Source organism: Psychrobacillus sp. Z3-81 (genome assembly GCF_056620325.1).
On record NZ_JBWQPU010000012.1, the window covers coordinates 1 to 57,671 of the forward strand.

Sequence of the window (57,671 nt, forward strand, 5' to 3'; positions counted from 1 at the left end):
ATGTTGTAAAAAAAGACGAGAATGTTGTAAAAATGAAGAGCAATGTTGTAAAAACTCGGCCTAATGTTGTAATTCTGTTAGGAATAAATTCAAGGAGTAAGTGCGCTTAATAACAAAATGTCTCTTATCTATATCACTCAGCAGATATCGCTTTCATCTTGTTCATCTACCTTAAGAATCAGTATTATTTCTTCAAAATTGGCACTGGCTTGGGAAGAAAATAATATCTTCCTCGAGTTTTGTTTGATGAATGGAGTCCAGAATTTCTCAATACATAAGAAGCTGCATACTTGTCCTTCAACCCCAAAAACTCCATGCATTCCTTATTAGTAATCGTGTCCTTGCATAAGTAGAACCAGTCCTCCAGTCCTTGCTGAAGCATCAGCTTCTTCTTGGTTCCGCACACTGGGCAACCCCCACCGCTGACCTCCACTATTCTTAAGCATGTGGGACAGAGCAGCCCTTTTCTTACAGAGGCAATATCCAAGTCAAATATGGTCGATAGTGGCTTCGGGATAAACGGGGTGTTGTGCTCCTGCAGGAATTTCACCAGTCCTCGAAGCTTAGCGGAAGTTATTTTATCTGGGAGAGCATGTAGTTCTTCGATATGCATGGCGATATCGCATCCCATTACGGCTTTTGTTTCGCGAGGTGGCTGAGCGACGATGGTTTTGGAGTAGGCAAATACGATAAAGGGTTTGATTGGGAGGGAGATGCCTTGTTGCTTTAGCAGTATACCCAGGCTCTTGGCGTGGCGTTTGATTTGTTGCTCGGGGCATTTGAAGGAGGTTGTGTCTCCGTCGATGACTCTTAGAAGCTGTTCAGGATTCCGCTGAAAATAGAGGGTGCCTTTAATATTTTTTATTTCTAAGATAGCAACATATTTCTGTGTAAGAATGAGCGAGTCGATTTGGAGATAGTGATCGTCCTTTAAGGAAATGTGTAAATCCTTCAAGATGGAATAATTTTTAGGGAAGGTGACTTGCTTCAGAAAGTTATCTACGTATGCCTCGCCAGAAATGCCGGCTTCTATGCTTTGCGTTCGGTTCTCTAGGTAAGATATTAGGGGATGTTCGAGGGGTAGGCGTTTCATAAGACGAAGAAAAATATCCATTTGTATAGTAATCACTCCTTTGGATAAAAAATACCATATTCGCAAACAGAATGCTATACTCAAATAAAAAAGGGGTGGAAGTATGGAAGCGCTAGATCAACTAAATTTTGCCCGAGTATACACTTTAGGAAGAATAAAACAAAGTGACCTATCAAAATGGGATAGCCAGCCACCAGGTTTTCATAATACTATTCGGTGGAATGTGGGTCATATCTATATCCAAATGGAGCTTTTGACAAAAAAAGCTGTACCTACATATGAAGTTGTTAACCCTGAGTGGGCCCCATTTTTTATACCGGGAACAAGTCCCGCACAATGGAAGGATGAGCCTCCAAGCACCGAAATACTAGTGCATGCATTAGAGGAACAGGCACCAAGGATCATTGCTTTATTAAAAGAAAATCTATCAGAATACTTACCGGAAGCAATGCAAATTGGCACCTTGCATACGATGGAAACTGTCGATGCGCTGGTACAATTCATCGTCTGGCATGAAGGCGTGCACGCTGGGATTATTCACTCATTAAATCTAGCAACCTAATCAACTGCATCTCCCGAGAGATGCAGTTTTTCTATTTATGAAGCACCAATTCCCCAATATTTAGAAGGTATATTATTGAAATATATAGAATAATTGGAGCAGTTGTGATTGCTATTTTACTAAGTGTCGGTGTCTTTTTTCTGTTACCGAAAGAGGAAGCAGCAGTAGAGAAAAATTCGGAAGTGAAAGATGAGCAAAAAAATTCTTCTAAACGGAAGGTTCCTTTATCGGAGCTACCTGGCTCGAGAGGTAGCTATAAGATTGATATTCAGCAAGCGGAGGATTTGCGCTTCTATATTTCTGCTGAAATTAAAGTGGTAAATGAATCGAAAAGCGTTTGGGAGGATATCGGGTTTTATTTTATTCCGAATGCGATGACCAAGGAAAATATTGATTATTCGTTGCAATATGCCGGGAGAGGCAGAGATTTCTTCTATCACAGGAGAAGCAGGGAAAGAGCTTAGCTACACGCTAGATGATACAATGCTTCACGTGACGCCAGATAAAAAACTTCATCCTGGAGAGAGCACCACCTTAAAAGTAGAATATATGCTTATGCCACCGGTAAATGGGCAACGTTTAGCGCATGTAGATAATAATTTTTATCTGGCGTTATGGTACCCAATGCTGGGGAGGTATACGGATAGATGGGATCTTCATCCTTACTATCATCATGGAGAATTTTACGACACGGGCTATGGAAATTATGATATCACTTATAAGCTGGCTAGAGAATATTTAGTAGCGAGCTCCGCAGAGGATGGGGAAATAAAACCTGTTAAGCAAGGAAGAATACATGCGAAGAATATAAAAGACTTTTACCTAGCATTGCTAGACCCGACAGAATGGATTTTTGTAACAAACCAAGCAAATGATACGGAAATGCGATATTTTTATCCGTACGATGATAAAGATACGCTGAATAAAATTGCTTTAGATGGACAAAAGGCATTCCTGTTTTTAGAGGAAAACATCGGGGATAATCCTACAAAGGAAATGGATGTTGTCGTAAATAATAATGGGATGGAGTATCCTAATATCGTTGAAATATGGAATAGGAATGGGAGATATCACTTCGTCTTGGTACATGAGCTTGCTCATCAATGGTTTTATTATATGGTGTCGAGCGATTCGTATGAGGAGTCTTGGTTAGATGAAAGCTTAACTACTCTCTTAGAATCTACCTATACGACTCAGTTATACAGTAGCGAGACAGGGGAAAAGATAGGCTTTCGTGATGCGGAAATTCATGCTTCTAGACATAAAGCGTTTCAAAAAGAACATGCCAATATTCCGGTTACAGAATTTGGAATGGTACATGGCCCTAGCTTATATGGGAAATTCCCTATCATATTAAGAGAGTTTTTCAAGGAGCAGGGAGGCCATGAAAAAACTATTGAGTTTCTATCTGCATATTTTAACGAGTTTCAATTTGAATATGTCGACACAGAAGCTTTTGTGGAGTTTTTCAACGAATATCACGGGGAAGATCATACAGAGTTTCTATCAGAATGGTTAAACTTAGAATAAAAGAAAGGGGATGACTTCGAAATATTCGAGTTCATCCTCTTTTCTTAAGGGTTTCCATTTCATTGATCAAGAGGTCCAGCTTTCTTTGAATATCATCTAGCTGCTTAGCTGAACTTGAACTATTGTTCTTTTCTTTCTTAGAAGAAGTGGAAGAGTTTCTTTGCTCGTTTTCCTTTAGTTCAGAAATAACGATGGCGTCTGCGAAATTTTGAACAATAAAACCTAAAGTAACCAGAATAGAACCTAAGAAGCCGACGGTGACTCCTAAGCTAACGGTCCCCTGCTCTTGAGCATTGTTTCTAGCTGCTTGGTTTGCTTTGCTGCGTGGCATTTTTCATAATCACCCTTTATACACTTTTTAATACTATATGTCAGAGGGCGCAGATTCGTTATTTCTTATTTTGTACAAGCTGGTGCTCGAATGCATAGATGACAGCCTGAGTTCGATCATTCACCTCGAGCTTCGATAAGATATTACTTACATGTGTTTTGGCAGTCTTCAATGCGATAAATAGGGTATCCGCTAGTTCTTGGTTTGTTTTCCCTTCAGTCATCAACAAAAGGACTTCTAACTCTCGATCCGTCAGCTCCTCATGTAGAGCTCGGTTAGAACCTTTTCTCATCCGCTGCATCATTTTATCGGTAACCTCAGGCTCTAGTACTGCACTCCCAGTTAACGTTTTACGGATAGAATCAGCAATATGAGAGGCTTTGGAGGTTTTCAATAAATAGCTTATCGCACCAGCCTCCAAGGCAGGATATACCTTGTCGTCATCGATGAAGCTAGTAACAACCATCACTTTAGCTTCCGGCCATTTGGATACGATTTCCTTCGTAGCCTCTGCACCGTTCATTATAGGCATGACCATGTCCATCAAAATGATGTCTGGCTTATGTAAAAGAGCCAGGTCGACTGCCTCCCGTCCGTTCGTAGCCTCCGCTACTACCTCCATATCAGGCTGTGATTGAAGGTAGGCTGCTACCCCAATTCGCACCATTTCGTGATCATCCGCTAATAGTATTCGGATCATTGCTTGCTTCCTCCTCGCTAACTGATAGGCTATTTACCTCTGTGGAAATAGGAATTTTTACTTCGACAATCGTGCCTTGAGAAGGGACGGAAACAACCTTACACGTACCTCCTATTTCAACCGCTCGCTCTCGTACACTTTGTATGCCATAGGAGCCATTTTTTCCTTCTCCTGTCTCGAACCCAACCCCGTTATCTTGTACTCGGAAGATGGCTAGGTTATCTCGCTCTACAAAAAGCACATCCAGCTCTGTCGCTTTCGCATGGCGTAGCGTATTGGATAAGGTTTCTTGTGCGATGCGGAATAAATGATCCTCTGCGCCTTTTGAAAGAGGAACCTCCTCGAGCCGATAGCGGATGGTAAAGAGAACCTTTGCCTGAAGCTCCTGTAACAATTCCTCCAGCCCTTCTTTTAATGTTTTATTGTGAAGGGCAGCTGGACGTAAGTGAAGCAGTAATGCTCGCATTTCGAGCTGGGCCTGCTGGACAATCTTTTCGGTCTGCATGAGTGTCTTCGGGGCCTCACCGCTTTTTGCCTCCTCCATCTCTACCATCGTGGAAAGAAGCATAGAAGCAGCAAATAGCTGCTGCGATACCGAATCATGGAGCTCTCTGGCAAGACGCTGGCGTTCCTGTATAATTTGCTCTTGTATTATTTTTTCTTGCGCTTCTGCTTTTTCGTCAGTAATTCTCTGTAACGTTTTTCGCTGAGTAAGGATAAGGGTCTCGAGTTCTTTTGCTGTCACATGCATTCTCTTTGAATACGTGATCCTTTTTTTCGGAGGTTTATACGTCTCCGGATGAATAAGGGGACGCAAGGTTGTTTCTATCCTTTTTTCCTGATTTCGTACCTTTTGAAGGGTGTTAAATGAAATAAGAAAGCTAATGATAGCAGTAATAATGATAATCCAAGCTCCAAAAGGCACCTCTGCATACGTGTCACGTAGAAGGGACCACCAGGCTTCTTCGTTTGGCCATCCCCATATAACATATAAGACCCCAATGATTAATAGAAGAAAATAAAGAAAAATAGAGATACCCTGTCCTAGAAAGATTTTCATTTTCTAATCACCTCGATATCCCCAATCCATGTGGAAACAATGATAACAAGATCGGATGTGTGTGTAACATCGTCCCTGTAACCATCTTTAAGTAAGACAGTATGGTTCCAAAGACGTTGTGGTCCTCGGCCGAGAAGGTTTGCTTCTCCGATTACGGTTGCATAATGTATTCTTACTGGAATTTCATAAGGAATATGAATAGTAACTTTCCCAAAGGATTGGCGGATTGAGATAAAAGAAGTGCCCTTTGGTAGTACGGTTTCTGTTACATCTATTAAAAAATCACCATAAAAGCTTTGGACGTGTATATCCTTCCATTCGTAAGCTTGAAAGGGGGTTGTTTGGGTGGAAAACAGCTTGTTTTGTATCACTTGATCTGGAATATCCTCATATAACTTTTCGGTAGGTCGTATAACGTCTGTAACAGGTTCATTTTTCCAGAGCTTATAAAGAAAATAGGAGATAATCCCGACAACGAAAATTCTTAGACTCCACATAGAGAGAATAGCGATGACTAATAGAATAAATCCCGTCCAAAATAAGCTTTTGGATTGCTTGCGGAGACTAAAGTACATGAGTCCGAGTCCGATTAATACCAAAATAATATTTCCATTTCCAAAAACAACTGCCTCTATAAAAACAAGAAAAACAAAACAAATGAGTAAGAATGCTAGCTTATTTGTCTGGTTGTCTCTCATATTTGTTTTCCTCCCTTCTAGACTTACAAGTGAAGGAGAAGGCATAAGCCTTCTCCAGTATCTACTAAATAGTTTACACAATTTCCTGCTTGGTTTGGTTGTTTTTTTCTAATATTTCTAGGCGCTGTTCCATAGAAGTAATTTCATGCTCTTTGTCTATCTTCTGACCAAGGCGTTCTATATAGCTTTCCATTTGATTGAACGTAGCAAAATTTTGTTGCTTTGATTCAGGGTGGAGCATACGATCCATTTGTTGATGAGCTCTTATTACATTTTCTTTCCCCATAAGCTGAAGCTGGCGGACTTTCATATCCTTGACCTTATGCTTCATTTCTTCATATTTGCGCTCTAGCTCAAAGAGCTCCTGTGTAGTCTGATGAATAGTGTTCTCTACTACCGCTGCGCGTTCCTTATAAGCTGACACCTCTGCTTCGGCGAAGGTGATCAAATCATCTTCTCCTGCAGTTCGTGCAAGCTCTGCTTGTTTCTGGCGTTTTTCGACCATTTGAATCGTTTCTGCTAACTCTTTTTCGAGCTCTGCTTTTAATTTTCCTTGTCTTTCTAACAATTTCCCTGTCTGCTCCGTTTGTTTTTCCGCTTCTCGGATGTATTGATTAAGCATTGCGATTGGGTTTTTCTCTTCTTTTTTGTCAAATAGTTTATGAAGATCTGCTTCTATACTATATTTTAGTCTTTGTAATAATGTTGCCATGTTCGTATCCTCCTTTATTTGTATAAATCGTTCCATTGCTTTTCAAAGTTAACAAATGGATCATTTGTATCTAGCTGAGAAATAGAAGAGTGATTCTCTAGTTGCTTCCATTTTTTCACGATGTAATAAAGTGCTCCAATTGCTATAATTCCAAGCAGGCCTGGAATATTAGAAACGGCTGATAATAAGCCGATGATACCAATTATTGCCCAGAAAACTTTTAATAGGGTGGTATTACTCTTTAGATAAAAGTGAGCCCCTGCTATCACAAATAAGCCGGAGATACCGAGACCTAGAATTGCTCCAAGTGTAGAAAGAGCCGTAATGCCTGCAATAATTCCTGCTACTACTAACCAGAATTTTTTCATGTGTATGTTCCTCCTCTCGTACTGTATCTAAAGCTTACCAGCTGTACGGTTTCTACTAAACGGGCTTAAAAAGGATTTTCTTCTCGGTCTAGAGGCGTAGAAGGAGGAAAAACAACATTTCTGTTATACTAATTGAAAAAGTTAAATAATGGAGATTACAAGGATGAAGAAAATCGGAGCTATAATATCTGTACTCGTTTTATATGGAGCAATTGTCTTTTATTTTGGTTGGAATGTATGGGCATGGCTGAATTCTTACTTCTCAGTGAATATTGTATTGTTTAGCTTTGCGTGGGGATTGATTGCATTTTCCATGGTTTTAGCAAGGCTGAACCATCAACTAAAATTCTTTCAAGTTATTGGTGCTTATTGGATGGCTATATTGCAGTATGGCCTGATTCTTATCCCGCTTGGTACAATAGCAGCCTTTTTGTTCCCTGAAAAAATCGGGACAATTGGCTGGGTTATTTTCCTACTATTCCTTTCTATCCTCCTGTATGGTTCCTATAAGGCCTATACACCGGTAGTAAGAAGGTTATCTATCACCATCCCTAAAAAGGAATCTACTATAGAAGAATTAAAGGTAGTGGTTGCATCTGATTTCCATCTTGGTTTATTATCCAATAAGGCACATTTACAAAGGTTTGTCCGAATATCAAATGAGGAACAGCCGGATTTAGTATTATTAGTAGGGGATCTAGTAGATGATGATCCTATCTGGTACGTAAAAAATGGCATGTCCGAAGTGATGAAACAGCTAACTTCCACGTATGGTATTTATGGAGTGCTAGGTAATCATGAATATTATGGAGGGAAAATCCCACAGCTAGTGGAAGAAATGAAGGGCTCCAATGTTCGAATGCTGTTAGATGAAACTATAGAAGTAGCAAAAGCGTTCTATTTAACAGGTAGAGAGGATCTAACGAACAAACACAGAAAGAGTTTAGAGGAGCTGAGTCCTGAAAACAGGAATCTCCCTTGGTTTGTCATGGACCACACACCTTCTAATTTACTGGTACCCGAAAAGGCAAATGTAGATCTTCATGTCTCAGGTCATACTCATTTAGGACAAATGTGGCCAAATCACTTATTTACGAAAAGGATTTTTGAGTTAGACTATGGATATAGAAAAAAAGGAGCAATGCACGCAATCGTATCCTCCGGTTTCGGTTTTTGGGGACCACCTATTCGAATAGGGAGTCAGTCCGAAATTTGGTCGATACACATTATGTTTAAGAATGGAGAGTTTTAATGGAAGCATGGGTTACAGACTGGATGAACCAGTTTGGCTATTTTGGTGTTTTTATCTTAATTTTGTTAGAAAATGTTTTTCCTCCTATTCCATCTGAGGTCATCCTTACGTTGGGAGGATATATGACTGCAACTACTAGTATGACGAAGCTAGGGGTAATTATTGCTTCGACCCTAGGTTCTGTATTAGGAGCAACGCTTCTTTATGGATTAGGTCTTTTACTAGATGTAGAAAGATTAGAAAAGATTGTGAAGAAATACGGAAAGTTTCTTCGTTTAACAGTAAGTGATATTCATAAAGCGGATGCTTGGTTCGATAAATATGGACCTTGGGCAGTATTCTTTGGTAGATTGGTGCCACTGATTCGAAGCCTTATTTCGATTCCAGCTGGTATGTCTAATATGAAATTTTGGCTGTTCCTATTATTTACTACATTAGGAACGCTGATTTGGAATACGGTTCTTGTTTCAGTTGGAGCGGCAGTCGGAGAAAATTGGGAAGATATCGTAGCGTATATGGATATTTACTCAAATATCGCGTATACACTTATCGCAATCGGAGGAATTGCGTTCTTGTTTTGGTATTTTAAAAAACGTAACTAAGGAGATATTATGGAGATTCTAGAATTATTAAAAGCGTTAATCCTTGGCTTTGTGGAGGGAATGACGGAATTCGCACCGGTTTCTTCTACAGGGCATATGATTATTGTGGACGACATGTGGCTTCAAACAAAGGAGTTTTTAGGTGAATATTCAGCGAATACATTTAAAATAGTTATTCAGCTAGGATCCATCCTAGCGGTAGTAGTCGTTTTCTGGAAACGATTATTAAGCTTAGTAGGCTTATATAAAATAAAGGATGTAGCGCCAGGAAGTCAGTTAAAGCTAACGCATGTAATTGTTGGGCTTATTCCAGCTGGAGTGCTTGGTGTGTTGTTCGAGGACTACATAGATGAGCATTTGTTTACAACAGAGACAGTACTAATTGGTTTAGTGCTAGGTGCCATCCTAATGATAGCTGCAGATAAGTTCGGTCCAAAGAATCCGAAAACAAATTCATTGGATAAAATTACTTATAAGCAGGCAATCCTCGTTGGGTTGATACAATGTCTATCTTTGTGGCCAGGTTTTTCAAGATCAGGCTCTACTATTTCGGGTGGGGTTCTATTGGGGATGAATCATAAGACTGCGGCAGACTTCACGTTTATCATGGCAGTGCCTATTATGGCAGGTGCTAGCTTCCTATCACTGGTGAAAAACTGGGAGTACATGGATTTAAATCATCTCTCGTTTTATATCGTAGGATTTGTAAGTGCATTTATCTTCGCTTTAATATCAATACGCTTCTTCTTGAAGCTGATTGATAAGATTAAGCTTACACCATTTGCAATCTATCGTATTGTTTTAGCGATTATCTTGGCGATTATTATTTTGTAAGTAAAAACGAAAGAGGCTTTGGAAATTATCCAAAGCCTTTTTATTTTGATGCCAAGTGCTTCCACGTAATTCCCCAAATGCTTGTCAGAGCAAAGAGAGGTGCTTGTGCTTTCTTATTCATTTACAAATGTATTATGGACACGCTTGGATACCATGAAATAGGCAATCCAAATAATGGACAAAACAAAGGAGGAAACACTGATAGAAGCTGACTCATTGTCCGTACTTACATTGTTAATGAGTATTGCATCAACGATATCCAATATCATACTAAGAATGAGATAGGAAATAATTGCTTTCGGGAAAAATTTTTTCTTTTTAAAGAAAATTATGATTAAATATATTGAAATAAACAATAAGAGAGCGTTACAAGCCATTTCGAAATAAATAGCTTTCTCAAAATGAGGGTGCACTTCTGGGGAGGTGACCACTTCTGTCCATTCACCAGAGTTGATTAATAAGAAAGATATGATAAAATATCCGACTGAAAATATTACAGTCAAAAACAAATATATGATAGGTAATAGCAGCCAACCTCTAATTCCTTTCGGTCCTTCCTCGTAATGCTCTTGCTCTTCTAATGGTTGAGTCATTTTATTCTTCCTCTCTCTAAATTTTCCAATATCACTTTCCATTATATTGTAAACATAAATATTCTATAAGGAAAGACTTTCTTCCTATGTACAAGTTTAAACACTATATGTTAGGGTTATTAAGTAAATAAAACACAATATATTGTACTGATAGATGATTAGGTACCATTACGGTTTAATAGGGAATTCGGTGAAAAGCCGAAGCTGTCCCCGCAACTGTAAGTGTGGACGACTGTTGAAAATGCCACTGCGATTTATTCGTGGGAAGGTCAACAGGAGGAAGAAGCACGAGCCAGTAGACCTGCCTAGTCGTCGAAAAAGCAACACTTTCTTCGGGGGTTGAGAGGTGGGAGCGAGGACTTTTATAAATATGTCTTTTTGTTTCCTACTTTTAAACGTAAGCACTGACTCGGCCGAAGAGGCTATGGTTAGTGCTTTTTTTGTTGCTCAAATAAAGGAGGAGTTCATATGACAACGTCAATAAAAACAGAAAAAGCAGTGCAGTTAGACAAATTATCCAAAGAATTTGGAAAAGAGAAGCTTACCCCACTCCTGACCTATCAGCAAAAGTGGCTAGCAAGACATGATGACGACCATAGCTGGGCTCGTGATATGTCTCTTCATGCACTCAGCCTACTAGACGAGCAAAGCCCTTACTGGACATTTGTCGCAGCTCGAATTTATCTTTGGGATATTTATGAGCAAGTAGCTGATAACCGTAGAACAAATGTTGAAAAAGTATATCTTGGTTTCCTGGAAAATGTTAGAAAATTAAGTAATCAAGGGATTTATGACAGAAACATAATGGAATCCTACTCCGACGAAGAACTACAAGAACTGGCGGAAGTAATTGTTCCGGAAAGAGATAATTTGTTTACTTATATTGGCCTCAAAACCTTGCTCGATAGATATGTAGCAAAGGATTTTAATAAAGCGATTGTAGAGTTGCCGCAAGAGCGCTGGCTGGTGATCGCAATGACTTTAATGAAAGAAGAAACAGAAAAGCGGCTAGAAAAGATTAAAGAAGCATATTGGGCAATGAGTAATCTCTATATGACTGTAGCTACACCTACTCTTTCGAATGCAGGAAAGCCCCATGGTCAGCTATCGAGCTGCTTTATCGATACAGTGGATGATAGCCTTCAAGGGATTTATGACAGTAATACGGACGTCGCTACTCTATCCAAATACGGTGGTGGAATAGGCGTCTATATGGGGAAAATTCGTAGCCGTGGCTCTTCTATACGAGGATTTATAGGAGCATCAAGCGGAGTATTACCTTGGATTAAACAATTAAACAATACAGCAGTCAGTGTGGACCAGCTAGGGCAGCGACAAGGAGCGGTAGCAGTATACCTGGATGTTTGGCATAAGGACATCTTTACGTTTTTAGATTTACGGCTAAATAACGGAGATGATCGCTTAAGAGCACATGATATTTTCACAGGTATTTGTCTACCTGATTTGTTTATGGAAAAAGTAGATGCGAGAGAGGATTGGCATTTATTTGACCCACATGAGGTTCGTACAGTAATGGGATATTCGTTAGAGGATTTTTATGATGAAAAGAGAGGGAGCGGCTCTTTTCGTGAAAAATATACAGAATGTGTAAATCATCCGGAGCTATCAAAAGAGACCGTACCTGCAATTGAGCTGATGAAACGAGTTATGCGCTCTCAATTAGAGACAGGCGTACCTTTTATGTTTTACCGAGATGAGGTGAATCGTCGAAACCCGAATAAGCATGAGGGGATGATTTATAGCAGTAATCTATGTACAGAAATCTTCCAAAATCAAAGCCCGACCATTTCTGAATCCATACAGCTAGACGGAGACACCATTGTTACTCGGAGACAGGCGGGAGATTTCGTTGTCTGTAACCTCTCCTCTATCAATTTAGGTCGTGCAGTGCCGGATCACGTGTTAGAGCGGCTAATTCCTATACAGGTGCGAATGCTTGATAATGTGATCGATTTAAACATGATCCCAGTTCCACAGGCGGAGCGTACAAATGCTAGGTACAGAGGGATTGGCTTAGGGACGTTTGGTTGGCACCATCTACTTGCGATTAATAGTATTCGCTGGGAATCGGATGAGGCGGTAGAATTTGCAGATAAGTTATATGAAAAAATAGCGTATCTAACCATTAAGGCTTCCATGGAGCTAGCAGAGGAAAAAGGGGCCTATCCTTTATTCCCGGGGTCTGATTGGCAAACTGGTGCCTATTTCGACCAGCGTGGCTATGAGGATGATAAATGGATGGAGTTAAAGAAGCAGGTGGCAACATGCGGAATGCGTAATGGCTATCTCATGGCTGTTGCTCCAAACTCGTCTACTTCTATACTAGCTGGCAGTACTGCGAGCATTGATCCTATCTTTCAAAAATTTTATTCGGAGGAAAAGAAGGACTATAAAATTCCGGTAACTGTTCCGGATTTAAATAATGAGACTACCTGGTTCTACAAATCGGCTTATTTTATTGACCAGCATTGGACAATTAAGCAAAACGCGGCGAGACTGCGACACATCGACCAAGGGGTGTCCTTGAATTTATACGTGCAAAACACCATCAAAGCGAAGGATTTACTGGCATTACATTTAGATGCTTGGAACAGTGGCCTAAAAACAACCTATTATGTACGATCTACATCCGTAGAACTAATAGAATGTGAGTCGTGTTCAAGCTAATGAAGGCACTAATTTCTTATCTTAGTTATAGCGGAAATACAGAGGAAATTGCGGAGCTGATACGGGGCGGATTAGAGACATTTGGCTATGAAACAGAAATGCGATTCATAGAGGATGAAACGACAATTGACTATGTAGATTATGACCTTCTATTCATCGGGACATTTACCTGGGGGCGGGGGAGTGTACCGGATGAGATAGTTCCTTTTATTCGACGAATCAAGGAAAATCCCACCAACCTATATGTGTTTGGTTCAGGAGATACACAGTTTGGTGGTGACGCCTTGTTTTGTCGTGCGGTCGATCTCATAAGAAATTATGTGGGCTGTGCGTATCCAGGCTTAAAAATAGAGCAATCACCTAGAGGTAGCCAAGAAGCACTCGTAAAAGAATGGCTGGAAGGAGTAATAATAGATGCAAAGAGCAAAAACATTAGAGCCTAGAAATCCAAATAAATCTACAGGGATATTTGGGGGACAATCCAGTGGGATATTGAACTGGAATGACATTGCTTACCCACATTGGTACAAGATTTATAAGAGATTATTAGGGAACTACTGGCAAGCTGATGAAATCAATATGTCGAATGATGTAAAGCAGTTTAGAAATCTCACGAAGGAGGAGCAGGAGGCCTATCTAAAAATAATTGGTCTGCTTGCGACGCTTGACGGTCCGCAAACAAGAACAGCATTGCTGTTGTCCTTGTATGCAACGGATTCTTCGGTTCAATCCATTCTGGCAGTCATCGCTCAGCAGGAAGCTGTACATAACGAAAGCTATTCCTATGTGCTATCATCTGTTGTTTCCTTAGATGAACAGAATCGCTCCTTTGAATTTGGAAGGACAGATGAGATTTTATTGAAACGAAATAAAAATATAGAAAAATATTACAATGAGTTTGTAGCAAACCCTACACTTGAAAATACGGTCAAAACAATGGTTTATACAACTCTACTAGAAGGCTTGTTCTTCTATTCCGGCTTTGCCTTCTTCTACAACCTTGCTCGTTACAATAAAATGGTCGGCACCTCTACGATGATCAGCTATATTAATAGAGATGAATTAGAGCATGGTCGTTTTATCACCGAGCTATTCAGGGCGACCCTGGGAGAAAACCCAGAGATTCATACAGACGAACTAATTAGCTGGGTATATGAGCAGTTTAGAGAATCTGTCGATTTAGAAATAGAATGGTCTCATTATGTACTAGGAAAGATAGGTGGTATTGATCTAGAAGAAATGGCCGGATACGTGAAATACCGTGCGAACAAAATGCTGCGCCTACTCGGACTTGAAGAAATCTATCCAGAGTATGTAGAGAATCCGATGAAATGGATTCGCGCCTATGCAGATAATATCGACGGCACTAAGACGGACTTTTTTGAGCAAAAATCACGACAGTATGTAAAAGTAAATGCAATTGATAATGGTTTTGATGAGCTTTAATGGTGGTATTCAGGGCGACCAACTAGCTAATAGCAGAGATTCCCTTGGCTATAGTTTACTTTATGGAAATGAAAAGGTAATACTTGCGATTTGTGCCGAATTACTTGCGGAAGCCACTAGCTTACTTGCGTTTGTCAATTTTTATCCCGCATTAAGGGGCAGTATGACTCCCACTTCAAGATGGCAAAAGAAATGAGACAGCTAAGCGGGAGATCAACTGTCCCTAAAAGCCCGATTGGTTCAACTAATGATTGGTGGGGGATGAAAGAAAACCCCCACCAATCAAGTTTCACTTTATTTTGCTCTTTCGGGTTTCTATAGTCTCTATAACAAAAAGTCGATTTCCAACAAAGGGAAATCGACTTTTTATTAAATTGGGAACCTTTTCAAATGCTGGCACGTATAGTAATCATCGTTTTCTTAAATGCTGTAGTGGTTTCTAATCAGATAGGTTAGCCATTTACAGTGAGGGTTATCCCTTAAATTTTCCAGTAGCCCTTTTGTAAGGGCTAAGCTAGGACGTTCACTTAACAGATTACTTTTAAGTAATTCTAATGACTCTTTTTCAATCGGGGAGTCTAGTTCCTTTATTTTTTCGTCTAACAAAGTGAGAATCTGTTCATGGACATTTTCATTGACGAAGGAGATAGCTTGGATGATCTCGTCTGTAACAAATGTTTCCTTGGAATGCTGGGCTATTATGTTTGTTTTTTCTACCATAGAAATAGTTAACTGCTTTAAATCAATTGGTATTTGGTCTTGAAGACATATTTCCGGGAAAATCTTTGTAAAGCTTTTTATATAGATGATTAATTCGTATTTCCTCTCCTTTGGTAAGGAAGGATATATCTCCTCAATAAGCTTATAGATAATTTCATTTACTTGGTTATCGTAGTATTTCAGCTTTTTAAAGAGCTCTTCGTTTAGGCTTAATGATTGCTCTTGTAGAAAAATCTTCGCCTGAGTAGTATTTTTTAAAAATGCGGTAAGAATATGATGGTAAAAATTATATAATTTTCCTTCAATTTGTGAACATTCTTTGACTGACTGGTCAATGCCCGCGACGAATTGCATCATAAAACTGTCTATTAATGCAAAAATCAGCTCTTCCTTTGATTTGAAGGAGAGATAAAAAGCCCCTTTCGAAATCCCACATCTATCTGTTATTTGCTGTACAGACGTAGCTTCAAAGCCTTGTTCAGCAAATAATTCTAGCGCCTTATCCATAATTAGTTGTTTTTTCACCATTTGTAAAACGCTCCTAGTTATAATATTGACAATTGACCGATTAGTCATTAGTATAAATAAATGAGTTTGTTAAGTCAACGAAAGTAGGTGTAAAGGTGAAAGGTATAGTAAATTTTGTGCTTAAAAATAAATTAGCCGTATGGTTACTTACAATTATTATAACCATTTCTGGTATTTATTCCGGTACAAGAATGAAGATGGAAACGATTCCTGATATTTCGATTCCATACTTGATGGTAATGGGTGTATATCCTGGTGCAACACCAGAGCAGGTAATGGAAGATATATCGATTCCTTTTGAAAAATCTTTAGAGGCACTTGAAGGAGTTAAGGCTGTTTATTCGAATTCTTATTCTAATATGGCCAACGTTCAAGTGGAATATGATTATGGAACGGATATGGATGAAGCGAAGCGTGCGATGCAATCTGCATTGGATGCAGTGGAGCTTCCAGAAGGTGCACAGGAGCCAGTCATTACGGCTATCAGTATGAATATGATGCCGGTTGTGGCGCTAAGTGTAAGTAGCTCAGAAGAAGATATTGTGAACTTAACTTCAACCGTAGAGGAAGTTTTAGTTCCTAAAATAGAAAAATTAGATGGCGTTGCATCTGCAGCGATAACTGGTCAGCATATTGAAGAGGTTGAGCTGACTTATGATGAAGCTAAAATGGCAGAGCTGGAGCTTACGGAAGCTACAGTAAAAGAAATGATTCAAGCGAGCGACATGGCAATTTCTTTAGGCCTATATGAGTTTGAAGAAGGCGAACAAGCGGTTTCCGTTGATGGGAAGTTTATGACGGTCGATGAGCTGAAAGAAATGCTGATCCCTGTTACACCATCTGCAACAAACCCAGCTCCTTTTGTAAAGCTAGGGGATATTGCAAAAATTGAGTTAGTTGGTAAGGTACAATCGGTATCTCGTACGAATGGCGAGGATGCGATTGCTATTCAGATCGTAAAAGCACAGGATGCTAATACGGTAACAGTCGTTAATGAAGTGAAAGAGTTAATTGAAGAAGAGCAAAAAAATATCGAAGGTCTAAATATTGATTTATCGTTAGACCAAGGTGCTCCAATCCAAGAATCTGTAAACACAATGATTGAAAAGGCGCTTTTTGGTGGTTTAATAGCTGTTTTAATCATTCTATTATTCTTACGTGATTTCAAATCTACTATTATTTCGATTGTTTCGATACCAGTTTCTATCTTTATGGCATTGTTGCTATTGAACTGGTTAGATATTACGTTAAACATTATGACATTAGGTGCGGTTACGGTTGCGATAGGTCGGGTAATTGATGACTCGATTGTTGTAGTGGAAAATATTTATCGTCGCCTGCATCTGAAGAGCGAGAAGCTAACAGGTCGTGCCTTAATTCGTGAAGCTACGATTGAAATGTTCAAGCCTATCCTTTCTTCTACATTAGTAACAGTAGCAGTATTTGCTCCGTTGATTTTTGTAGGTGGAATGGTTGGGGAATTATTCTTACCGTTTGCATTGACAATGACTTTTGCTCTTGGAGCATCATTAATTGTCGCTATCACAATCGTTCCGGCGCTTTCTCACTTCTTATTCAAGAAAAAGCTATATGGTGAGAAAACAGAAAGCTCTCATAAAGAGCAAGGAAAAATGTCTGGCTGGTATAAGAGAATCCTTGAATGGACTCTAAATCATAAGATTATTACTTCTTTAGTTTCTATTGCTTTATTAGTAGGAAGCTTGATGTTAACACCGTTAATCGGCTTTAGCTTCTTAGGTAGTGAAGAAGAGAAGGTTATGTATTTAACTTATACACCAGAAGCAGGAGAACTTGCTGAAGACACAGAGAAAAATGTGGCTGCAGTAGAAGAAGAATTGTTACAGCGAACAGATATAGACATCCTTCAGGTGTCGATCAATGATTCAGAAAGCTCGGATCCGATGGCTTCTATGATGGGTGGAGGATCAGGCGGAGCATTAATGTTCATAACCTTTGATCCAGAGATGGAAAACTTCCCAGAGGTTCGTTCAGAAATTGAGGAATATGTATTCAATATTGGGCAATCTGGTGAGTGGAAGAGCCAAAACTTCTCAACAGGTATGTCGTCTAACGAGCTGAGCTATACATTCTACAGTGAAGATTTAGATAAGCTTTATGAAGCTGTTGGAATGGTAGAAAAAGTAATGAGTGAAAACGATGGACTTGAAAAAGTTTCATCAAGTGCAGAAGAAAGCTATGTAGAATATACATTCAAAGTAGAGCAGGATGAGCTGCTTCAGTATGGTTTAACAACAGGTCAGATTGTCATGATGTTAAATCAAAACAATACAAAAGAAGTATTAACTATACTTGAAAAAGACGGTAACACAGTAGAAGTTATCGTACAGCATAAAGATGTTGAGGTACCAAAATCTATTGATGAAATGCTAGCTCAAGAAGTGCCTACTGCATTAGGTACAACGATGAAGCTATCTGAGTTAGTAACAGTGGAAGAGGGCACAACACTAAATACACTTGCTCGTAGTGGTGGAGAGTATTATGCAACTGTTTCAGGTACTATCATCGGAGACGATATTTCGAAGGCTTCTTCAGAGGTAGATGAAGCAATTGATAAGTTAGATTTACCAAAAGGCGTAACAATCGGCGTTGCTGGTGTTACAGCTGATATGGAAGAAACGTTTACTCAGCTTGGAGTAGCAATGCTAGCAGCTATCGCAATTGTATACTTCATCCTTGTAGTAACATTTGGTGAAGGGGTAGCGCCATTCGCAATTCTATTCTCTTTACCATTCGCAGTAATTGGATCATTCGTAGGTCTTCTAATTGCAGGAGAAACAATTTCCGTACCAGTTATGATGGGTCTCCTCATGTTGATTGGTATAGTTGTAACAAACGCAATCGTATTGGTAGACAGAATCATCCATATGGAACGCGATGGTATGACTATGCGTGAAGCGATTCTTGAAGCTGGTGCAACGCGTCTACGTCCAATCCTTATGACAGCAATTGCAACAATTGGAGCATTGCTACCACTGGCATTTGGTTCAGGCGGAAGTGGGCTAATCTCTAAAGGATTAGGAATCACCGTAATCGGCGGTCTAGCAAGTTCGACATTATTAACGCTAATCGTCGTGCCAATCGTATATGAAGTACTATCAAAAATGTTCAAGAAAAAACGTAACGAAGTACAAGATAACTAATTAGAAAGCCTGCAGGGTCAACCCTGCAGGCTTTTTATATGTGGAGAAAGAAGTTTTTATTTTGTTCTGGAGAGTAAGTTATCTATGATAAAATAAAACTATCATTAACATTTATTTGAAAATTTGGGTCTGGAGAGGTGTAAAATTGAAGATTGATCATTTGGTTCTTAATGTTGATAAATATGTACAAGAAGAGGAGCAATATATCAACTCTGTTCATGCGGCTGGGCTTCCGTACAAGCCTAAATGGGGGAAAGGGACAAAGGGATTTAAGGTATCTAACATCTGGATTGGTCAGGAGTATTTTGAGTTAGTACATATAAAGACGCAAGATGGTGGTGGATGGGTAGAGGAGTGGACAGGTAAGTATCACGAGGGGCATAGAGGGTTAATTGGCTTTGCTTTGGAGGTTGAGGATATAGATGATACTTATCAAAGGTTAATTAGTCATAACATTCCTATCTCGCCACCAGAGCCACTAAAATTTCGATGGTTCTTTAACCTTTTTAGTAAAACAATGCCTTGGCGGAACGCATATTTACCGGCGTTCCAAGGGATTCCTTTTCAATTTTTCCTGCAGCAGCTAAATGATGAGAAGGCCAAAAACTTTATGACGCAATATATGGTGCCGAACAGTCGTGATAATCATATCCAAGGCATATCGGAGGTAGTCATTTACGGAGAATTAACAGACAGTGATAAGAAAATCATCTATGCCTTGTTCGATCACTATGAAGAAAGTGAAGAGCTGCTTAAAGTGAACTTAGGTAACCAAACGATTCGCTTTATCCGTTCTCCTGTTTATAAAGTAGAAGTAATCTTAAATTGTCATAACAAGGACTATACAAATAAGGTAGTGGACATTCATAATCTCCAAATAAGAAATTCTGAGTTGATAAAATAAAGGAATGGCAGGCTCCAATTGGTTCCTGCCATTCTTTATGCGTAATATTATATCATTCCATCCATTCCAAAATCTCCAAACGATTCCCAAAAGGATCAGCCAAGTAAATTCTATTTGCCCCAGGTAAGTCGTAGTCTTCGATAAAATCTATCTGGTGCTTGGTCAGATGCACTTTTAATCCTTCAAGGTTTTCTATTTCAAATGCAGGGTGTGCTTTTCTTGCTGGAAGAAAAGGCTCCTCAATGCCGATGTGAATCTGATAATTAGCAAGTTGAAACCAAACTCCACCTTTTTTCTTTAAGCTTGCAGGCTTCTCGATCTCTGTTAATCCGAGAACTCCTACAAAAAATGCACGAGCTTGGTCTTCTGAGCCCCTTGGTGCAGCTAGTTGAACATGGTCAATTCGTTTAAATGTAAAAGACATACGTGTAACCCCCTTTGTATTTACATCATATGACAAAGGAGGTTATTTGAAAAATTTATAATTATTATAGATTTCCATTTGATAAACTTATTACATCATCGAAATAAGCTTCCGAACCGTATTTTTATTTCTAGCTGTTGATGGCATGCTTAATTTTTTCTCAAAGTAATTATTCGTAAATTTCGTTTGACGGTAGTTTTTGTGGTAATGAATGACAATATTTTTATTCGCAATAACTGCAAACTCCTCTTCGACTAATTTGTCTAGCAGCTCTTGCTGTTCTTCGTTTATTTCCTCCTTCAGCATCATTACGTAGGTTTGCTCCTTTTCAAATATTGGATGCAAGCTGATCTGTTGAAGCTCCTCTTTTGTTCGAATAACTACTGGGATTTCAAATCCATATTTTTTAAGCAGTTCTTCTTCTAATGCTTGTATATCATATTCTTTATTTGAGAAAAGTACATTTCCCGTCTGGATATATGTGCGAACATCCTGATAGCCCAGCTCTATAAATAGTTCCTTTAATGATTTCATATCCACCTTGTTCAGTTTTCCTAAATTAATGCCTCTTAACAAAGCGACAAATCCCATATAAATCCCCTCCTACTGTAAGGATAACGATAATTTGGAAAATAATAAAGGTAATATATTTTATACAAAATGTAAAAAATAGTTTACTTTATGTAAAAAATAAGTTACTCTCTTGTTAGAGGTGGTCATATATGGAATCAAAGAGAATTTTAAGTAACAGAATAACGGTGCTAAGAGCTGAAAAGGGGTTGTCTCAAAAGGAGGTGGCGGATCAACTAGGAGTGAGTAGACAGACGATTATCTCCTTAGAAAAAAATAAATACAATCCATCTTTAAAGCTAGCGTTTGAGCTGGCGATATTGTTTGAAGTGGATATAAATGATGTTTTCCAATATAAGCTGGAGGGGGAATGAACATGGATTTACTAATAAAGGGGTTTGTCATCTTATATGTAATCATATTTTTTGCATCTGTTTTTCTTACGTTGAAATTTGAATTGGGAAGTGAGGGAAAGGATGAGCGAGGCCATGCTATTGCGCACAAATCATATAGTATCATCTTTCCGTTAGTGCCGCTAGGTTGGTTGTTTATTGAACTATTTCATGATTATATTCAACCGATGGATTATGAAACGTACAAAAGAGCTATATGGTTTTTGTTGACAGGACTCATGATTCTTCATGCTATTTCGATTACGATTCTAAAAAGAAAATACTAGGAGGCTGATCAAGTGAATATATACATGATCGTTGGCATTGGCCTATTTGTAGTTTTCACAATCTTACCGCTGCTTGATAGTGCTAAAAGAACAAAAACTGAAGTAGTAAAAGCCGTTATCAACTTAATCGGGGTTGCGGCATTAGTTATTGGAGTTCTTTTCTATCAGCTAAACTATATATTTGGAGTAATTCTTTTAATTATCCTCACAATCTTGATAGACAAAAATACGTATACGAAAAAAATGCTTCTTGTATACGGTTCTATATTAGTGATTGTTGTAGGGACACTATATTGGGTCTTTCGTGATAATCTGGAATATGTACAGAAACATCTACAAAAGCATCCGGAAAGCAGTTCCTTATATGTATCAAAGGGTGGAGAGCCAATTATTGAATATAACGCTGATACTGTCAGGCCACTAGCGAGCACAGTAAAAATAGTGATCGCGCTTGAATATGCATTTCAGGTGGAGGAAGGAAACCTAGACCCGAAGCAGATGGTTTCTTTGGGAGAGTTAGACAGGCTATATATTGCTGGAACAGATGGAGGGGCCCATGAGAATTGGAAGGCACAGCTTTCTAATAAAAAGGAAGTAACACTTCATGAGGTTGCTGAGGGGATGATTCAATATAGCTCTAATGCAAATACAGACTATCTAATGCATTTGTTAACGATAGAGGCAATCAATGCAAGAATGGTGGAGTTAGGAGTTCAACCCCACGAACCAGTCTACCCAATTGTAGGGGCACTCGCAATTGGACCTTATTTACAGCAAGAGGACTTAGTGAAGGATAACTTAGAGGAAGAGTTAAAAAAGCTATCAGACGAAGAGTATCGGACTCTCGCTACTAAATTAAGTGAAGACATGCTTCGTGATGGGAAGAGCTATGGAGATATCTCCAATATTTCATTAAAGGCTCAAAGGGTTTGGTCTGATCATTTAACAGGCTCCTCAGCTAGCGCGTACGGAAAGCTACTAGCTTCTATATCTAGAGATGAATACCCAACTAAGGTTTCTTCTATAATGAGAGAGCTGCTGGAATGGCCTTTAGAAAATGAAGGGAATAAGGAGCGCTTTACCCATATGGGTGCCAAAGGTGGGTCTACTGCCTTTGTATTAAACCAGGCGATGTATATCCAGAATAAGGATGGAGAGCGAATGGAGGTAGTTCTACTGATGGATGATTTAAATTGGTGGAATCGATTACTTTTAACGAATAATATAGACTCCTTTTTGTTAAATATTATCGAGGGGCATGAATTAGAATTGTAAAAAACGCTGTTTAATATGTATTTTAGGTACTTCATTAATATCGAATAATTAATAAATACGAAGGATTTTATTGCTTTCTATACAGTGCTTTCACTAATTGAGTGGGTACAGCAAAATAGCTTTTTTCGCCCGAATTTTTGTTAATTTTTGCATCATTAGCCTGGCGGTTGGTATTTAGTCTGCTCGCTATATTGGGATGAGTCCATTCACACGACCTATATATTTTATAGTTGGATCCTACTATGCGATTATAGATATGGCTGGGCCACCTCCTGCATATTCTGGGGGCTTCACTAGCAGTATTCATTCTTATGTCCAATAGAAGATACAGTTACTTCTAACTACAATTTAGTAGAGGTGAAACAAATGAGACATGCATTAGTGGTTGGTGGAACAGGTATGCTTCGTAAAGTCTGTCTATGGCTGGAAAGACAGGACTATCAAGTTTCTGTAGTAGGAAGAAATCAAGAGAAGATGAGACAATTGCTAAACAAAGCATCGAATCCTACACAATTTACTCCTCTATTTGTAGATTATCAAAATATTGGGGAGTTAAGAAAACAAGTTGCTGAAACGATAGAGAAAAATGGTCCGATTGAGTTAGTAGTGGCTTGGATTCATTCGCATGCAAAAGAAACACTCTCTACTATTAACGAGGTTGTAAATGAGTCTTGTGGTAAGTGGGAGCTGTTTCATGTGCTAGGAAGCAGTACGAACCTAGAAGAAATAAAAAAAGAGATACTTGTAAAAGATAATTGTTTCTATCACCAAATTCAGCTAGGCTTCGTAATAGAAAAAGAATTTTCCAGATGGCTAACACATGATGAGATATCGAATGGGGTAGTGAAAGCGATTCAAGAAAAAGTACCAAAGCTTACAATTGGCCAAATAGAGCCTTGGGAGAAACGACCATAAGAAGGGACAGTCGAGAAATTTGATATATGCTCGACTGTCCTTTTCCTAAAATCTTTAAACTGGTAACCACCAAGCGCTCAAACAGCTGATAATTAATACGAGTAACAGAAGTTACCCTAGCCTCCATCGCAAATCCCACTCTTTTAGCCTTTCTTACAGCCCCTGATTTAGCTTTGGCAAAGACAAGCGTTGTCCGAAAATAGCCGAAGGAGGTAATGAAGAATGGGATTATGAATAGCGGCCATTTTTTCCATGAAACTTTACTAAAGATTAATTGAATGAGAAGAATTCCTATCCAGAAAAGCAAAATACAGACATTAAGACGACTTCTTTTAACTTCCAAGACTTTAGCATCCTATTTACCCCCGTGCGAAGGACTGTTAATGCTAATAGATACTGTCATTACTAAGTGCTTGTGCTCCTCTGAACGAGCCTTTGAAAAAGTCTCCTCATAGAAAGTAAATACATCATGAATATCTCCGTGAATACCACTAGCATAATGCATGGACTCGTTATATACCCCAAACTCTTTTGCCCGCTCGATTTCTCGATAAATGACTTCCATGTAGTTTGGATTGTTCATCGGGTAAAGTGCAAATTGAGAGGATACGTATTGCTTCGTGTCATCTGTATTTGTTAAGTCATCTCCTTTATCTAAATAAACATCTCCAGCAGAATCCCCTGGGCAGCCCGCAGAGAAAGTACCAGAGAGTGCGATATGTTCCCCTGTTTTAGCGGCGTGAAGCGTTATAGCCTTTGCCACGTTAAACACATGCACCTGTTTTCCTCTTATGACAGTTGACACGTCATCTGTATGCATCCATACATTTGACGTATCGGTTTGCTCCAGCGCCCCTTTAATCACGGAAACAAACACATTGGTCATCGGGTGAAGTGAAAAGCGAAACCCGACGATTGGACTTAATCCACATTCCATTTCGAAAACCTCCTTTTATTTTCCATAAAAAAAGCTACATCCGTGAAGATGCAGCCACTATTCCTATGAAAAATGAAGGAAAGTCACCGCACTTCCTCACGCAGGCATTATCCTGATCGAGTAATAAGGGATCGGAGCAGAAGCTCACATCACAGCCAATATTGGGCACCCCTAGTGCAGAAATCGGTATGTAGTTTTCTTATGTTGCCATCAGTATAAAGAAAGTTGGAAAAATGTTCAAGTGCTTATTTTGTCAAAAATTTTAAAATAGGAAAGTTGAGTTTTTCCCTAGAGGGCAAATAGGAGATGGTGAGGTAGGAGTAATCAGCCTCGACATCTCCCACTTGTTAGGGCGGAGAAGTCCTTCACTTGTATCAGTCTTTCCTTTACCCCATTACATTTTCAGGCTAGTTCGCAAATCTTTCTTATCATTTCGCCAGTAACGGGCAGTCAAGCGCAAGAAACCAAGTCACTTGCGCAAGTATGAATGAAGTTACCGCAAGTAAGCCGCTGATAATCACATGTAACGTAAATTGATTCCAATTTATCATTGGGTTCTAGGGACCGACACCATAAATCAGTAACACTTTCCCTCTAAATCAACGGATAAAAAGGTTCATATACCGGGTTTGTATAAAAAGGTGGTCGCTTTCCTATTTGGGGAAGCAGAAAAGGCTGGGCATTTACACTATAATACACCGGTACTTTTTGGTTAGAGTAATTGGTTAATAGCATTTGGACCTGAGGGTGGATAATAACTGGGTTCATCATAGAGGCTCCTTCGTATTTTTTATTACTCTATTCTCTCATTCTCTAAAGCGACACCTCTCCTGGGTGAATATCATACGATATAAAAAAAGGAGGTTTCATTTGTCACAATCATACAACCCAAAGAAAAATTACCCGATGCATCCGAACTACGGGAAAATTACTAAATACGAGGAAGTGCCAATTACCGTCCCGGAGCAGAGACAGCTCCGCCAGCCAGGCTTTGAAAGTCTGATGGACCCCAAACCAATCATTGAAAACCCACATTATGTTGGTACCGGTAAGTTAGAAGGGAAAGTTGCGCTCATTACTGGAGGGGACAGTGGTATGGGAGCGGCGGCTGCAATCGCATTTGCGAAGGAAGGAGCAGATGTAGCGATTGCTTATTTAGATGAGCATGAGGATGCTTATCGAACTCGAAAGAGAATACAGGAAGTAGGGCAACGGTGCTTACTTATCCCTGGAGACTTGCGAGACAAGGAGCATTGTAAGTATATAGTGGATGCGACCATCAAAGAATTTAATCGACTAGATGTGTTGTGTAACCATGTTGGAATCCAATTTCAGCAAAACAGCTTGCTTGATATTAGTGATGAGCAGTTTGACGATACATTTAAAGTAAATATTTATTCCCATTTTTATACCACTCGTGCAGCTCTTCCGCACTTAAAGCCGGGAAGTTCCATTATAAACACTGCCTCGGTAGTTGCCTTTGATGGTCATCCATTACTCATTGAATATACAGCTACAAAGGGAGCGAATGTTGGATTTACTAGAGCGTTGGCTAAAAGCTTAGTGGATCAAGGAATTCGGGTAAATGCTATAGCTCCAGGGAAAATATGGACGCCACTTATTCCAGCAAGCTTTTCAGAGGATGAGGTGACCAAGGCGGGAAACCCTATGCAGCGTCAAGGTCAGCCCTTTGAGGTAGCCCCAACTTTTGTTTATCTAGCTTCTGACGACTCCCGTTTTGTCACAGGTCAAACACTCCATGTGAATGGCGGTCAGGTATTTGCTTGAGTTGGCCCTTTAATGGGCTGCTTACATAGAAAGTCTAGAAGATGGTCACCAACAAACGCCCTTATTAATAAAATAGTTAGATAGGTTAATGACAATTGGGAGTGAAAATATGGGGGTAATTACAGGTCAGCAGTATATAGACCGTATTGATGGGATGGGAATTGAGGTTTGGCTAGAAGGAAAGCAAATAACAGGGAAGATATCAGAGCATCCGGCATTCAGCGGAGTAATGAAGAGCCAGGCTGCCTTATATGATTTGCAGCATGATGCTCAGAAAAAAGAGTTACTAACATACCCTTCTCCAACTACCGGAGATCCAGTTGGTATATCTTTTTTGGAACCACGGACCAAGGAAGACCTAGTGAAGAGGCGCAAAATGATTAGGGAATGGGCATCTCATACCAATGGACTGATGGGGCGGAGTCCTGACTATATGAATACTGTTCTGACAGCCTTTGCATCCTCGGCTGGTTTTTTAGAGGGAAAGCTAGATTGCTTTCCAGAAAATTTACGAAGCTACTATGAATATGCAAGAGAAAATGATTGTTCCCTAACTCACACCTTTATTGATCCGCAGGTGAATCGCTCTAGTAATTATTTGGATGAAGCAGAGGAGCCGATTAGTGCGAGAGTGGTGGAAGAAAATGAAGATGGGTTGATTATTAAGGGGGCTCGGTTACTGGCGACACAAGGTGGGATAACGGATGAAATTTTTGTCCTATCCAGTGGGCATGTACTAGAAGATGGAAAGGGTTATTCCTTCGCAATTCCGAGTAATACAAAGGGACTTCGTTTTATTTGTAGAGAATCCTTTGCAAGCAACGGTTCCGCTTTTGATTATCCCTTAAGTAGTAGGTTTGAGGAAATGGATACGATCGTAGTGTTCGATAATGTGCTGGTGCCTTGGGAAAGAGTTTTTTTCTATGATAATCAAATGGTTGCCGGTGAGTTTATGGTTCGTAGTTCCTTTCAGCCTTTTGGGATTCATCAAGTCATTACTAGACAAATTGTAAAGACAGAATTTCTATTAGGAATTGCTCAAAAAATTGTTCAAACCATTCAAATCGAAGAATATCAGCATGTCCAAGAGAAGGTAACGGAAATTATTGTGGGATTAGAGACGTTAAAGGCACTTCTTTTGCAATCAGAGCAAGAGGCGAAGCTGAACGAATGGGGTTATATGGAGCCTGACCGTGCTTCTTTACATGCGGCAATAACTATTTATCCAAAAATCTATCCGAGATTTACAGAAATTATTCAACAGCTAGGTGCCAGCGGAATGATGTCTATTCCTAAAGAAGCAGACTTTCAATCGCCAATTAAGAAAGATTTAGAGCAATATTTACAAGCTAGAGGGGCAGATGCGGAGGAGCGAGTGAAGCTTTTCCGATTAGCTTGGGATTTGACAATGAGCCCCTTTGGTACACGACAAACACATTATGAACGCTTCTTTTTTGGGGATCCTGTACGTGTTAGTGGATTGCTATATAGACTTTACGACAAGCAACAGTATGTGGAGAAAATAAATGATTTGTTGAAATGATGACCTCTGGTTCTTCGCTGAGTCGGAGGCCAACAGGATGTTGGTCAGGAAAACGTTGTCACACGATGTGACGTTCTTAGTTTTCCCTCCCCCAGGCAAGCCAGCATCAAGTTTAGATTCTTTCTCTTAATTTATCGACCTCTGGTTCTCCGCTGCATCGGACGCTTTCCGCGGGGGAGCGGTGAGCCACAGCCGAACGCTAACGCGTGCCGCTGCTGTGTCTCACCAGTCTCCCTCTCCCGCAGGAGTCGCCGATGCTGCTACGAACCAATAGTGTTTCCTACTAGAAGTAGATTTTGATACATAAATTAACGCAGAAAGCCTACCCTCTAAAAATAAGATGGGATTCCTGTGAGTAAACACTAACACCCTAATTTAAATTTATCTGGATCTTTTCTCCATAGGTTTTTAGATAGTACAAGCCACCGATTTCTAGTGAGAGAGCTTCGTCGCCCGAAGAGAAGTACAGTGTGCGAATCCATTTCTCCGATTGGTCATTGAAATCTCCGGTGGTCTGAAGAGGAACATCTCCATTTATTGTGTGTAAGTTAACCTCATCTAATAGTACTTGAAAATCAGAAGCGATTGTTATGCGTGTCTCTTTTTCATCCTGTTCTATGCTCTGAATCTCGAGCCACTTGTCTCCTACCGTATAGCGGTCAACCTCTATAGGAATTTGCTGGTTTACTTTTTCATAGCCATTAAAGGTATCTAACACTATCTCTAACTGTTCGGTGCCAACAGGAATGGTCTCGTAGAGTAGCTCTACATCATAAGGACCAAACATAGACCTGCTATTTCCTCCTTGGATTATCGGAACCTCTATCCCATCTGCAAGTAATTGTATCCCCATTGTTTCCGCATTTATATTCCGATCCGTATGAAAGTCGAGTGTAGCGGTGATAACAGTGGAAGCGTTTGTTGCAATAATTTTTTTGAAGTTTAATGTGCCGAAATCGAAATCTATTTTTTGTCCGATAGATTTTTTCAATGTAGTCGGCATCGCCTTATCTGCATCATATGGAATGGTAAGTGAATAATCCTGATCTTTATAACGCAATTCAAGAGTGAGCTCTTTAGCAAACGGACTGACTGCCTCAAAGGTAGCTTGACCAACTTGATTATCTGGGTCATATACTCCGCTGCTTGCCTGAGAATCCGTTAAAAATCCAGTGAACCTGTACATTTGAAGCTGATCCCATGCAGTTGGCTCAATTTTATAATAAACGACAAACCGATTGGTATCCGAAAGAATCCCCTCTATCAGGAGCTTGGTGCCATCATTAAACGTAATAGACTTATTTACCTCATGAATATAGCCCTCCTCGTTCAATGCTTGAAGAGAGGAGCTCATTAAGCTCTCATAACCAAATATTTTCTTCCCATAATAGGCAAATGCACTATAGTTAACCGTAAAGGCAATTAAAAGTAATGCAGCTGCTGCAGCTACCAATATACCTGGCAATCGTTTTTTCCTCTTTTTCTGTTTCAATGCCTTTCGCAATCGTTCCTCAAGCTGTGGGGGAGCCAGAAGATTACGTATTTCTTCCTGTTTTTTTTCTAGCTCATTCATGCTGTTCACCTCCGAAATGTTGTCGAAGCTTACCTAACGCCGAAAATACACGTGACTTCACTGTGCCTACAGAGACATTCGTAAGACTGGCGATTGTTTGATAGTCATAGTCGAGGAAATACTTCAATTGTATTGCCTCTTTTTGTACCGGACTTAAAACCTCTAAACTGGACAAGAGCTCGAGCTTTGTATGATGTAGCTCGTAAGGGTCTGAAATATCTTCCATTAATTCTTCATCCTCTAAGAAGCTTATATTTTTTCGCTTTCGTAATATAGCACGGCATTCATTCACCAAAATCGTTTTACTCCATGAATAAAAGGATTCAGGATTTTTGAGCTGCTCAATTTTTTCATATAAAATGACAATCATATTCTCTAGCGCATCCATTGCGTCATGTTCATTTTCTACATACGTATAAGCTAGCCTGTAATAATCATGCTGTTGCTCCATCACGAGCTTCACTAACGCATTCTTATTTCCACGCTGTGCCTTTTTAACGAGCTGCCTCATTTCTTCACCTCACCTTTTCACTTATAAGAGTCGTGGGATATGTAAAAAGTTCATTTATTTATAAAAATATATTGCTTTAATCTTGAAGAGGACAAAGGAGATCTTATAAACTCATAATCCCCAAAATAATCTTAAATGCCTTCCGATTCTTCTTAGATTTTTCACACCCTGCTTTGTATCAAGTATCCAGACTGTTTTACCTATCCAAATTCTTATATAGAACGATTGGAGGCGAATAGGTCCGACTATCCCTCTTTCTTCAACTTCTGATCCATCATCGTATTCTATTTCGGTCCGAATAAGCCAAGTGTTCCCAATGCCGAATTCTATAAACTTCATATGATGCCTCCTCGTTTGTTACAATTAAGATAACGTATAAAAGGAACGGGAGAAAGGGTTAGAAGGATGAAATTATCAATTAATGAAGCAAAGATAAAAGAGGTCTGTGGCGTCACTGCCACTAAAAAGGGAAAGAGCTACTTTCAAGCGGGTAAAGTAATCCTTCGCTCCATTTCTAATGAGCATGCGGTGGTGCAAGCAACGGTCCTTGCCGGTGAGGAATTCGACGTGAAGGTACAAGATGGACCTAAAGGGCAAATAGTAGCGACTTGTTCTTGTCCTCCTGTGGGCTTTGTGAAGACGTATTGTCAGCATGTGGCCGCTGTCTTGTTTGCAATAGAGGACTATCAGCAAATGGACGATTTCCTGGCAACGCGTATGATGAATTTATTTGATAATAAAACCATGCATACAACCGGCAGACATACTCATTTTGACCGTCGGAAGCCGCTTGACTTAGAGTTCACCTGTCACCCTATACAAGTTCGGGAAGGAGAGCACAGTATAAGTATCGAGCTTGGCGTAGGGTCAAATTTGTTTTATCCGATTGAAGACGTTACCCATTTCTTTCAAGCACTTCAAGCGGCAGAGCCATACGAATTTGGACCAGGCTTTACCTATACGCCCGAAATCTATAGCTTTCCAAGGGAGACGGATGAGGTTCTACAGCTATTATTAAAGTGCTGGAGAGGGAGCGATGGAAACAAGATTCCTATCACTCCTGCTGATTGGGAGCATTTACTTCCGCTACTGGTCAAGGCGCCATTTGTCCAATTCAAACAGGCTGGACGTTTTTATCCGGACATCCGATTTGGTCAGGAGCTACCGATTAGCTTTACCTTTGGGGAAGAGGGAGAGGATAGTTACCAGCTACGTATGAAGGGGCTCGATGAGCTGATCGTTTTTCCGGCTTATAACGGTGCGTACTCGAGAGGGGAATGGTTCCGGCTTCCTAAGCAAGATGCAGTCCGGTTGGTAGAGCTAAAAGCGATGGTCGAGACAGCAGAAAAGCCAATGCTTACGATAAGGGAAAATCAAATAGATGATTTCATGAATAAGGTAATCCCTGGCTTGATGAGACTAGGTAAAGTTAAAATTTCCGATTCGATATCTTCTAGGCTGAACGAAACGCCCCTTACGGTTAAGCTGTTCTTGGACCGAGTGAAAAATAAGCTGCTTGCAGGTGTCGAGTTTCACTATGGTCATATGATGCTTAATCCTGCTGAAGAAACAGAGGAAGACCCTATACACTTACCTGGTATTAGACGTCAAAGAGAAAAGGAGCGGGAGTTTCTAGAGCTACTCCGCGAGAATTCATTCACTCAAACACCGGGAGGATTCTTCCTTTACGACGAGGAAGCAGAATACCGTTTTCTCTATCATGTGCTTCCGAACATGGAAAAGTGGGTGAAGGTCTATGCCTCTACAGCAGTCAAAATTCGAGTAAACACAGGGTACCGAGGTCCTAAGATCAAGGTAGAGGTAAGGGAAAGAACGGATTGGCTAGAGTTCCAGTTTGATTTTAATGAAATACCGCAAAAGGAAATCGAGCAGCTAATGACCGCCATTGAGGAGAAGCAGAAGTTTTATCGAATACCAGGGGGCGACCTTGTTTCCTTGGAGACACCTGAGTATTTGGCACTCGCTAATTTCTTGGAGGAAGTAAAGCTCTCTTTGGAGGATGCCATAGAAGAAGAAAGGGTAAGAGTACCTCTATTAAAAGGGATGCGATATGTTGCTTCCATGGATAACGAAGGGCTCTTGGAGACTGGGGAAGAATTTGCGAAGCTGCTGACAAATCTCCAGCAGCCTAGTGGATTAGAAGAATCCCTTCCCAAAACGTTGGTACCCATTCTGCATGATTACCAGAAGACCGGTTACCGCTGGTTAAAGCTATTAGCTAGCTATCAATTTGGTGGCATACTAGCAGATGATATGGGCTTGGGGAAAACACTGCAAAGTATCGCCTTTATTGATTCTGTCCTTCCTGAAATAAGAGAAAGTAAACAGCCGGTACTCATTGTATCCCCGGCATCTCTTATCTATAACTGGCGAAACGAGCTAGAAAAGTTCACCCCCCATATTCAGGCCACAGTTGTTTCTGGGAATAAAGCTGAAAGGAGTGAGCAATGGAAGAGTGCCCTTCATTCAGAGGTTGTGATTACCTCTTATCCAACTTTACGCATGGATGAGGCCTTACACAAGGAGTTAAGCTTCCATACAATGTTTCTTGATGAGGCGCAGGCTGTTAAAAACCCTGATACAAAGACGGCAAGGATTGTGAGAAAGGTACGTGCAAAACATCGATTTGCTTTGACGGGTACTCCAATCGAAAACTCCACTTCGGAGCTTTGGTCTATTTTTCGCATTGTCTTTCCAGAACTATTACCGAATCGAAGAGAGTTTTATGATTTACAGCGAAAGGAAATCGCAAAGCGTGTTCGGCCATTTATTTTAAGGAGAACGAAGGAAGAGGTATTGAAGGAGCTGCCAGATAAGAAGGAGAAGGTTGTTTATTCCGACCTGCAGCTTGAACAGAAAAAGTTATATACGGCCTATTTAGCAGAGTTGAAGCATGATGCACTCAAGCACTTAAAAAGAAATGATTTTAGGCGAAATAAAGTAAAGTTTTTAGCTGGATTAACGAGACTTCGCCAGCTATGCTGTCATCCTGCACTCTTTGTAGAGGATTATAAGGGAAGCTCTGCTAAGCTGGAGCAGCTAATGGAAATCCTAAGGGAAAGCAGGCTCGCGGGAAGAAGGGTTCTAATCTTTTCGCAGTTCACTCAAATGCTTGCTATTATTGGCAAGCAGTTAATACGGGAAGGGGTTCCTTACTTTTATTTGGATGGACAAACACCGCCGGCTGAACGGGTGGCACTTTGTGATAGATTCAACAGCGGAGAGGAAGAGCTGTTCCTGATCTCCTTAAAGGCTGGAGGTACTGGCTTGAACTTAACGGGAGCGGACACAGTTATCCTATATGATTTATGGTGGAACCCGGCTGTGGAGCAGCAGGCTGCCGATAGAGCGCACCGAATGGGGCAAGAAAAGGAAGTCCAAGTCATTCGCATGGTAGCAAGAGGGACCATAGAGGAAAAAATCACCCAGCTTCAGCACAAGAAGAAATCTCTTATTGATGAAGTGATTCAATCTGACCAAGAAAGCTTAACGGAGGAGGATATACTCGAGGTTTTGATGCTGGAATAAGGAAAAGGATAGCTTTAAGACGGTTTGCAGCTATGTAAAATTAAGTGATGAGAGGATTGATCATTATGGTCAATTCTCTTTTTTATTTTGGCTATAATCAGTTGTTGGTAGCATATTTATTTGTTGATTGGCAATAGGAAAGGCACCTCCATTGAGTGGTAAGTCAATCAAAAGAGGTGCCTGGCTGTTACTATATATGGTTTGACTAGGTGCGACTAACCGACTGGTAGCTTACCAAAACATATCTATTCAGGTAGATGCCCCAACGCTTTGGATATGTTTGCGGCACAATTCTTTACCTGTTGGATATAATAATCTGAATTGGCCTGGAAGTACATGAGCGGGATTGAACTGCTAATAGCCCCTTCTACAAGCCCTTTATGATTGTAAAATTCACAGCCAATACAAACGACACCTGATTCATATTCCTCCATATCAAGGGCATAGCCTTGGGAACGAATAAGGTTTATTTCTTTCATGAAATCTTTATGTTCTGTAATAGTTTTAGGAGTGAATTGTTTAATCGTGGAGGCTTCCCATATTTCATCTATTTTGGCATCGGATTGAGCGGAGAGGAGAGCTTTCCCAACTGCAGTGCAATACATAGGTGCTCGTTTCCCTACTTGTGATTTCATCAGAAAACCTGAATTACTATTCGTGGGATAGATTTTATCTATATATAAGACCTCCATTCCCTCCTGGACGACCATATGCACAGTGGCTTCAATTTGATTAGATAACTCACTGATAAATCTACGAGCGATTTTATAAGAATCAATATTTTCAATTCTCTTATTTCCTATTGAAAAAAGTTTATATGTTATTCGGTAGGATCCATTTTTATCGACCTGCTCTACATATCCGGTTGCTATTAGGGTGGATAATAAACGATGCACTGTTGCTTTATTCAGGCCAGATAGATTGCTGATTTCAGTTAAACTAATCTCGTTATGCTCAGCCACTATTTCTAAAATAGATAAGCTGCGCGCTACAGACTGTACTGTTGTTTCCTTCATAGCTTCAAACCTTTCAAAAGATTTCTTTGTATATAAAATGTCTTCTAATCTTCAAGGATATTTACGTAAAAAGTTTTTAAGTAATAGTATTATAACACGTGATCTTTCCTTTAGTCCTCTTACAAAAACCTCTTGTGTTCAGAAAAAATAAAATAGAATATCTATTTATTTATTTTCAAGTTTTTCAACTTTATATTTTACTAGAATAACGATTGACATCAACCTCATTAGCGTTTAAATTAGTGTTAGTTTCATATTACAAAATTAAGTTTCACGATATGAAACAAATCTCTTATTCAAGGAGGTTTTAAACGCTTAAGAAGGAAAGGCGTTTGTGGGAATTCTTTGGAACAAATGCAACGGTTATATTGTCGAAGTTTGATAAAAGAATTTTGTAGGATTTTCTCCATATGTATAGGAGAAAAGTAAACATTATCTCTAGAGATTAGCGTACAAGCTTACGATTATATACTACTTCTTAAAAAGATTCCTAATAATACTCTCAAAACTACTAAATCATCAATATCCTTCTTTTTCATCTGTAAAACTAAGGATTGTTCTTATATGTTTCAGAATGTGAATCTAATCGTGTGCTCTTTTTAGACAAAATGTAAGCGTTATCAAATTTCCAATAAAACGAGGGCTATAAACAAGTCATCGGTACATTTTTGTTCGATTGAAAATCAAAAAATAAAAGAGTGTATAACAAGTTGTGGCAGATTGAAAAAGGAAACTATGCTTTATATTTAGCTTAAATTTAAGGAGGAAAATGTTATGAGTAAGAGAGAACAAGGGTTCTCAGCAGATCAACAAGTTCGACCATTTGGTACGCGTGATAAATTTGGTTACTTACTAGGTGACTTCGGTAATGACTTCTTTTTCTTATTAACTAGTGCATTCTTGATGGTATTTTATACAGATATTTTTCATATCAGTGCTGCAACAGTCGGTGTGATGTTTATGGCAGCTCGTCTATGGGACGCATTCGCGGATGTAGCGTGGGGCCGATTCATTGATACACGCCCAGCAACAAAGCATGGTAAATTCAAGCCTTGGATTCTACGTATGTCATTCCCATTAGTATTCACGGGCGTTTTAATGTTCACAACAATTCCTGGCATGTCAGATGGATTCTATCTAGCATGGGCATTTGTTACGTATATTGTTTGGGGCACATTGTACAGTACAGTTAACATCCCTTATGGATCAATGGCTTCCGTTATGACAGCAGATCCAGTTGAAAGAACAACATTATCAACATGGAGAACTTTTGGTGCAGCATTAGCAGGTCTTGTCATCAACGTTCTTGGACCAGTTATCGTATTCGTAGACAACAAAATTAGTGCAGACCGTATGTTCATGACTGCGTGCATCTTCGGTGTATTAGCAATAGCTTGCTATATTGGATGCTACAAGCTTTCCACTGAACGTATCGCAGTACCAGCAAAAGAATTAGAGAAGGGTGCTTTCCTTCGCTCAATGAAGAGCCTAATGACAAACAAACCATTCCTATGGCTTTTAGCTGCATCACTTATGGCTATGTTAACACAATTCGTAATTTCTGCTGTTAACACATACTTGTTTAAAGATTACTTTAGTAATGCAACAGCCCTAAGTCTAATGGGACTAGTGCAAATGGCAGCTACATTTATCGCTTTCCCTCTAGTAAAACCGTTAGTTGCAAAGTTTGGTAAGAGAGAAGTTTCCATAGCGGGTATGATTCTTGCAACCGTTATGTACGTTGCATTATTCTTCTTAAAAGGTATTGCGACTATGCCGTTCATTATTCTCGTGGGCATCGCTTTATTCGGTACAGGTTTCTTTGGCTTCGTAACATGGGCGTTCATCTCAGATGTTATTGACTATCACGAGCTTAAAACTTCCTTACGAGAAGACGCAACTGTTTACTCTGTTATTTCCATGTCACGAAAAGTAGGACAGGCAGTAGCAGGTGGTATCGGTGGTGTGGCAATCGCTGCAGTTGGCTATGATGCTACGCTAAGTCAGCAATCTCCAGAAGTATTAGATGGTATTTATATGCTAGGTACATTAGTGCCAGGTATTTTCTATGGAATCATTGCTGTCCTATTATTCATGTATCCTTTAAATAAGCAAAAAACAATTCAATTAAGTAAAGACGTGGAAGCAAGACGTAATACAAACGCTTCATAAATTGAAAATATAAAAATTGATTATTGGCTCGAATGTGAAAGTTAAACTGCATTCGAGCCAATATATACTATTGTTCGATGGAGGTAATAGTAATGGTAAATTTAAAAGCCAAACCTTTTAACCTAACAGATGAAGATATTAAGTGGGTAGAAGATACAATTGCTGGTATGACGATTGAGGAAAAAATCGGACAGTTATTTGTGAACATGGGAGCTAGCCGTGATGAAGAGTATTTAAAAGGAATGTTAGATACTTATCATATTGGTGCGGTACGTTACAATCCAGCTACAGCTGAGCAAGTATATGATCAAAACAAAATCTTACAAGAAAACAGCAAGATTCCTTTATTGATTGCTGCAAACACGGAAGCTGGCGGAAACGGTGCATGTGTTGATGGTACATATGTAGCGAACCAAGTGAAAATAGGTGCCACAAATGATTCTAATTATGCTTATGAAATGGGTAGAGTATCTGGAGAAGAGGCTGCTGCTATCGGCTGTAACTGGAGTTTTGCACCAGTAGTTGATATCGACATGAACTGGAGAAACCCAGTAATATCTACTCGCTGCTACTCAAGCAGAGCAGAGCAAGTATTAGAATACTCTTTGGAATATATGAGAGGAATCATGGAAAGTGGAATAGCTCCAGCTGCTAAGCATTTCCCAGGAGATGGAGTAGATGAGAGAGATCATCACTTATCCTTTGCACCAAATACATTAACAGTAGAAGAGTGGGACAAAACATTCGGTAAAGTATACGGAGGATTAATAGAAGCAGGATTGCCTTCTATCATGTCCGGACACATTGCTTTACCTGAATATGTACGTCACTTTAAACCAGATGCGACTGTTGAAGAGTTAGCTACGCCAGCAAGTTTAAGTAATATCGTATTACAAAACCTATTAAGAGATAAATTGAACTTCAATGGTGTTATCGTAACGGATGCTTCTCACATGGTAGCGATGACTTCTGCTATGAAGCGCCGTGATATGCTTCCAACAGCTATTGCTGCTGGCTGTGACTTATTCTTATTCTTCAACGATCCAGAAGAAGATTTCAACTGGATGATGGAAGGTTATAAAAAAGGAATCATCACAGAGCAAAGACTTCAAGAGGCACTAACTCGTATTCTAGGGTTAAAAGCATCTCTAGGCTTGCATAGAAAACCAAAAACGGAAATTTTACAGCCGAAAGAAGAAGCAATGGCTAAAATCGGAACAGAAGCAAACAAAGCAGTTGCTCCTGAAATTTCAGATAAAGCAATTACATTAGTGAAAAACAAACAAGAGCTATTACCGATCAATCCAGAAAAGCACAAACGTGTGTTACTTGTTGAAGTAAAAGGACCAGAGTCTGCATACGGTAAAATCATGGCTGCTATGTCAAGTGGAAAGAAAAAACCAATTGAAGTAATGAAGGAATTACTTGAAAAAGCAGGATTTGAAGTGGAAATTTATGAATCTGCAATTGATAAGCTTCTAAAACTTCCACCACAAGAAATGCTAGGTGCGGTAATGAACGTCTATGCACAAAAACGTCCAATCGCTGACTTAACAAATAACTACGATTTAGTTATCAATGTAGCGGATGTAGCACCAAGTACAGACCAACGCATCCAATGGAATCCTTCAAAAGGAACGCCGGATATCCCGTTCTATGTAAATGAAGTGCCAACAATCTTCATCTCGTTGCAATGTCCATTCCACTTGGCGGATGTACCACAAGTGAAAACATACATCAATGCTTATGACAGTCATGAGCACACAATATCTGCAATCATCGAGAAATTGCTGGGACGTTCAGAATTCACAGGTGTAAGCCCAGTCGATGCATTCTGCGGCTTAATTGATACACAGCTGTAATTTAGTGAAGTATTAGAATTAGGGAGAAGGTAGTTATTTTCGGATAACTGCCTTCTTTTTAATATTATAGGAGAGTTGGCCTTAGAGAAAAAAGCGGAGCTCCAAAAAATGAGGCTCCGCTTAAAATAACAAACATTCTATTATTCTTCCACTAGATAGTGATAAATATCATATTGAACAGGTTGTTCTAATACCATATTCATCGTTACAACAGGTAACTCTTTTCCTGTTTTATCGTACATTGTTTCCTCTTTTGGACTATCAGCTACTATTGAAGCGGTACCCATATAGTAAAAATCAAACCCCTCACCATCATCTTTCTTAGTAAATAGATGGATATCTGTGTTAGTTTTCTCGGAATCAAGTATTGCTTTTACTTCTTTAGATTCTAGAGTAAGTTTATTCCTTGTAAACCAACGGAATAATTCCGCTGATAAAAATTCATCCCCGTAGTTTACACTTGAATCTACCTCGTCTTTTTTATGGTATGTAACAAAGATTGGGCATGTACCATGTTTTACCCTATAGCCATAGATAGTAGAAGAATCATCTTTAGACCAGTTAAGAAGTCTACACGCATCTCTACGGGAGTATTTTTTATAAAGAGTTAGTGGTCTAGTTCGATCATAATCCAAATTCTTTATTAATGCACAAGTAACAATGTCTTCAAAAAAACTTCTATAAAAAGAGTTTTTAAGGCTAGACTGAATTAAGTCATTGAAGAGATAATTATTATCCTTCTTTTCGATGATTGGTCTGTCTCCAAACTTCTTCTTGTCCTTGGTGATGTGAAACTTTAAAGAGAAGATATTTTCAACAGACTGAATTGTAGCATCGTCATAAAAAGTACCATAACTCTGCAAAGCTTCTACAAATTTTTCTTTACTCACCGAGTCATTCTTTAATAATGCTTGTACTAACAAGACTTCGTGTATTCTTTTTCCATTCAAAATTTCTTTTGACAACATCGTTAGAATAGAAAGCTCGTAATCCGTAAGGGAAGGTATATCCTCCTTCATTTTTAAAAGAAAATTATAATAATTATCTGAGTATCCTATAATGACTTCTGGATCAAGTGAGTTTTGTTGAATAAAATCCACCATTGTTGGTATTTTTCCAAGACGATTTTTTACCTCGCTATAAGATTCCTTCAAGATTGTTAGTGTTGATAAATTAGAATTATTAATAGCAGAGAATATTCTATTCTTGGCTATTTCTTCAAAGTTAATAGTAGAGACACCTTGGAGATAAGTTGTATTAACTGTTTTGCGCCTCACGTTGTCCTTGTTCATCGACTTGTCGCCTGATAATGCAATAGGGATTAAATAGTTATTTTTATAATTTCCTATAAAGTCTATTATTGTGACATAGTCTTTAGAATTATGTTTTCTCAATCCTCTCCCAAGCTGCTGAACAAAAATAATGACAGATTGTGTTTGTCTTAGCATAACTATTTGATTAATAAAGGGAATGTCTATCCCTTCATTAAATATGTCTACCGTCAAAATATATTCAAGGTCTCCGCTCTTCAGCTTTTCAACTGCTTCCTCACGTTCCAGTTGGGTATTTTCCCCTGTAAGAGCAATTGTCTTTAAAGAACGGCTATTTAATGCTGCTGAAAGTGTGCGTGCTTCCTCCTTTGAACGACAAAACACTAGTCCTTTTGCTTGATCTCCAGAATACCCGTAGTAATTTATTTTATCTAAAATATGTTGCACTCTTTCTTCCGAAACAAGGTCTTTTAAATGTGTAGTATCATCAACAGTTTTCCCATCTATCTCATAATCAGTAACACCAAAATAGTGAAAAGGACAAAGCATTTCTGCCTCTAAAGCTGCTTGGAGACGAATTTCGTAAGCTACATTATAATCAAAGAGCTCATATATATTAAAGTTATCAGTTCTTTCGGGAGTAGCGGTCATGCCAAGTAAGAATTTTGGTTCAAAGTATTGGATAATAGATCGGTAGGAAGCAGCACCAGCACGATGGACTTCATCAATAAGAATATATTCAAACTCATCTTTCGCAAATTGGTGTAAATGCTGAGAAGAAGATAAGGTTTGAATTGTGGCGAATAGATATTTTGCTTCTTTATCTTTTGAATTACCTGAGAGAATACCAAAGTCTTCTTCTCTACCGCCTAAGATTAAACGATAATCCTGGAGTGCTTTCTTTAGAATTTGTTCTCTATGCACGACGAATAACATCTTTTTTGGCGCAAAATTTCTTACGTCAAATGCAGACAAAAACGTTTTACCTGTACCGGTTGCAGATATGACAATCCCTTTTTGAGCCCCTGTTGCTCTGAGATTACTTAATTGACGTAAGGCCTCTTCTTGCATCTTGTTAGGTTGAATAGATAAGCTGTCAGCAAGTGGATTAGTTAAGTATTGTGAATTCATTTCTAGTGTGTTTAACACACCGTGCTTAATAAATGGAGGACGCTCATAGTTTTGTTTGTAATGATTAATCCATTCTTCGGTTAAGGGACTTGCTTCGTTCCAAGCATCTTCAAACTGATTTTTAAAATGATTTATCACTTCTCCGGCTTCTAAAGATGTTACAAAAATATTCCATTCATAATTTGCTTTTAGAGCGCTATCGGTTAAATTGGAGCTTCCGACAATTAATGAGTAGTAATCCTCATGTTGAAAAATATAGCCCTTGGAATGAAATCCTTTTACATTAGTCAAACGAACTTCTACATTATCAAGTTTAAGTAGCTCTTTAAACATTTTGGGTTGGTTAAAATGCAAAAAGGTGGAAGTGAGAATTCTCCCCTTAACTCCTTTTTTCTTTAGATCATGTAGCATGGTTTTTAAGGTGGCTAGACCTCCTTCAGTAATAAAAGCTACGGAAAAGATAAAGGATTCACAGGTTTTTAACTCTTGTAAAAGTGTCGACAAAACATTTTCGTTCGTATTATTAACTAAAAGCTTTGGTTTAAAAGGTGTTGACACTGGTTTGTTTTGGTCAATAAATCCTTTATATAAAGAGTTCTCAAGTTTGCGAATTAATTCTTCCATTTACACCACTCCTTATTACTTTTTCGACTGATGGAATGTCTGCTGGTGCAAAATTTAATTCTAATAGCTTGTCTTTAGGAACCCATCTTACCTCTGCATGTTCTAACACTTCTGGTGTTCCTTCCTTAATGGATGCCATGTATGTTTCTAATCTTACAATTACATTTTCGTATTCATAAGTAGTGTCCTCTACTTTTTTTCCGACAACAATAGTACTTTTAAATTCTTCTTGAAACTCACGTTCTAAAGCGAGTTCAGGAGTTTCTCCTTTTTCAACTTTTCCGCCAGGGAATTCCCAATAGTTAGGAAGTGTCATGTTAGGACTCCTTAATGCGCAAAAGATTTCGTGCTTATCATTTTCAATTATTGCTCCGACTACATGGACTACTTTTTTCATAAAATCACCCTATTTTTTATTTATATCTATATCTTAAACATTTACCAAAAGAAAGTGTACTGCTAAATTGGAAATGTAGGTAGTGTAGAGATTTTATCCCTTGTTATATCTAAAAGGCAGTGTAAGCATCTGATTAGTTAACTATACTGTTTCTTCACTTGACATTAGAGTTAACTCCAATGTTATGGTTGAGGTGGGGGTGGTAGGGGTGAAAATAAAAGAGTTCTCTCAAAGAATGAGGATTTTTGCTGATTCGGTTAGGTACTATGAAAAGCTTGGGATGATTCGCCCGAAAAGACTCATTAATGGCTATCGTGAATACGATGGAGAGTGTGAAAAAGATATCCAACTGATTATAGTGCTAAAGCAATTGGGCTTTAGCTTAAAAGAAATAAAAGGACTTTTGAAAATAGGTGCACAGCCAATTTCTGCTGAGTGTAATGAGGAATCAGTTCAATTATTTGAACGGAAACTAGAAGGGATAAAACGGCGGATTGAATTTTGGCAGAAGGCATATGGAACATTGGAGGAAATAAAGGGATTAATGGGTGATGGCAAATATAAAGACAATGCTTCTTATATTGACCAAATGGTTCAAGATATGTATCTCCAAATAGAGGGAGGGGCAGATGTCGAATCGTAAAATTATTGGATTAGAGAATGGGCTAGCATTTTTGACATGCATATTTCTTAACATACAATTAGAGTTCTCGCTTTTATTATTTTTCCTATTGTTGTTAGTACCTGATATTACAATGGTTGGCTATATGGTAAATCCTAAAATAGGTGCGTTCATTTATAATGTGGGACATAGCTTTTTATTGCCTTTTCTCCTGGTATGTATCTACTTCTTTCTGCCGGAACCATATCTATTAATCACGGCGAATATTTGGGCTGCTCACATATGTATGGATCGATTTTTTGGCTTTGGATTAAAATACACAACTGATTTTAAGGAAACACACTTACAGCGGATATAGAAATAGAGTGCAAAGTTTATTTAGAGTAAGAAGTAGAGAAGGGCGTACTCACTATTGTAGGCTGCATACTTATATGATTGACCTCTGTTTTCTTATCTTTTTTTCTAATGAATGTTCGGTTATAAAAGTAAATAGCGCCTACCTGTTATTGTGCAGGGGGCGCTATTTGTATGCCTATTAATATTTTTTCTTCCTTCTAATCACCGAGCCATCAATTTTCTCCATCGTTGAAAATCCAGTCAATGCAAGTGTAGTATCTATGTCTGTAGTGAAGTTTTGAAGTACATGGCGCACACCGTCTTCTCCGGCAGCTGCCAGTCCATAAATAAAGGGTCTTCCTAATAGAACTGCATCCGCTCCGAGTGCTTTTGCCTTTATAACATCAGATCCTCTTCGTATACCGCTATCCAAAAGTATAGGTATTTCTCCTTTTACTACCTCTGCAATGTCGGGTAACGCTTCTAGGGAAGAGATACAGCCATCTAGCTGACGTCCTCCGTGATTGGAAACGATTAGTCCGTCAATGCCATGAGCTAAAGCCTTTCGCGCATCCTCTTCATGAAGGACTCCCTTAAGAAGAATTGGAAGCTTCGTGTGTTTCTTAATTGTCTGGATGTCATCCCACTTCAAGGAAGGATTAAAAATAATATCAACGATTTGCTTTATAGTCTCTGGGTCACTAGCCGAAGGTGGAGAAGAGAAACGGCTCTGGAAGACAGGGTCGTGTATATAATTCGCTGCACCTTTTCCAAGCTTTAATGGGGAATACCGATTATTCAAATCTCTCTCTCGATTACCTAGTAGTGAAGTGTCAATTGTTATCACGATTGCTGAATAGCCAGCATTTTCTGCGCGCTTTACCATACTTACAGCCATTTCCTCGTCTCTTGACCAGTACAGCTGATACCAGCGAGGAGTGTTACCTAAGTTTTGGGCAATTTCCTCCAACGAATAAGAGGAAAGGGTACTAGCGATAAAAGGCACACCGCAGGAAGCGGCTGCTCTTGCTGAAGCAAGCTCCCCGTTAGGATGAAAAATACTTTGTACGCCTATTGGTGCCATGGCAAACGATGATGGAAATGTGGTCCCTAGGATGATGGTGGCTGTGTCACGTGTACTTACATCGTTTAAGTATCGGGGTACTATATGCCAATCTTCAAAAGCTTGTGTATTTGCTCGCAAAGTACTTTCATTTCCTGAACCGCTATGTACATAAGTGAACGGTCCTATTTCTATTTTCTCCTCTGCAAGTTTCTCTAATAATGATATAGAATAGGGCAATTCTATTTTTTCAATCGTATTCGACATATGGCTCATCCTTTCAACCGATTTTCAGTTTAGCTGGATTTCTTCCCTAAATATGCTTCTACCACTCGTGGATCCTCTAGAAGGTTGTTTGCTTCTCCGCTTATAATGATTTTTCCTGTTTCCATTACATAACCATAATCGGCTACTTTCAGTGCTTGCTTCGCATTCTGTTCTACAAGCAAAACGGTTGTGCCGTTATCCTTTATTTCTCGAATCATTTTAAAAATCTCTGCTACTATTAAAGGTGCTAAGCCCATTGAAGGCTCATCTAGCAGCAAAAGCTTTGGCTTTGAAAGTAGGGCCCTTGCGATAGCCAGCATTTGCTGTTGACCTCCAGAGAGGGTACCGCCTAGCTGCTCTTGCCGTTCTTTCAAAATGGGGAATTGCTCCATCACCTTTTCAATGTCTTTTTTTATTTCCTTATCATTCCGATGAAAAGCGCCCATTTCAAGGTTCTCTAATACGGTCATCGTGGAAAGAATTGCTCTTCCTTCTGGAACAAGTGCGATGCCTTTACGAACAAGCTGGTCGGGTCTCATTCCAGTAATGTTTTCTCCAAGAAATTCAACTGTACCTTTCTGAGGCTTTAACAGACCGGTAATTGTTTTCATTGTAGTAGTCTTGCCAGCTCCGTTTGCACCCAGTAGGGTTACTACCTGGCCCTGTTCAACGACTAGGCTCACGCTTTTTAATGCTTGGATTTTTCCGTAGAATGTTTCAATATTTGATACCTTAAGCAATTTCGTCATCCTCCTCCGAGCCGAGATAAGCCTCGATTACCTCCTGATTGCTTTGGATCTCGTCTGGAGTTCCCTCGGCGAGCTTCTTCCCAAAGTTGAGAACTGTAATTCGATCACATAGCTTCATCACAAATGGCATATCATGCTCAATTAAGAGAATAGTGACTCCACGTTTTTGTACTTTCTTTATTAATTCAAAAAGATTCTCTGTTTCTGTTTCGTTCATTCCTGCTGCTGGCTCATCAAGAAGTAACAGCTTGGGGTCACTAGCTAGCGCTCTAGCAATTTCTAATCTTCTTTGCTGACCATATGCTAAATTTTCCGCTATAGTGTCGGAGTAGCTGGATAGTCCGACTAATTCAAGTAATTCCTGAGCGGTATCATAATTCTCTTTTTCTTCTTTTTGTTGTGCTTTTGTTCTAAATACGCTTTTCAGTACTCCAGAAGAGCTCCTGCAATGTCCACCGACAAGTACATTATCTAAAACAGACATTTGAGGGAAAAGACGTATATTCTGAAAGGTCCTGCAGATTCCCTTCTCGGTAATTTTATAGGGCTTTTCCCCAGAAATTTTCTCTCCAAGAAATACTACTTCTCCAGAGGTAGGGGGGAACATATTGGTTATGATATTAAACATGGTCGTTTTTCCAGCACCGTTAGGCCCGATGAGACCAAATATTTCGCCTTCATTAACATGGAAGGTGACGTCTGTTAATGCAGAAATCCCACCGAAGTTTTTCGTTATATTATTTATCTGCAATACCATCATTCGTCCTCCTTTTCCTTTTAAACGTTCGTTTTAGCCAATTTAGTACGGAGACATCAATAATCCCCTGTGGTCGGAATGCCATAAGAAGGATTAAGATGATACCGTAAATCATATAGCGATATTCACTTATAAAACGAAGAGCTTCTGGCAGCATTGTCATAAAAGTAGCTCCAAAAATAGCTCCCCATATTACTTCGCTTCCGCCAAATATAGCAAAGATTAAGATATCAATAGCCCGATGATAAGAAAAGTCTGCTGGACTTATATAGCCCATTACATGAGCAAAGAGAGCTCCAGCAAAGCCGGCTAACATAGCACCTTGTGCAAAGGATAGCACCTTATAGTAAGTAATGTTGATTCCCATCGCTTCGGCGGCTTTTTCATCCATTTTAATAGCAGCAAATGCTCGGCCGATGCGTGATTTTGATTGTCGAATAAAGAACCAAACAATAAGAATGGTAATAATTAATAGTAAAAAAACTACTAATAAATATACTGCCTGATTGTTTCGTAAGCCTAGCATAGCTGGATCAAAACCAAGATTAGTAGTGAAGCTTAATAGCTCTCTTCCTAAATGAGGTATACCAGATAAACCAATCGATCCTTTCGTCAATGATTCGGAATTAACAAAAATAACACGAATAACCTCTCCAAAGCCTAATGTGGCAATGGCAAGGTATACCCCGCTTAATCTGAGGGCAGGAATTCCAATAATGATTCCTATCACTCCTGCCGCTAGTGCACCTATAATCACCGTAAGATAAAGAGGTAGTTCAAAATGTAAGGTTAGTAATGCGGATGTATAGGCGCCAATTCCCATAAAGCCTGCACTTCCCAAGGACAATTGTCCAGAGGATAAGGTTATGTAAATGCTTAAACCAAGCAAAATGTTAATGAGTATGAACCCTATAATCTGGAGATAGTAGGGATTTAAAATTTCTCCTAGCATGAATTGATCACCTTCCTACCTCTGCAGTTTTCTTACCAAAAATTCCTTGTGGTCTTACTAAAAGAATGACAATGATAATCAAAAAGGCTACTGCATCTCGGTAACCGGAATCACCATAGGCAACAATCATTGTTTCAGATAGACCTAAAAGCAGACCTCCAACCAGAGCGCCTTTTACGTTGCCCATTCCACCAAGGATGATAATGGCTAGACCTTTAAGTCCCATGGACAGCCCCATTTGTGGGTTAACAGAGTTAAATGCCATTCCAACTAAGATTCCTGCGATTCCTCCAAGGGCTGAAGCGAGAATAACGGTAGTGGTAATCGTTCTCTTAGTATTAACACCTAGTAAGCTAGCAGTCTCTAAGTTTTCAGCTGTTGCACGTAAAGCTTTACCAGCCTTTGTTTTTGCAAGCCAATAGGTGAATAAAATCATTAATGTAATAGAAATAACAAAGATTAAAATTTGTACCAAATAGATAGTAATATCACCAATCTGGTATTGGATTTGCGCAAAGGGATGACGAAAAGGATGGTTTCCTGCACCAAAAAGATGGTGGGTAAGGTTCTCTAGAAGAATAGAAACCCCGATCGTGCTTATTAAAGGAGCAAGATGAGAGACTCCTTGCTTACCACGAAGAGGTCTTAGTGCAATTCGTTCTAACAAGTACCCTAAAATCACTGTGACAATGATGGCAGAAAGAAATGCTATCCATAGTGGAAGTCCTAATACGCTTGTAACCAATACTCCTATGAAAGCACCAACCATGAATATTTCTCCGTGTGCCATATTAATAATACCTAGCACCCCGAAGACAAGTGTGAATCCAAGGGCAACAATTGCATAGATGCTTCCCAGTGTGATTCCATTAATTATTTGTTCTAATAGCAAACATCTCACCCTTTCAAAATAAGGTAAGGGTGCAACACCCTTACCTGCTGAATTCTATTATTACTCCTCGAATAGCTGGAACTTCCCGTCTTTAATAACTAATACAGTAGGATCCATTACGACGTCTCCAACCTCATCAAAGGAAATTTTCCCCAAAATACCTTCCAAGTCTTTGGTTTCCGCAAGCGCATCACGTAATGCATCGCGATCAGCTTTTCCTGCATTTTTTAAGGCATTTGCATAGATATACAGCGCGTCATACGCTTGAGCTGCGAATTGGTCTGGCTTGTGCCCGTAAGCTTCCTCGTATTTCTTTACAAAGTCTTGCACTCTATCATCTGGTTTCTCGGCAAACCATGGTGTAGCTACGATTAAACCATCTGCAGCTTCTCCTGCAATTTCAATTACTTGAGGAGAGTTGAATCCATTTCCTCCTACAAAAGGTACGTCAATGCCCATTTTTCTCGCTTGATCCATAATAACTGCACCTTCGTTATAAAGAGCAGACGCTAGAATTAAATCTGGATTTAAATCCTTAATTTTTGTAAGTTGTGCATTATAATCAGATTGTCCTTTTTGGAACGTTTCAATAGTTAAGATATCAAGACCCATATTTTCAGCTTCAGCCTTCATGGTGTCGAATCCGGACTGTGTAAATAAGTCGTCGTTTCCATAAAGGATTGCTACCTTTTTCGCTCCATACTTGTTTACTGCTTTTTCTAGAGCAGCTGGTATAGCAAGAGATTCGGGAATGGAGTTACGGAAAACGTAATCTCCTATTTGCGGAATACCTGCAGCTGTTGTAGAAGTTCCCATAATAGGAATTCCGTTTAAGTCTGCTTCAGGACCTACTACATTCATCTCCGTACTAAGAGTTGGTCCGATAATTCCCACAATATCATTATCGCTCATTAATTTTTGCCCAACTGATAATGCTTGCTCCTGCTTACCGGCAGAATCTTCAATGACAAGCTCAATCTTCACTTCGCCTTTCTCGTTAATTTCTTCCAAGGCTAGTTCTAATCCGTTTGTAATAGCTTCTCCATAGGCAGCACCAGATCCAGTCATGAAAGAGATAACGCCTAACTTAGCTGACACAATTCCATCGGAGCTCCCGTTCTCTTCATTTGCCGAATCTCCAGCACCACAAGCCGCTAGTAAAAGTAACATCATGATGGAACCCAACAAATATATCCATTTAACCCCTGTTCTCATTGAACATCCCCCCTAAATTTTGAAATATTGTAACCTATCACTATATTAAATCTATTGTTTCGATACGTAAAGATATTATTTAGAATAATTAAAATAATTAGACTAATATAGTATATCGCAGTTTAAAGATCCTTTGAATCTTGTATATAGGTTTAGTTTCTAGAAAGGTTGTTATAGAGAAGGATTTCTGTTTTTGGATACATGAAGGTTCTATTAGAAGGTAATGATTTTTAGTAAATGGACTTACTTTTGTTCGAGAGAATTTACTCTCGTTCAAGAGAGGAATATTCTCGGATAGCTGTTGGTTACTATCGGATAAGGACGATTTATTCTCATTCAGCTAGAATACTCTCGTTCAGTGGGCAATTACTCTCGAAAAAGGTGATTTTATTCTCGGGTGTTCTAGGCTAGATATATCCCGGTAATCTCCTATCCGGAAACTGTTTTAGGTGAAACTGTTATGTTGAAGGGCATGGTCAATGTATGCAGGTCATATGGAAAAGGGCGAGATCCAGAAGCTTTCCTCTGTCATAGGCATTATAAAATTTACTCTCGTTCAAGAGAAGAATACTCTCGGATAGGGGATGGTTACTCTCGTATGGGCGTGGCTTACTCTCAGATAGGGACGATTTATTCTCATTCAGCAGGAATACTCTCGTTCGGTGAACAATTACTCTCGGATGGCCCCCATTTACTCTCGATCAGCCACCCCTTACTAGTTTGATTTATGCTAATATGTTTAACGGCAGATGGAGTATATCCACAGAGTACATGGTGGAGTAATAAGTAAAGCAAGTTATCCAGATGTGGATAACTTGCTTTTTTATAGAGGATTGAATAAAAAATAAAACCGACTGATTTGCATCAGTCGGCTGGATTATTATTTGTTTGGAGCGGGTGAAGGGAATCGAACCCTCATCATCAGCTTGGAAGGCTGAGGTTTTACCACTAAACTACACCCGCAAAATGGCGGTCCCGACCGGGATCGAACCGGCGATCTCCTGCGTGACAGGCAGGCATGTTAACCGCTACACCACGGGACCTATTTTATGAAAATAAATGGAGGAGGAAGAGGGATTCGAACCCCCGCGCGGTTTGACCCGCCTGTCGGTTTTCAAGACCGATCCCTTCAGCCAGACTTGGGTATTCCTCCAAATGTATAAGTTGTTTACGTGACAACATAAAATAGTATATTGCTTTTTTAAGAGAAATGCAATGTTTTTTTTAAAAAATATTTTGGTATTTTTTTCATGATTTTCTCATCGATATATAGAAACGCACAAATGGTTATGCATAGTAATCATGCGTTTTTTGTGACTTTTATCTTACACTGTGATAGTTCCTTGCGCTTATTTTAAAAAGGTGATGAAACATATACTTTTATTACCTCGTATGGAAATAAACACAATCTAAAGAGGTGGCCATAAGTATGAAGCACTTTATTTTATTATTAGCAATTCCATTATTCTTAGCTGGCTGTGTACAGAAAGAGTCGGAAGCAGAAACTAAGAAAGAGATTGAGCCGGAAAATGCTTCGGTGGAATCCTCTACAAAAGATTCTAATGAACATATAAATCCTGCCATCTTAGAGAAGATTCAAGAAGTGGTTATACCCACGACTATTGAAGAATGGCATGCCTCTAAGGCAGGCGTTTTTGCTTTAGATTACCCTTTTGAGCATGAGACCTCTAAATTCCCAAAGGACTCAAGGGAATTAAAGCAGGAGGAGCTTGAAGAGCTGAGGGCAGTGACAAAAGAAATGAATGATACACAAACTCTCTATAAGATGCTTCGTTATTACTTTGCCAGCAATGCATCAGAGGGGCTGCTGGAGGAACAAATTAATTATGCAGCGGAATTGACAGAGCCGTATCTTCCTGACCCATACAAAGAGCATTCTGTTACGGCAGAAGGAAATGCTGTGCCGTCTCGGGGAATATTACTTTTAGATGCGAGCTCTAGCATGCTTCTATCTGTAGAAGGTAAGCAAAAAATGAGTATTGCGAAGACTGCCGTTAAGCGTTTTGCGAGTACCATTGGAGAGGAAAGTGAGCTTTCTTTATATGTCTATGGGCACGCGGGAACACAGGCAGACAAAGATAAACAGTTATCCTGCTCGCAAATAGATGAAGTATATCCTCTTCAAAAATATGATCAGCAGAAGTTTGATTCAACGGTTGATGAAGTGAAGGCAAAGGGCTGGACGCCACTTGCAGAGGCAATTCGAACAGTCTATGAGGCGAATAAAAACTATGAAGGCTCTATTACTGTGTATATTGTAAGTGATGGAGCGGAAACTTGTGATGGAGATCCTGTAAAAGAGGCGGAAAGCTTTACGATGGATGGAGAAAATCGCAGGGTAAACATCATTGGATTTAATGTAGATCAAAAGGGTGAAGACCAGTTAAAAGCGGTAGCAGCTGCTGGGAATGGAGAATACCTATCTGCTGAAACGCAAGAAGACTTGAAGATTACCATTGAAGAGAAATGGATTATTCCAAGCAGCACAGATGTGATTTATAAAAAAATCAATGGAAACGATATTTGGGCAGCTTCCAATGCCAAATATAATGTAGGACAAAACTTTATTAAGCTTCAATCAATCATAGCAATTGAAAGTGCACGTATTAGAGATATGATAATTCTGTTAGAAGAGGAAGCAATCTTTACAAAGGAGCAAAGGGGTGAGCTCTTAAAGATGGCGGGGGAACAACAACAGCAGCTTTATAAGCTAAATGATGAGCTCAAGCAATTAAAAGATGATGAGGTTGAGAACCAGTATAACAGCATAAAAGAGAAGATTGAGGCTTGGGCAACAGAGGTAGAAAAAATTAGAGAGCAACAAAAATAATATTACCAGCCGTTTAATAATCATACACATCTCGATTTAGGGCAATCTACCACTAAAATAGTTGCCGCGAGGTGTGTTTTTTATGTTGATAGAACGACCGTCTGATTGGAAAGAAGGATTTTTAAAACGAATAGATCAAGTAGAGCCGTGGGACAGCTGGTCTCTCTATAATATGAGCTATGATATTGCAAAAAATAATCTGATTACAGAATTTACTGGTCTACAGTCTCCAAAGTATTTGCCAAATCTCACCCCGTTAAAGCACCAGTTAGAGGTAGCGGAAATGGTCATAGAGAGAATGAACGGAAAGGCAATTCTCGCTGATGAGGTGGGTCTAGGAAAGACAATTGAAGCAGGTCTTGTGCTAAAGGAATATCTTATCCGTGGCTTAGTGAAGAAAGCATTGATTTTAGCACCAGCCTCTCTTATTAATCAATGGGTTCAAGAGCTGAATGAGAAGTTCTTTATTCCAGCAATTGCTTACAAAAAGAGCTATTCGCTTGACTGGTCGGATATTGTAATCATGAGTATGGATACGGCGAAGAAAAGTCCTCACAAGGAACTGATTTATGAGCAGGACTATGACATGATTATTATTGATGAGGCGCATAAGCTGAAAAATCATAAAACAAAGGTATATGAATTTGTTCAAGGCCTAAAGAAGAAGTTTTGTCTGCTATTAACTGCTACCCCTGTTCAAAATGATGTGTTTGAGCTCTTCTATTTAATTTCGCTGTTAAAGCCGGGACACTTAGGTAATTTCGAGGCATTTCAAGAGTCCTTCTCTGTGCGCAAGCGTACGGTGGAGCATGAGGAATATCTCAAGGAGCTAGTGAATCAGGTGATGGTGCGAAATCGAAGACAGGATACTGGGGTGGAGTGGACAAATAGAAAGGTAGAAATTATACCGATTCGTTTTTCGGAAGAGGAGCGGGCGGTCTACGATATGCTGTTGGAATTGAAGGAGGTCTCCCCTGTCTTCTCAGGTGCCTTTTCAATGATTACGCTCCAAAAGGAGATGTGTAGTAGTAAAGAAGCAACCTGTCTGACGTTAAACAACATGCTTCCAAAGTGTACAGGTAAGGAAGAGATAGCATTTGTTCAGAGTTTAATGCAGAAAATGATGGGTCTACAGGTGAATTCAAAAGCAGAGAAGGCATTGGAAATTATCCAGAACGCGAATGATAAGGTCATTATTTTCACCGAATATCGAGCAAGTCAAATCTACTTACAATGGTATTTGAGTACAAAAGGAATCTCCAGTGTTTTATTTAACGGGAAGTTTAATAAAAGCAAGCGAGACTGGATGAAGCAGCTATTCCAGAATAAGGTCCAGGTATTAATAGCTACGGAATCAGGTGGAGAGGGTATTAACCTTCAATTTTGCCACCATGTGATCAACTATGACCTTCCTTGGAATCCGATGAAGCTCGAGCAACGGATTGGACGTGTGCATCGGTTAGGACAAGAGCATGATGTGCATATCTACAATCTTGCCATCCAAGATACGATAGAGCAGCATATTTTAGATTTACTTTACGAAAAGATTGGTGTGTTTGAAAAGGTAGTGGGAGAGCTAGACGATATCCTTTCTACGTATAAGAAATCTATATAGAAAAGGAGGGAGAGTATGTATCCACAACAAGTGCACAATTATCTTCAAACTCTCTTTCAAGAAACAGGATGTCTCATTTTGACAGAGCATCCGCATTACCTAACTGTTCAGTTGACCGTCGATATGGACAAGAAGGTAATGAATCGTCCTTATTATTGGCAATATATAGAGAGCTCGGGAGGCGAACCAAACCCTGCTCAGCTCACCCTCATTACAGACAGATTGAGTCTTCAAGGGGACATTAGGGGAGAAACTATTCACTTTGGGTCTCCTAGGTTAAATTTACTCTTTAAAGCAACCCGAGAGCTAGGCTCCTTTGTACAAATGTATGAGGTCGCTAGCGATAAAATGGAGACAATCCGTACCCCTTGGCTCGCTGTAAACTATAAGGTTTCTTATTACTGTGACCAGACGAAGGAAATGCTTCATTCGTTAGGAGTGAACCTTATGACAGGGATGGTTGAAGAAAATTTTCAAGATAGGCTGAGAGAGCTTCGGCTCGATAGTAAGCCTGCCGGTAATATATTCAACCTCCCTTACGTGATTAAACCTAGCAGGGCATTGGAAAGATTAGAGGAATTTGTCGAGCAAATGATTTTACGCGATGATCATGCATGGGCCGAGGAAGCAAAGGAAAGATGGCGAAGGGATTTAGAGGTACTGGAGTACTTTTATGTAGATGTAGAAGAAAAACCAGAAATCTATGAGCTGGAGAAGAAGGCAATGGAGGAGCAGTATAGTCCCCGTATAAAAATGGAGATCATCAATGGTGGTTTATTTTATTTAATTTAACATATGGGAGCCCGAGTTATTGGGCTTCCTATTTGTTATATTAGAGAAACTTATGGATTTGTATAAGGAATCGGTATTTTCTATCTTGCTTAAGCCTTTGTTATGATAGCGATAGATAGGGGGATGAAATATGGAATTTTCTATTCAACCGATAGCATTTGTAAAGAACGATAGAGCGGACATTGTCGACGATAACTGGGGTTCAGTCTTGTCAAAAATTGAGCTAGCAGAAAGTATTCTAGAATCTTCATTAAAGGGAATACAGGAATTTTCCCATTTAGAGATCATTTTTTATTTCAATCAGGTAAGCGATGGCGACATCCAGTATGAAGCGAGACATCCAAGAAATAACAATGAGTTTCCGGAAGTTGGGATATTTGCGCAGAGGGGAAAAAATAGACCGAATAAATTGGGGGTTACTATCGTGGAGCTTCAGGAGGTAAAAAATCGATCCTTACTAGTAAAAGGATTAGATGCTATCGACGGAACACCAATCATAGATATTAAACCTATAATGAAAGAGTTTCTCCCTAGAGCAGAAGTTAAACAGCCTACTTGGTCGAGCTCTTTAATGAAAAACTATTGGTAAATGCAAGAGGACATGATATTTTGTTATCAATTTGTGATGTCCTCTTAATCTGATTTACTTGTTTTGAAGAGCCTGTACATTTTCTGTGTGAAACGGAGAGCTTCCTATCTAGTTGATCCTGATGGAAACCTTTTGGAAATCCAACTGAGCTAGTGATTCACATAGAAGGTAACATGAAAGCTGTAATTATTTGAATATATAGTCAATTTAACATCGCTACGATAGAAGAATATGGTAAAATTAAGTTTGCAGAAACTTGAAGGGGGAGTGAAGGGAATGCCGAAGTATGTGGAAATTGGTTATCCGATTTACGAGGGGATGCCAGTCTACCCGGGTTTACCGGAGGTGCGCTTAGAGCCAAGAGAGCGAAAAGAAAAAGGGGATGACTGGAACGGAAGTGTCTTGAGTATGTATTTACATGCTGGTACGCATGTAGATGCTCCTTGGCATCATATGACCAATGGGAAAGGGATTGATGCCATTCCTATTGAAGATTTTATTTACAAAAAGCCTTTATTAATAGATTGTCCGGTCGGGGCAAATGGGTTTGTAACGATAGAGACTCTACAAAGTTACGGAGAAGAGCTTCAGGAGGCAGACATTCTTATTTTTAATACAGGCCACTGGAAGTTTAGAGAGAGTGATTTCCAAAGATACTCCAATAATTTTCCTGCAGTTTCGCCGGATGCAGCAGTGTACATAAGAACGCAGCTGCCGAACTGTAAGGCTGTTGCGATTGATACCCTCAGTATAGAAAATTTGACGGAAGCAAGAGACAATGGATATGCAGTTCATCATGCTTTTTTGAATCACGAAAAGTATAGCGAGCCGACAATGCTCATCTATGAGGATATAAATCCCGAACCGTTAATAGGAAAAAAGCTACTATCAGCATTCACAGCACCTTTACGAATTAAAGGGCATGATGCTTCCATTGTAAATGTTATTGTGGAAGTAGAATAAGGTGGCTGGTAAGGCACTTTGAAATAACCTGTCAAATAAAAACGGAGCCAGATACAAAGCCATTCCATTGTTGATGGGAAATATACTATTTTTGGTTTATTAATCAATACTTCATGTTAGTAAGAGACACTGTTGGTTCGTAGCAGCGTCGGCGACTCCAACGGGAGAAGGGAGATAGGTGAGACATAGCAACGGCACGCGTAAGCGTTCGGCTGTGGCTCACTTTATGGAAGGAAAACTAAAAGCGTCACATCCTGTGACAACGTTTTCCTGACCAACATCCTGTTGGCCTTCGCTCCAAGCGTCCGACGATACGGAGAACCGTCGCCCTTTGTTTTTTATTCTTCTACTCGAAACCATCCGGGATTCTGCGTAATTGCATCCCATAGACGATCCGGGATATCGAGCTCTTCTCGTTTACTTTTGTATACTGCTTGGTAAATTGTATCCTCTTTTCCTTGTTCAATCTTTTGCATCCACTCAGGATCTTGAACAAGGGCATGGCCGAGACTTACAAGTGGAGTAATGTTTAGAGCTTTTTCTACTTGTTCCTTGGTTTGTAATGCTCCAACACCAATAATCGGCACCTTGTCTCCTACCTCTTCTTGAATTAAAGCAATACGGGAGCTTGTATCTTCTTTATCTCGAATAGAACCACCCATAAACTCGGAAGCAGAAATATGGATATAGTCTAAGCCTTTATCGGCAAGTGTACGGACAAGTGCTAATGTGTCTTGCATAGTAATACCGGGCTCGAAAGGCTCCTCTGGAGAGAGACGGTAACCGACGATAAATGGATTAGAAGTATGTTGCTTTACAGCAGTTTTTACCGCATCAACAAGCGCTAAAGGAAAAGCCATTCTTTTTTCGAGTGTTCCACCCCATTGATCTGTTCGGCGATTTGAATGAGGGGAAAAGAATTGCTGTATGAGATATGTGTTGGCACCATGAATCTCTACTCCATCGAAACCGGCCTCTATCGCACGACGTGTTGCTTCTTTAAAGGATGCGATTGTTTTTTCTATTTCCTCCAGAGTCATTTCACGCGGAGTTTCTGCATTTTCTCTAGGAACAGGAATATTGCTCGCAGAAACAGGCTGCTCACCTTGTAATATTGAAGAGCTAGACATTCTGCCAGCGTGGAAAATCTGTAAGATCGCTTTAGCTCCGTTATCCTTTATAGCACTGGCTAGCTTGCGTAAGCTTGGGATTCGAGCATCGTCTTCAGCACCTATAGAATATTGGAAGCCCACACCAAGTGGCTCTGCATAGACACATGCTGTAATAACTGCACCGATACCACTTCTTGCTCGGCGCGCATAATAGATAAGCTCTTGTTCAGAGACATCTCCATTCTTCTCGGAAGAATAGGTTGTCATAGGAGCCATCATCACTCGATTTTTTAATGTGACCCCAGAAGGGAATGTAAATGGTTGGAAAATGTTACTTGTCATAAATACCACTCCTTTATCTCTAAAAATCCTACCCTCTTACACCCTAACGGAAACTTGAAAAAAATGAAAAGAATAGGGCTTGAACCCTTCGTTTGATTTTGAGGCATGCTATGATATATATAACTTATACAAGGGGTGAAGCTATGAGATTACACAATGATGGGAGAATTTATTTAATTGATGGAATGGATTTGGGACTGCTCGAGAGAACGGGGACCTATGTGATTGATGAGGAAGAGCTAACATTAGTGGAAACAGGTCCTAGTCCTTCAATTCCACATATTAAGGAAGGGTTGTCTAAGTTAGGTTTTTCTTTAGGACAAGTGAAATATATTATTGTCACCCATATTCATCTAGATCACGCTGGCGGAGCAGGGGTGCTGATCCAAGATTGTCCGAATGCAAAGGTAGTAGTCCATCCAAAAGGAGCTAGACACTTAGCAAATCCGGAACGTCTGATTGCAGGAGCAAAAGCTGTTTATGGGGATGATTTTTATGGTCTCTTTGCGCCAAT

At 39.5% G+C, this 57,671-nt stretch carries 52 protein-coding genes, 3 tRNA genes, 1 pseudogene and 2 riboswitches (1 of these 58 running past the window's edge); of the genes and pseudogenes, 28 read left to right on the plus strand and 28 right to left on the minus strand.

What is annotated here, in order from left to right; translation table 11 throughout:
* Positions 1-184 precede the first annotated feature (184 nt).
* A complete protein-coding gene (locus tag AC1ECF_RS13030; protein ID WP_480389866.1) occupies positions 185-1,114 on the minus strand; it encodes a nuclease-related domain-containing protein in 930 nt (309 codons plus the stop codon).
* 82 nt (positions 1,115-1,196) lie between these two features.
* On the opposite strand from AC1ECF_RS13030, the gene AC1ECF_RS13035 reads away from it, so the two are divergent.
* From AC1ECF_RS13035 to AC1ECF_RS13045, 3 genes are all read left to right on the plus strand, one after another.
* Positions 1,197-1,655 carry a DinB family protein gene (locus tag AC1ECF_RS13035; RefSeq protein WP_480389867.1) on the plus strand — a complete coding sequence of 153 codons (459 nt, stop codon included), beginning with the start codon at positions 1,197-1,199 and terminating at the stop codon, positions 1,653-1,655.
* 104 nt (positions 1,656-1,759) lie between these two features.
* Positions 1,760-2,119 (plus strand): hypothetical protein, encoded by a 360-nt coding sequence (locus AC1ECF_RS13040; protein WP_480389868.1) that lies wholly within the window; start codon positions 1,760-1,762, stop codon positions 2,117-2,119.
* A complete protein-coding gene (locus tag AC1ECF_RS13045) occupies positions 2,046-3,185 on the plus strand; it encodes a M1 family aminopeptidase (RefSeq protein WP_480389869.1) in 1,140 nt (379 codons plus the stop codon). The genes AC1ECF_RS13040 and AC1ECF_RS13045 overlap by 74 nt, the downstream gene beginning before the upstream one ends.
* A 31-nt stretch (positions 3,186-3,216) precedes the next feature.
* Here the strand turns inward: AC1ECF_RS13045 and AC1ECF_RS13050 are convergent, their stop codons facing one another.
* The 6 genes from AC1ECF_RS13050 to AC1ECF_RS13075 form a co-directional block, all read right to left on the minus strand.
* On the minus strand, positions 3,217-3,516 hold the full coding sequence (locus AC1ECF_RS13050; protein WP_480389870.1) for a hypothetical protein: 300 nt from the start codon (positions 3,514-3,516) through the stop codon (positions 3,217-3,219).
* Between the two features lie 58 nt (positions 3,517-3,574).
* Positions 3,575-4,216, minus strand: coding sequence for a response regulator transcription factor (locus AC1ECF_RS13055; RefSeq protein ID WP_480389871.1), 642 nt, complete (start codon positions 4,214-4,216; stop codon positions 3,575-3,577).
* On the minus strand, positions 4,191-5,276 hold the full coding sequence (locus AC1ECF_RS13060; RefSeq protein ID WP_480389872.1) for a sensor histidine kinase: 1,086 nt from the start codon (positions 5,274-5,276) through the stop codon (positions 4,191-4,193). Before AC1ECF_RS13060 ends, AC1ECF_RS13055 begins: the two co-directional genes overlap by 26 nt.
* Entirely contained in the window at positions 5,273-5,974 is a 702-nt protein-coding gene (gene liaF, locus AC1ECF_RS13065; protein WP_480389873.1) for a cell wall-active antibiotics response protein LiaF, read from the minus strand. The genes AC1ECF_RS13060 and liaF overlap by 4 nt, the downstream gene beginning before the upstream one ends.
* 73 nt (positions 5,975-6,047) lie before the next feature.
* Entirely contained in the window at positions 6,048-6,686 is a 639-nt protein-coding gene (locus AC1ECF_RS13070; RefSeq protein WP_480389874.1) for a PspA/IM30 family protein, read from the minus strand.
* 14 nt (positions 6,687-6,700) lie between these two features.
* The gene (locus AC1ECF_RS13075) at positions 6,701-7,054 is read right to left on the minus strand and encodes a lmo0954 family membrane protein (protein WP_480389875.1); all 354 of its coding nucleotides are present in this window, start codon (positions 7,052-7,054) and stop codon (positions 6,701-6,703) included.
* Between the two features lie 163 nt (positions 7,055-7,217).
* Between AC1ECF_RS13075 and AC1ECF_RS13080 the strand changes: the two genes are divergently transcribed.
* From AC1ECF_RS13080 to AC1ECF_RS13090, 3 genes are read left to right on the plus strand one after another with little or no spacing between them, the layout of a single operon-like run.
* Positions 7,218-8,306 (plus strand): metallophosphoesterase, encoded by a 1,089-nt coding sequence (locus tag AC1ECF_RS13080; RefSeq protein ID WP_480389876.1) that lies wholly within the window; start codon positions 7,218-7,220, stop codon positions 8,304-8,306.
* Entirely contained in the window at positions 8,306-8,908 is a 603-nt protein-coding gene (locus AC1ECF_RS13085; RefSeq protein WP_480389877.1) for a DedA family protein, read from the plus strand. Before AC1ECF_RS13080 ends, AC1ECF_RS13085 begins: the two co-directional genes overlap by 1 nt.
* A 9-nt stretch (positions 8,909-8,917) precedes the next feature.
* Positions 8,918-9,742 (plus strand): undecaprenyl-diphosphate phosphatase, encoded by an 825-nt coding sequence (locus tag AC1ECF_RS13090; RefSeq protein ID WP_480389878.1) that lies wholly within the window; start codon positions 8,918-8,920, stop codon positions 9,740-9,742.
* Positions 9,743-9,855: 113 nt separating this feature from the next.
* Here AC1ECF_RS13090 and AC1ECF_RS13095 read toward each other — a convergent pair whose 3' ends face one another.
* Complete coding sequence (locus AC1ECF_RS13095) at positions 9,856-10,335, minus strand: DUF2569 domain-containing protein (protein ID WP_480389879.1); 480 nt, start codon at positions 10,333-10,335, stop codon at positions 9,856-9,858.
* A gap of 143 nt (positions 10,336-10,478) precedes the next feature.
* Positions 10,479-10,658, plus strand: a riboswitch (cobalamin riboswitch).
* A 145-nt stretch (positions 10,659-10,803) separates the two neighbouring features.
* Between AC1ECF_RS13095 and AC1ECF_RS13100 the strand changes: the two genes are divergently transcribed.
* Genes AC1ECF_RS13100 through AC1ECF_RS13110 form a run of 3 tightly spaced genes read left to right on the plus strand, consistent with a single transcriptional unit; the run spans position 10,804 to position 14,469 of the window.
* Positions 10,804-13,023, plus strand: coding sequence for a ribonucleoside-diphosphate reductase subunit alpha (locus AC1ECF_RS13100; RefSeq protein ID WP_480389880.1), 2,220 nt, complete (start codon positions 10,804-10,806; stop codon positions 13,021-13,023).
* Positions 13,011-13,466 (plus strand): flavodoxin, encoded by a 456-nt coding sequence (locus AC1ECF_RS13105; protein ID WP_480389881.1) that lies wholly within the window; start codon positions 13,011-13,013, stop codon positions 13,464-13,466. Before AC1ECF_RS13100 ends, AC1ECF_RS13105 begins: the two co-directional genes overlap by 13 nt.
* Positions 13,438-14,469, plus strand: a complete 1,032-nt coding sequence (locus AC1ECF_RS13110; RefSeq protein WP_480389882.1) for a ribonucleotide-diphosphate reductase subunit beta — start codon at positions 13,438-13,440, stop codon at positions 14,467-14,469. The genes AC1ECF_RS13105 and AC1ECF_RS13110 overlap by 29 nt, the downstream gene beginning before the upstream one ends.
* 420 nt (positions 14,470-14,889) lie before the next feature.
* Here the strand turns inward: AC1ECF_RS13110 and AC1ECF_RS13115 are convergent, their stop codons facing one another.
* On the minus strand, positions 14,890-15,717 hold the full coding sequence (locus tag AC1ECF_RS13115) for a TetR/AcrR family transcriptional regulator (RefSeq protein WP_480389883.1): 828 nt from the start codon (positions 15,715-15,717) through the stop codon (positions 14,890-14,892).
* A 95-nt stretch (positions 15,718-15,812) separates the two neighbouring features.
* On the opposite strand from AC1ECF_RS13115, the gene AC1ECF_RS13120 reads away from it, so the two are divergent.
* Together AC1ECF_RS13120 and AC1ECF_RS13125 are read left to right on the plus strand one after the other, a co-directional pair.
* Entirely contained in the window at positions 15,813-18,899 is a 3,087-nt protein-coding gene (locus tag AC1ECF_RS13120; protein ID WP_480389884.1) for an efflux RND transporter permease subunit, read from the plus strand.
* A gap of 145 nt (positions 18,900-19,044) precedes the next feature.
* The gene (locus AC1ECF_RS13125) at positions 19,045-19,803 is read left to right on the plus strand and encodes a VOC family protein (RefSeq protein WP_480389885.1); all 759 of its coding nucleotides are present in this window, start codon (positions 19,045-19,047) and stop codon (positions 19,801-19,803) included.
* A gap of 52 nt (positions 19,804-19,855) precedes the next feature.
* Here the strand turns inward: AC1ECF_RS13125 and AC1ECF_RS13130 are convergent, their stop codons facing one another.
* Together AC1ECF_RS13130 and AC1ECF_RS13135 are read right to left on the minus strand one after the other, a co-directional pair.
* Positions 19,856-20,227: a VOC family protein gene (locus tag AC1ECF_RS13130; protein WP_480389886.1), complete on the minus strand. Its 372-nt coding sequence runs from the start codon at positions 20,225-20,227 to the stop codon at positions 19,856-19,858.
* 90 nt (positions 20,228-20,317) lie between these two features.
* Positions 20,318-20,818 carry a DUF1697 domain-containing protein gene (locus tag AC1ECF_RS13135; protein ID WP_480389887.1) on the minus strand — a complete coding sequence of 167 codons (501 nt, stop codon included), beginning with the start codon at positions 20,816-20,818 and terminating at the stop codon, positions 20,318-20,320.
* Positions 20,819-20,949: 131 nt separating this feature from the next.
* On the opposite strand from AC1ECF_RS13135, the gene AC1ECF_RS13140 reads away from it, so the two are divergent.
* From AC1ECF_RS13140 to AC1ECF_RS13155, 4 genes are all read left to right on the plus strand, one after another.
* Positions 20,950-21,171 (plus strand): helix-turn-helix transcriptional regulator, encoded by a 222-nt coding sequence (locus AC1ECF_RS13140; protein ID WP_480389888.1) that lies wholly within the window; start codon positions 20,950-20,952, stop codon positions 21,169-21,171.
* A gap of 2 nt (positions 21,172-21,173) precedes the next feature.
* On the plus strand, positions 21,174-21,476 hold the full coding sequence (locus tag AC1ECF_RS13145; protein ID WP_480389889.1) for a hypothetical protein: 303 nt from the start codon (positions 21,174-21,176) through the stop codon (positions 21,474-21,476).
* Between the two features lie 12 nt (positions 21,477-21,488).
* Positions 21,489-22,751 (plus strand): serine hydrolase, encoded by a 1,263-nt coding sequence (locus tag AC1ECF_RS13150; RefSeq protein ID WP_480389890.1) that lies wholly within the window; start codon positions 21,489-21,491, stop codon positions 22,749-22,751.
* 366 nt (positions 22,752-23,117) lie between these two features.
* Entirely contained in the window at positions 23,118-23,666 is a 549-nt protein-coding gene (locus AC1ECF_RS13155) for a short-chain dehydrogenase (RefSeq protein WP_480389891.1), read from the plus strand.
* Positions 23,667-24,021: 355 nt separating this feature from the next.
* Here AC1ECF_RS13155 and AC1ECF_RS13160 read toward each other — a convergent pair whose 3' ends face one another.
* Positions 24,022-24,603 (minus strand): YkoF family thiamine/hydroxymethylpyrimidine-binding protein, encoded by a 582-nt coding sequence (locus AC1ECF_RS13160; RefSeq protein ID WP_480389892.1) that lies wholly within the window; start codon positions 24,601-24,603, stop codon positions 24,022-24,024.
* 76 nt (positions 24,604-24,679) lie between these two features.
* A riboswitch (TPP riboswitch) is annotated at positions 24,680-24,786 on the minus strand.
* Between the two features lie 723 nt (positions 24,787-25,509).
* Here AC1ECF_RS13160 and AC1ECF_RS13165 point away from each other — a divergent pair.
* Entirely contained in the window at positions 25,510-26,391 is an 882-nt protein-coding gene (locus AC1ECF_RS13165) for an SDR family oxidoreductase (RefSeq protein ID WP_480389971.1), read from the plus strand.
* A 109-nt stretch (positions 26,392-26,500) separates the two neighbouring features.
* Positions 26,501-27,934: a 4-hydroxyphenylacetate 3-monooxygenase, oxygenase component gene (gene hpaB / locus AC1ECF_RS13170; RefSeq protein WP_480389893.1), complete on the plus strand. Its 1,434-nt coding sequence runs from the start codon at positions 26,501-26,503 to the stop codon at positions 27,932-27,934.
* Positions 27,935-28,304: 370 nt separating this feature from the next.
* Here hpaB and AC1ECF_RS13175 read toward each other — a convergent pair whose 3' ends face one another.
* The 3 genes and pseudogenes from AC1ECF_RS13175 to AC1ECF_RS13185 all read right to left on the minus strand — a co-directional run bounded on the left by AC1ECF_RS13175 (position 28,305) and on the right by AC1ECF_RS13185 (position 30,357).
* A complete protein-coding gene (locus AC1ECF_RS13175) occupies positions 28,305-29,507 on the minus strand; it encodes a DUF4179 domain-containing protein (RefSeq protein ID WP_480389894.1) in 1,203 nt (400 codons plus the stop codon).
* Entirely contained in the window at positions 29,500-30,018 is a 519-nt protein-coding gene (locus tag AC1ECF_RS13180) for a sigma-70 family RNA polymerase sigma factor (RefSeq protein WP_480389895.1), read from the minus strand. The genes AC1ECF_RS13175 and AC1ECF_RS13180 overlap by 8 nt, the downstream gene beginning before the upstream one ends.
* Before the next feature lie 103 nt (positions 30,019-30,121).
* Positions 30,122-30,357: pseudogene (locus AC1ECF_RS13185) on the minus strand (DUF3977 family protein).
* A gap of 66 nt (positions 30,358-30,423) precedes the next feature.
* Here AC1ECF_RS13185 and AC1ECF_RS13190 point away from each other — a divergent pair.
* The gene (locus AC1ECF_RS13190) at positions 30,424-33,567 is read left to right on the plus strand and encodes a DEAD/DEAH box helicase (protein ID WP_480389896.1); all 3,144 of its coding nucleotides are present in this window, start codon (positions 30,424-30,426) and stop codon (positions 33,565-33,567) included.
* Positions 33,568-33,812: 245 nt separating this feature from the next.
* On the opposite strand, the gene AC1ECF_RS13195 is transcribed toward AC1ECF_RS13190, so the two are convergent.
* Entirely contained in the window at positions 33,813-34,583 is a 771-nt protein-coding gene (locus AC1ECF_RS13195; protein ID WP_480389897.1) for an IclR family transcriptional regulator, read from the minus strand.
* Between the two features lie 774 nt (positions 34,584-35,357).
* On the opposite strand from AC1ECF_RS13195, the gene AC1ECF_RS13200 reads away from it, so the two are divergent.
* On the plus strand, positions 35,358-36,755 hold the full coding sequence (locus tag AC1ECF_RS13200) for an MFS transporter (RefSeq protein ID WP_480389898.1): 1,398 nt from the start codon (positions 35,358-35,360) through the stop codon (positions 36,753-36,755).
* A 92-nt stretch (positions 36,756-36,847) separates the two neighbouring features.
* Entirely contained in the window at positions 36,848-38,617 is a 1,770-nt protein-coding gene (locus AC1ECF_RS13205; RefSeq protein WP_480389899.1) for a glycoside hydrolase family 3 protein, read from the plus strand.
* A gap of 140 nt (positions 38,618-38,757) precedes the next feature.
* Here AC1ECF_RS13205 and AC1ECF_RS13210 read toward each other — a convergent pair whose 3' ends face one another.
* Positions 38,758-41,643: a DEAD/DEAH box helicase gene (locus AC1ECF_RS13210; protein ID WP_480389900.1), complete on the minus strand. Its 2,886-nt coding sequence runs from the start codon at positions 41,641-41,643 to the stop codon at positions 38,758-38,760.
* Positions 41,618-42,040 carry a (deoxy)nucleoside triphosphate pyrophosphohydrolase gene (locus tag AC1ECF_RS13215; RefSeq protein ID WP_480389901.1) on the minus strand — a complete coding sequence of 141 codons (423 nt, stop codon included), beginning with the start codon at positions 42,038-42,040 and terminating at the stop codon, positions 41,618-41,620. The genes AC1ECF_RS13210 and AC1ECF_RS13215 overlap by 26 nt, the downstream gene beginning before the upstream one ends.
* 208 nt (positions 42,041-42,248) lie before the next feature.
* Between AC1ECF_RS13215 and AC1ECF_RS13220 the strand changes: the two genes are divergently transcribed.
* Both AC1ECF_RS13220 and AC1ECF_RS13225 read left to right on the plus strand, forming a co-directional pair.
* Positions 42,249-42,683: a MerR family transcriptional regulator gene (locus AC1ECF_RS13220; protein WP_480389902.1), complete on the plus strand. Its 435-nt coding sequence runs from the start codon at positions 42,249-42,251 to the stop codon at positions 42,681-42,683.
* Entirely contained in the window at positions 42,670-43,020 is a 351-nt protein-coding gene (locus AC1ECF_RS13225; protein WP_480389903.1) for a DUF4260 domain-containing protein, read from the plus strand. Before AC1ECF_RS13220 ends, AC1ECF_RS13225 begins: the two co-directional genes overlap by 14 nt.
* Before the next feature lie 177 nt (positions 43,021-43,197).
* Here the strand turns inward: AC1ECF_RS13225 and AC1ECF_RS13230 are convergent, their stop codons facing one another.
* From AC1ECF_RS13230 to AC1ECF_RS13270, 9 genes are all read right to left on the minus strand, one after another.
* Entirely contained in the window at positions 43,198-44,328 is a 1,131-nt protein-coding gene (locus AC1ECF_RS13230; RefSeq protein WP_480389904.1) for an alpha-hydroxy-acid oxidizing protein, read from the minus strand.
* A 29-nt stretch (positions 44,329-44,357) separates the two neighbouring features.
* Complete coding sequence (locus AC1ECF_RS13235; RefSeq protein WP_480389905.1) at positions 44,358-45,068, minus strand: ABC transporter ATP-binding protein; 711 nt, start codon at positions 45,066-45,068, stop codon at positions 44,358-44,360.
* Positions 45,061-45,834: an ABC transporter ATP-binding protein gene (locus tag AC1ECF_RS13240; protein WP_480389906.1), complete on the minus strand. Its 774-nt coding sequence runs from the start codon at positions 45,832-45,834 to the stop codon at positions 45,061-45,063. The genes AC1ECF_RS13235 and AC1ECF_RS13240 overlap by 8 nt, the downstream gene beginning before the upstream one ends.
* On the minus strand, positions 45,815-46,786 hold the full coding sequence (locus AC1ECF_RS13245; RefSeq protein ID WP_480389907.1) for a branched-chain amino acid ABC transporter permease: 972 nt from the start codon (positions 46,784-46,786) through the stop codon (positions 45,815-45,817). The genes AC1ECF_RS13240 and AC1ECF_RS13245 overlap by 20 nt, the downstream gene beginning before the upstream one ends.
* Before the next feature lie 7 nt (positions 46,787-46,793).
* The gene (locus AC1ECF_RS13250; RefSeq protein ID WP_480389908.1) at positions 46,794-47,678 is read right to left on the minus strand and encodes a branched-chain amino acid ABC transporter permease; all 885 of its coding nucleotides are present in this window, start codon (positions 47,676-47,678) and stop codon (positions 46,794-46,796) included.
* Between the two features lie 60 nt (positions 47,679-47,738).
* Positions 47,739-48,893 (minus strand): ABC transporter substrate-binding protein, encoded by a 1,155-nt coding sequence (locus AC1ECF_RS13255; protein ID WP_480389909.1) that lies wholly within the window; start codon positions 48,891-48,893, stop codon positions 47,739-47,741.
* An 889-nt stretch (positions 48,894-49,782) separates the two neighbouring features.
* Positions 49,783-49,856: transfer RNA gene (locus AC1ECF_RS13260), tRNA-Gly, on the minus strand.
* A 4-nt stretch (positions 49,857-49,860) separates the two neighbouring features.
* Positions 49,861-49,936 (minus strand) — tRNA-Asp (locus AC1ECF_RS13265).
* Positions 49,937-49,953: 17 nt separating this feature from the next.
* Positions 49,954-50,046 (minus strand) — tRNA-Ser (locus AC1ECF_RS13270).
* A gap of 276 nt (positions 50,047-50,322) precedes the next feature.
* Between AC1ECF_RS13270 and AC1ECF_RS13275 the strand changes: the two genes are divergently transcribed.
* The 5 genes from AC1ECF_RS13275 (at position 50,323) to AC1ECF_RS13295 (ending at position 55,703) form a co-directional block, all read left to right on the plus strand.
* A complete protein-coding gene (locus AC1ECF_RS13275; RefSeq protein ID WP_480389910.1) occupies positions 50,323-51,744 on the plus strand; it encodes a vWA domain-containing protein in 1,422 nt (473 codons plus the stop codon).
* Between the two features lie 82 nt (positions 51,745-51,826).
* Positions 51,827-53,359, plus strand: a complete 1,533-nt coding sequence (locus AC1ECF_RS13280) for a DEAD/DEAH box helicase (protein WP_480389911.1) — start codon at positions 51,827-51,829, stop codon at positions 53,357-53,359.
* 15 nt (positions 53,360-53,374) lie between these two features.
* On the plus strand, positions 53,375-54,151 hold the full coding sequence (locus AC1ECF_RS13285; RefSeq protein ID WP_480389912.1) for a YqhG family protein: 777 nt from the start codon (positions 53,375-53,377) through the stop codon (positions 54,149-54,151).
* 130 nt (positions 54,152-54,281) lie between these two features.
* Positions 54,282-54,740 (plus strand): SAM-dependent methyltransferase, encoded by a 459-nt coding sequence (locus tag AC1ECF_RS13290; protein WP_480389913.1) that lies wholly within the window; start codon positions 54,282-54,284, stop codon positions 54,738-54,740.
* Between the two features lie 276 nt (positions 54,741-55,016).
* A complete protein-coding gene (locus AC1ECF_RS13295; protein ID WP_480389914.1) occupies positions 55,017-55,703 on the plus strand; it encodes a cyclase family protein in 687 nt (228 codons plus the stop codon).
* A gap of 338 nt (positions 55,704-56,041) precedes the next feature.
* Here the strand turns inward: AC1ECF_RS13295 and AC1ECF_RS13300 are convergent, their stop codons facing one another.
* The gene (locus AC1ECF_RS13300; protein ID WP_480389915.1) at positions 56,042-57,157 is read right to left on the minus strand and encodes an NADH-dependent flavin oxidoreductase; all 1,116 of its coding nucleotides are present in this window, start codon (positions 57,155-57,157) and stop codon (positions 56,042-56,044) included.
* Positions 57,158-57,300: 143 nt separating this feature from the next.
* Between AC1ECF_RS13300 and AC1ECF_RS13305 the strand changes: the two genes are divergently transcribed.
* Positions 57,301-57,671: the 5' portion of an MBL fold metallo-hydrolase gene (locus AC1ECF_RS13305; RefSeq protein WP_480389916.1), read on the plus strand. Its footprint extends 562 nt past the window's final position; only the first 371 of its 933 coding nucleotides appear in the window; it begins with the start codon at positions 57,301-57,303; the stop codon falls past the right edge of the window.

Coding starts and splice junctions, on each gene's coding strand:
- AC1ECF_RS13030 (WP_480389866.1), bottom strand. CDS start 1,114: ATGGATATTTTTCTTCGTCTTATGAAACGCCTACCCCTCGAACATCCC.
- AC1ECF_RS13035 (WP_480389867.1), top strand. CDS start 1,197: ATGGAAGCGCTAGATCAACTAAATTTTGCCCGAGTATACACTTTAGGA.
- AC1ECF_RS13050 (WP_480389870.1), bottom strand. CDS start 3,516: ATGCCACGCAGCAAAGCAAACCAAGCAGCTAGAAACAATGCTCAAGAG.
- AC1ECF_RS13055 (WP_480389871.1), bottom strand. CDS start 4,216: ATGATCCGAATACTATTAGCGGATGATCACGAAATGGTGCGAATTGGG.
- AC1ECF_RS13060 (WP_480389872.1), bottom strand. CDS start 5,276: ATGAAAATCTTTCTAGGACAGGGTATCTCTATTTTTCTTTATTTTCTT.
- liaF (WP_480389873.1), bottom strand. CDS start 5,974: ATGAGAGACAACCAGACAAATAAGCTAGCATTCTTACTCATTTGTTTT.
- AC1ECF_RS13070 (WP_480389874.1), bottom strand. CDS start 6,686: ATGGCAACATTATTACAAAGACTAAAATATAGTATAGAAGCAGATCTT.
- AC1ECF_RS13075 (WP_480389875.1), bottom strand. CDS start 7,054: ATGAAAAAATTCTGGTTAGTAGTAGCAGGAATTATTGCAGGCATTACG.
- AC1ECF_RS13080 (WP_480389876.1), top strand. CDS start 7,218: ATGAAGAAAATCGGAGCTATAATATCTGTACTCGTTTTATATGGAGCA.
- AC1ECF_RS13085 (WP_480389877.1), top strand. CDS start 8,306: ATGGAAGCATGGGTTACAGACTGGATGAACCAGTTTGGCTATTTTGGT.
- AC1ECF_RS13090 (WP_480389878.1), top strand. CDS start 8,918: ATGGAGATTCTAGAATTATTAAAAGCGTTAATCCTTGGCTTTGTGGAG.
- AC1ECF_RS13095 (WP_480389879.1), bottom strand. CDS start 10,335: ATGACTCAACCATTAGAAGAGCAAGAGCATTACGAGGAAGGACCGAAA.
- AC1ECF_RS13100 (WP_480389880.1), top strand. CDS start 10,804: ATGACAACGTCAATAAAAACAGAAAAAGCAGTGCAGTTAGACAAATTA.
- AC1ECF_RS13110 (WP_480389882.1), top strand. CDS start 13,438: ATGCAAAGAGCAAAAACATTAGAGCCTAGAAATCCAAATAAATCTACA.
- AC1ECF_RS13115 (WP_480389883.1), bottom strand. CDS start 15,717: ATGGTGAAAAAACAACTAATTATGGATAAGGCGCTAGAATTATTTGCT.
- AC1ECF_RS13130 (WP_480389886.1), bottom strand. CDS start 20,227: ATGTCTTTTACATTTAAACGAATTGACCATGTTCAACTAGCTGCACCA.
- AC1ECF_RS13135 (WP_480389887.1), bottom strand. CDS start 20,818: ATGGGATTTGTCGCTTTGTTAAGAGGCATTAATTTAGGAAAACTGAAC.
- AC1ECF_RS13140 (WP_480389888.1), top strand. CDS start 20,950: ATGGAATCAAAGAGAATTTTAAGTAACAGAATAACGGTGCTAAGAGCT.
- AC1ECF_RS13145 (WP_480389889.1), top strand. CDS start 21,174: ATGGATTTACTAATAAAGGGGTTTGTCATCTTATATGTAATCATATTT.
- AC1ECF_RS13155 (WP_480389891.1), top strand. CDS start 23,118: ATGAGACATGCATTAGTGGTTGGTGGAACAGGTATGCTTCGTAAAGTC.
- AC1ECF_RS13160 (WP_480389892.1), bottom strand. CDS start 24,603: ATGGAATGTGGATTAAGTCCAATCGTCGGGTTTCGCTTTTCACTTCAC.
- AC1ECF_RS13165 (WP_480389971.1), top strand. CDS start 25,510: ATGCATCCGAACTACGGGAAAATTACTAAATACGAGGAAGTGCCAATT.
- hpaB (WP_480389893.1), top strand. CDS start 26,501: ATGGGGGTAATTACAGGTCAGCAGTATATAGACCGTATTGATGGGATG.
- AC1ECF_RS13175 (WP_480389894.1), bottom strand. CDS start 29,507: ATGAATGAGCTAGAAAAAAAACAGGAAGAAATACGTAATCTTCTGGCT.
- AC1ECF_RS13180 (WP_480389895.1), bottom strand. CDS start 30,018: ATGAGGCAGCTCGTTAAAAAGGCACAGCGTGGAAATAAGAATGCGTTA.
- AC1ECF_RS13190 (WP_480389896.1), top strand. CDS start 30,424: ATGAAATTATCAATTAATGAAGCAAAGATAAAAGAGGTCTGTGGCGTC.
- AC1ECF_RS13195 (WP_480389897.1), bottom strand. CDS start 34,583: ATGAAGGAAACAACAGTACAGTCTGTAGCGCGCAGCTTATCTATTTTA.
- AC1ECF_RS13200 (WP_480389898.1), top strand. CDS start 35,358: ATGAGTAAGAGAGAACAAGGGTTCTCAGCAGATCAACAAGTTCGACCA.
- AC1ECF_RS13205 (WP_480389899.1), top strand. CDS start 36,848: ATGGTAAATTTAAAAGCCAAACCTTTTAACCTAACAGATGAAGATATT.
- AC1ECF_RS13210 (WP_480389900.1), bottom strand. CDS start 41,643: ATGGAAGAATTAATTCGCAAACTTGAGAACTCTTTATATAAAGGATTT.
- AC1ECF_RS13215 (WP_480389901.1), bottom strand. CDS start 42,040: ATGAAAAAAGTAGTCCATGTAGTCGGAGCAATAATTGAAAATGATAAG.
- AC1ECF_RS13225 (WP_480389903.1), top strand. CDS start 42,670: ATGTCGAATCGTAAAATTATTGGATTAGAGAATGGGCTAGCATTTTTG.
- AC1ECF_RS13230 (WP_480389904.1), bottom strand. CDS start 44,328: ATGTCGAATACGATTGAAAAAATAGAATTGCCCTATTCTATATCATTA.
- AC1ECF_RS13240 (WP_480389906.1), bottom strand. CDS start 45,834: ATGGTATTGCAGATAAATAATATAACGAAAAACTTCGGTGGGATTTCT.
- AC1ECF_RS13245 (WP_480389907.1), bottom strand. CDS start 46,786: ATGCTAGGAGAAATTTTAAATCCCTACTATCTCCAGATTATAGGGTTC.
- AC1ECF_RS13255 (WP_480389909.1), bottom strand. CDS start 48,893: ATGAGAACAGGGGTTAAATGGATATATTTGTTGGGTTCCATCATGATG.
- AC1ECF_RS13275 (WP_480389910.1), top strand. CDS start 50,323: ATGAAGCACTTTATTTTATTATTAGCAATTCCATTATTCTTAGCTGGC.
- AC1ECF_RS13280 (WP_480389911.1), top strand. CDS start 51,827: ATGTTGATAGAACGACCGTCTGATTGGAAAGAAGGATTTTTAAAACGA.
- AC1ECF_RS13285 (WP_480389912.1), top strand. CDS start 53,375: ATGTATCCACAACAAGTGCACAATTATCTTCAAACTCTCTTTCAAGAA.
- AC1ECF_RS13290 (WP_480389913.1), top strand. CDS start 54,282: ATGGAATTTTCTATTCAACCGATAGCATTTGTAAAGAACGATAGAGCG.
- AC1ECF_RS13295 (WP_480389914.1), top strand. CDS start 55,017: ATGCCGAAGTATGTGGAAATTGGTTATCCGATTTACGAGGGGATGCCA.
- AC1ECF_RS13300 (WP_480389915.1), bottom strand. CDS start 57,157: ATGACAAGTAACATTTTCCAACCATTTACATTCCCTTCTGGGGTCACA.